The organism is Streptomyces sp. NPDC127190, from assembly GCF_042672505.1.
In the GTDB taxonomy this organism is placed as follows: domain Bacteria; phylum Actinomycetota; class Actinomycetes; order Streptomycetales; family Streptomycetaceae; genus Streptomyces.
In genome coordinates this window covers 130873-187203 of the sequence record NZ_JBHXVE010000010.1, presented here as the reverse complement: position 1 = coordinate 187203, position 56331 = coordinate 130873, and the positions used below count along the sequence as shown (strand labels likewise).

The 56331-nt window shown below is 72.8% G+C and carries 48 protein-coding genes and 1 riboswitch (1 of these 49 only partly in view); of the genes, 19 read left to right on the top strand and 29 right to left on the bottom strand.

The window, feature by feature from the left end; translation table 11 throughout:
* Both ACFVIU_RS17990 and ACFVIU_RS17985 read left to right on the top strand, forming a co-directional pair.
* Positions 1-91, top strand: partial view of a carboxymuconolactone decarboxylase family protein gene (locus ACFVIU_RS17990; protein WP_385843569.1) — the final stretch only. 338 nt of this gene lie to the left of the window's left edge; only the last 91 of its 429 coding nucleotides appear in the window; its start codon lies off the left edge, out of view; it ends in the stop codon at positions 89-91.
* On the top strand, positions 88-810 hold the full coding sequence (locus ACFVIU_RS17985) for an isocitrate lyase/phosphoenolpyruvate mutase family protein (RefSeq protein ID WP_385843475.1): 723 nt from the start codon (positions 88-90) through the stop codon (positions 808-810). The genes ACFVIU_RS17990 and ACFVIU_RS17985 overlap by 4 nt, the downstream gene beginning before the upstream one ends.
* Before the next feature lie 6 nt (positions 811-816).
* Here the strand turns inward: ACFVIU_RS17985 and ACFVIU_RS17980 are convergent, their stop codons facing one another.
* From ACFVIU_RS17980 to ACFVIU_RS17940, 9 genes are all read right to left on the bottom strand, one after another.
* Complete coding sequence (locus ACFVIU_RS17980) at positions 817-1773, bottom strand: ABC transporter substrate-binding protein (RefSeq protein ID WP_385843474.1); 957 nt, start codon at positions 1771-1773, stop codon at positions 817-819.
* A 1-nt stretch (position 1774) separates the two neighbouring features.
* Positions 1775-3697: an ABC transporter permease gene (locus tag ACFVIU_RS17975; protein ID WP_385843472.1), complete on the bottom strand. Its 1923-nt coding sequence runs from the start codon at positions 3695-3697 to the stop codon at positions 1775-1777.
* Positions 3697-4764, bottom strand: coding sequence for a glycine betaine/L-proline ABC transporter ATP-binding protein (locus tag ACFVIU_RS17970; RefSeq protein ID WP_385843471.1), 1068 nt, complete (start codon positions 4762-4764; stop codon positions 3697-3699). The genes ACFVIU_RS17975 and ACFVIU_RS17970 overlap by 1 nt, the downstream gene beginning before the upstream one ends.
* A complete protein-coding gene (locus ACFVIU_RS17965; protein WP_385843470.1) occupies positions 4764-6293 on the bottom strand; it encodes a GMC family oxidoreductase in 1530 nt (509 codons plus the stop codon). The genes ACFVIU_RS17970 and ACFVIU_RS17965 overlap by 1 nt, the downstream gene beginning before the upstream one ends.
* A 52-nt stretch (positions 6294-6345) precedes the next feature.
* On the bottom strand, positions 6346-7866 hold the full coding sequence (locus tag ACFVIU_RS17960) for an aldehyde dehydrogenase family protein (protein ID WP_385843469.1): 1521 nt from the start codon (positions 7864-7866) through the stop codon (positions 6346-6348).
* A gap of 254 nt (positions 7867-8120) precedes the next feature.
* Positions 8121-9110 carry a malate dehydrogenase gene (locus ACFVIU_RS17955; RefSeq protein ID WP_385843467.1) on the bottom strand — a complete coding sequence of 330 codons (990 nt, stop codon included), beginning with the start codon at positions 9108-9110 and terminating at the stop codon, positions 8121-8123.
* 354 nt (positions 9111-9464) lie between these two features.
* On the bottom strand, positions 9465-10673 hold the full coding sequence (locus ACFVIU_RS17950) for a DUF2690 domain-containing protein (protein ID WP_385843466.1): 1209 nt from the start codon (positions 10671-10673) through the stop codon (positions 9465-9467).
* Between the two features lie 328 nt (positions 10674-11001).
* Positions 11002-11493 (bottom strand): DUF3017 domain-containing protein, encoded by a 492-nt coding sequence (locus tag ACFVIU_RS17945; RefSeq protein ID WP_385843465.1) that lies wholly within the window; start codon positions 11491-11493, stop codon positions 11002-11004.
* Positions 11483-12337: a bifunctional methylenetetrahydrofolate dehydrogenase/methenyltetrahydrofolate cyclohydrolase gene (locus ACFVIU_RS17940; RefSeq protein WP_385843464.1), complete on the bottom strand. Its 855-nt coding sequence runs from the start codon at positions 12335-12337 to the stop codon at positions 11483-11485. Before ACFVIU_RS17940 ends, ACFVIU_RS17945 begins: the two co-directional genes overlap by 11 nt.
* 262 nt (positions 12338-12599) lie before the next feature.
* Between ACFVIU_RS17940 and ACFVIU_RS17935 the strand changes: the two genes are divergently transcribed.
* The 4 genes from ACFVIU_RS17935 (at position 12600) to ACFVIU_RS17920 (ending at position 16192) form a co-directional block, all read left to right on the top strand.
* On the top strand, positions 12600-13187 hold the full coding sequence (locus ACFVIU_RS17935; RefSeq protein WP_385843463.1) for a hypothetical protein: 588 nt from the start codon (positions 12600-12602) through the stop codon (positions 13185-13187).
* Positions 13188-13347: 160 nt separating this feature from the next.
* Positions 13348-14097, top strand: a complete 750-nt coding sequence (locus ACFVIU_RS17930; protein ID WP_385843462.1) for an FHA domain-containing protein — start codon at positions 13348-13350, stop codon at positions 14095-14097.
* Complete coding sequence (locus ACFVIU_RS17925; RefSeq protein ID WP_385843460.1) at positions 14094-15614, top strand: protein kinase; 1521 nt, start codon at positions 14094-14096, stop codon at positions 15612-15614. Before ACFVIU_RS17930 ends, ACFVIU_RS17925 begins: the two co-directional genes overlap by 4 nt.
* A gap of 122 nt (positions 15615-15736) precedes the next feature.
* Positions 15737-16192 carry a hypothetical protein gene (locus tag ACFVIU_RS17920; protein WP_385843459.1) on the top strand — a complete coding sequence of 152 codons (456 nt, stop codon included), beginning with the start codon at positions 15737-15739 and terminating at the stop codon, positions 16190-16192.
* A gap of 53 nt (positions 16193-16245) precedes the next feature.
* Here ACFVIU_RS17920 and ACFVIU_RS17915 read toward each other — a convergent pair whose 3' ends face one another.
* The 4 genes from ACFVIU_RS17915 to purN are packed head-to-tail and all read right to left on the bottom strand — an operon-like array spanning position 16246 to position 19828.
* Positions 16246-16605, bottom strand: coding sequence for a hypothetical protein (locus ACFVIU_RS17915; protein ID WP_385843458.1), 360 nt, complete (start codon positions 16603-16605; stop codon positions 16246-16248).
* A gap of 5 nt (positions 16606-16610) precedes the next feature.
* Positions 16611-17612, bottom strand: a complete 1002-nt coding sequence (locus tag ACFVIU_RS17910; RefSeq protein ID WP_385843456.1) for a polymorphic toxin-type HINT domain-containing protein — start codon at positions 17610-17612, stop codon at positions 16611-16613.
* Between the two features lie 12 nt (positions 17613-17624).
* Positions 17625-19193: a bifunctional phosphoribosylaminoimidazolecarboxamide formyltransferase/IMP cyclohydrolase gene (gene purH / locus ACFVIU_RS17905; RefSeq protein WP_385843455.1), complete on the bottom strand. Its 1569-nt coding sequence runs from the start codon at positions 19191-19193 to the stop codon at positions 17625-17627.
* Positions 19190-19828: a phosphoribosylglycinamide formyltransferase gene (gene purN, locus ACFVIU_RS17900; protein WP_385843453.1), complete on the bottom strand. Its 639-nt coding sequence runs from the start codon at positions 19826-19828 to the stop codon at positions 19190-19192. Before purN ends, purH begins: the two co-directional genes overlap by 4 nt.
* A gap of 710 nt (positions 19829-20538) precedes the next feature.
* Between purN and ACFVIU_RS17895 the strand changes: the two genes are divergently transcribed.
* The gene (locus ACFVIU_RS17895; RefSeq protein WP_385843452.1) at positions 20539-20943 is read left to right on the top strand and encodes a hypothetical protein; all 405 of its coding nucleotides are present in this window, start codon (positions 20539-20541) and stop codon (positions 20941-20943) included.
* Here the strand turns inward: ACFVIU_RS17895 and ACFVIU_RS17890 are convergent.
* Positions 20940-22802: a DUF6350 family protein gene (locus ACFVIU_RS17890; RefSeq protein WP_385843451.1), complete on the bottom strand. Its 1863-nt coding sequence runs from the start codon at positions 22800-22802 to the stop codon at positions 20940-20942. The two genes, ACFVIU_RS17895 and ACFVIU_RS17890, sit on opposite strands and share 4 nt — an antisense overlap.
* 62 nt (positions 22803-22864) lie before the next feature.
* Here ACFVIU_RS17890 and ACFVIU_RS17885 point away from each other — a divergent pair, with 62 nt between their 5' ends.
* Positions 22865-23836 carry an RNA polymerase sigma factor gene (locus tag ACFVIU_RS17885; RefSeq protein WP_385843449.1) on the top strand — a complete coding sequence of 324 codons (972 nt, stop codon included), beginning with the start codon at positions 22865-22867 and terminating at the stop codon, positions 23834-23836.
* Between the two features lie 125 nt (positions 23837-23961).
* Here the strand turns inward: ACFVIU_RS17885 and sucD are convergent, their stop codons facing one another.
* From sucD to ACFVIU_RS17860, 5 genes are all read right to left on the bottom strand, one after another.
* Positions 23962-24846 (bottom strand): succinate--CoA ligase subunit alpha, encoded by an 885-nt coding sequence (gene sucD, locus ACFVIU_RS17880; protein WP_385843448.1) that lies wholly within the window; start codon positions 24844-24846, stop codon positions 23962-23964.
* Between the two features lie 28 nt (positions 24847-24874).
* Positions 24875-26053 carry an ADP-forming succinate--CoA ligase subunit beta gene (gene sucC / locus ACFVIU_RS17875; protein WP_385843446.1) on the bottom strand — a complete coding sequence of 393 codons (1179 nt, stop codon included), beginning with the start codon at positions 26051-26053 and terminating at the stop codon, positions 24875-24877.
* A gap of 325 nt (positions 26054-26378) precedes the next feature.
* A complete protein-coding gene (locus ACFVIU_RS17870; RefSeq protein WP_385843444.1) occupies positions 26379-27569 on the bottom strand; it encodes a VWA domain-containing protein in 1191 nt (396 codons plus the stop codon).
* Positions 27566-29959 carry a DUF5682 family protein gene (locus tag ACFVIU_RS17865; RefSeq protein WP_385843443.1) on the bottom strand — a complete coding sequence of 798 codons (2394 nt, stop codon included), beginning with the start codon at positions 29957-29959 and terminating at the stop codon, positions 27566-27568. The genes ACFVIU_RS17870 and ACFVIU_RS17865 overlap by 4 nt, the downstream gene beginning before the upstream one ends.
* The gene (locus ACFVIU_RS17860; RefSeq protein ID WP_385843441.1) at positions 29956-31086 is read right to left on the bottom strand and encodes an AAA family ATPase; all 1131 of its coding nucleotides are present in this window, start codon (positions 31084-31086) and stop codon (positions 29956-29958) included. The genes ACFVIU_RS17865 and ACFVIU_RS17860 overlap by 4 nt, the downstream gene beginning before the upstream one ends.
* Positions 31087-31217: 131 nt before the next feature.
* On the opposite strand from ACFVIU_RS17860, the gene ACFVIU_RS17855 reads away from it, so the two are divergent.
* Both ACFVIU_RS17855 and ACFVIU_RS17850 read left to right on the top strand, forming a co-directional pair.
* Entirely contained in the window at positions 31218-32588 is a 1371-nt protein-coding gene (locus ACFVIU_RS17855) for an SWIM zinc finger domain-containing protein (RefSeq protein ID WP_385843440.1), read from the top strand.
* A 58-nt stretch (positions 32589-32646) separates the two neighbouring features.
* Positions 32647-34269, top strand: coding sequence for a DUF5691 domain-containing protein (locus tag ACFVIU_RS17850; RefSeq protein ID WP_385843438.1), 1623 nt, complete (start codon positions 32647-32649; stop codon positions 34267-34269).
* A gap of 270 nt (positions 34270-34539) precedes the next feature.
* Here the strand turns inward: ACFVIU_RS17850 and ACFVIU_RS17845 are convergent, their stop codons facing one another.
* Positions 34540-34962 carry a cobalamin B12-binding domain-containing protein gene (locus tag ACFVIU_RS17845; RefSeq protein WP_385843437.1) on the bottom strand — a complete coding sequence of 141 codons (423 nt, stop codon included), beginning with the start codon at positions 34960-34962 and terminating at the stop codon, positions 34540-34542.
* Positions 34963-35185: 223 nt separating this feature from the next.
* Between ACFVIU_RS17845 and ACFVIU_RS17840 the strand changes: the two genes are divergently transcribed.
* Both ACFVIU_RS17840 and ACFVIU_RS17835 read left to right on the top strand, forming a co-directional pair.
* Positions 35186-36037 carry an esterase/lipase family protein gene (locus ACFVIU_RS17840; protein ID WP_385843435.1) on the top strand — a complete coding sequence of 284 codons (852 nt, stop codon included), beginning with the start codon at positions 35186-35188 and terminating at the stop codon, positions 36035-36037.
* Between the two features lie 220 nt (positions 36038-36257).
* The gene (locus ACFVIU_RS17835; protein WP_385843434.1) at positions 36258-37691 is read left to right on the top strand and encodes a peptidoglycan DD-metalloendopeptidase family protein; all 1434 of its coding nucleotides are present in this window, start codon (positions 36258-36260) and stop codon (positions 37689-37691) included.
* A 66-nt stretch (positions 37692-37757) separates the two neighbouring features.
* Here ACFVIU_RS17835 and pcrA read toward each other — a convergent pair whose 3' ends face one another.
* Entirely contained in the window at positions 37758-40226 is a 2469-nt protein-coding gene (gene pcrA / locus ACFVIU_RS17830; RefSeq protein ID WP_385843432.1) for a DNA helicase PcrA, read from the bottom strand.
* A 262-nt stretch (positions 40227-40488) separates the two neighbouring features.
* A riboswitch (cyclic di-AMP (ydaO/yuaA leader) is annotated at positions 40489-40662 on the top strand.
* A gap of 7 nt (positions 40663-40669) precedes the next feature.
* Between pcrA and ACFVIU_RS17825 the strand changes: the two genes are divergently transcribed.
* Complete coding sequence (locus ACFVIU_RS17825; protein ID WP_385843431.1) at positions 40670-42028, top strand: NlpC/P60 family protein; 1359 nt, start codon at positions 40670-40672, stop codon at positions 42026-42028.
* 47 nt (positions 42029-42075) lie between these two features.
* On the opposite strand, the gene ACFVIU_RS17820 is transcribed toward ACFVIU_RS17825, so the two are convergent.
* Both ACFVIU_RS17820 and ACFVIU_RS17815 read right to left on the bottom strand, forming a co-directional pair.
* A complete protein-coding gene (locus tag ACFVIU_RS17820) occupies positions 42076-42429 on the bottom strand; it encodes a hypothetical protein (protein WP_385843430.1) in 354 nt (117 codons plus the stop codon).
* A gap of 86 nt (positions 42430-42515) precedes the next feature.
* Positions 42516-42935: a hypothetical protein gene (locus tag ACFVIU_RS17815; RefSeq protein ID WP_385843428.1), complete on the bottom strand. Its 420-nt coding sequence runs from the start codon at positions 42933-42935 to the stop codon at positions 42516-42518.
* Between the two features lie 375 nt (positions 42936-43310).
* On the opposite strand from ACFVIU_RS17815, the gene ACFVIU_RS17810 reads away from it, so the two are divergent.
* Positions 43311-44378 (top strand): NlpC/P60 family protein, encoded by a 1068-nt coding sequence (locus ACFVIU_RS17810; RefSeq protein WP_385843567.1) that lies wholly within the window; start codon positions 43311-43313, stop codon positions 44376-44378.
* An 11-nt stretch (positions 44379-44389) separates the two neighbouring features.
* Here the strand turns inward: ACFVIU_RS17810 and ACFVIU_RS17805 are convergent, their stop codons facing one another.
* A complete protein-coding gene (locus ACFVIU_RS17805) occupies positions 44390-45103 on the bottom strand; it encodes a LuxR C-terminal-related transcriptional regulator (protein ID WP_385843427.1) in 714 nt (237 codons plus the stop codon).
* Positions 45100-46389: a PspC domain-containing protein gene (locus tag ACFVIU_RS17800; protein WP_385843425.1), complete on the bottom strand. Its 1290-nt coding sequence runs from the start codon at positions 46387-46389 to the stop codon at positions 45100-45102. Before ACFVIU_RS17800 ends, ACFVIU_RS17805 begins: the two co-directional genes overlap by 4 nt.
* A 212-nt stretch (positions 46390-46601) precedes the next feature.
* On the opposite strand from ACFVIU_RS17800, the gene ACFVIU_RS17795 reads away from it, so the two are divergent.
* Both ACFVIU_RS17795 and ACFVIU_RS17790 read left to right on the top strand, forming a co-directional pair.
* Positions 46602-48176 carry a PspC domain-containing protein gene (locus tag ACFVIU_RS17795; protein ID WP_385843424.1) on the top strand — a complete coding sequence of 525 codons (1575 nt, stop codon included), beginning with the start codon at positions 46602-46604 and terminating at the stop codon, positions 48174-48176.
* On the top strand, positions 48163-48378 hold the full coding sequence (locus ACFVIU_RS17790) for a hypothetical protein (RefSeq protein WP_385843423.1): 216 nt from the start codon (positions 48163-48165) through the stop codon (positions 48376-48378). The genes ACFVIU_RS17795 and ACFVIU_RS17790 overlap by 14 nt, the downstream gene beginning before the upstream one ends.
* Here ACFVIU_RS17790 and ACFVIU_RS17785 read toward each other — a convergent pair.
* Positions 48369-48899, bottom strand: coding sequence for a DoxX family membrane protein (locus ACFVIU_RS17785; RefSeq protein ID WP_385843422.1), 531 nt, complete (start codon positions 48897-48899; stop codon positions 48369-48371). The two genes, ACFVIU_RS17790 and ACFVIU_RS17785, sit on opposite strands and share 10 nt — an antisense overlap.
* A 102-nt stretch (positions 48900-49001) precedes the next feature.
* Positions 49002-50282 (bottom strand): hypothetical protein, encoded by a 1281-nt coding sequence (locus tag ACFVIU_RS17780; protein ID WP_385843420.1) that lies wholly within the window; start codon positions 50280-50282, stop codon positions 49002-49004.
* Positions 50283-50472: 190 nt separating this feature from the next.
* Here ACFVIU_RS17780 and ACFVIU_RS17775 point away from each other — a divergent pair, with 190 nt between their 5' ends.
* Complete coding sequence (locus ACFVIU_RS17775; protein ID WP_385843419.1) at positions 50473-51363, top strand: DUF4429 domain-containing protein; 891 nt, start codon at positions 50473-50475, stop codon at positions 51361-51363.
* Between the two features lie 106 nt (positions 51364-51469).
* On the opposite strand, the gene ACFVIU_RS17770 is transcribed toward ACFVIU_RS17775, so the two are convergent.
* Both ACFVIU_RS17770 and guaA read right to left on the bottom strand, forming a co-directional pair.
* Entirely contained in the window at positions 51470-52264 is a 795-nt protein-coding gene (locus ACFVIU_RS17770) for a class II aldolase/adducin family protein (protein WP_385843417.1), read from the bottom strand.
* Positions 52265-52453: 189 nt separating this feature from the next.
* Positions 52454-54034, bottom strand: coding sequence for a glutamine-hydrolyzing GMP synthase (gene guaA, locus ACFVIU_RS17765; RefSeq protein ID WP_385843416.1), 1581 nt, complete (start codon positions 54032-54034; stop codon positions 52454-52456).
* Between the two features lie 387 nt (positions 54035-54421).
* Between guaA and ACFVIU_RS17760 the strand changes: the two genes are divergently transcribed.
* Together ACFVIU_RS17760 and ACFVIU_RS17755 are read left to right on the top strand one after the other, a co-directional pair.
* Entirely contained in the window at positions 54422-54679 is a 258-nt protein-coding gene (locus ACFVIU_RS17760; RefSeq protein WP_385843415.1) for a chorismate mutase, read from the top strand.
* 452 nt (positions 54680-55131) lie between these two features.
* Entirely contained in the window at positions 55132-56214 is a 1083-nt protein-coding gene (locus tag ACFVIU_RS17755; RefSeq protein ID WP_385843414.1) for a hypothetical protein, read from the top strand.
* Positions 56215-56331 lie beyond the last annotated feature (117 nt).

Below are 56331 nucleotides of genomic sequence, written 5' to 3'. Positions count from 1 at the left end.
GGCCCACCTCATCGCTCTGATCACCGTCATCAACGGCTGGAACCGGATCATGGTCAGCCGTCGTACCGCACCAGGGGGTTACCAGCCATGAGCAAGGCCGACGAGTTCCGCGCGCTGCACCTGGGACGGGTCCCGGGGGATGCGCTGGTCCTGCCGGGTCCCTGGGACGCGGCGAGCGCGCGGGTCTTCGCCGAGGCCGGGTTCCCGGCGCTGGCCACGCCGAGCGCGGGCGTCGCCGCCAGTCTCGGCCACCAGGACGGGCAGACCCCGGCCGACGAGATGTTCGCGGCCGTCGCCCGGATCGCGCGGGCGGTGGACGTGCCGGTGTCGGCGGACGTCGAGGCCGGGTACGGGCTCGCGCCGAAGGAGCTGGTGGACCGGCTGCTGGAGGCCGGTGTCGTCGGCTGCAACCTGGAGGACTCCGTCGGGGGCGCCCTCAAGGACCCGCGGGAGCAGGCCGAGTTCCTCGCCGAGGTGCGCGCGGCGGCCGGCGACCGGCTGTTCGTCAACGCCCGCGTCGACGTCTTCGTGCACGGCGACGGCGACCCGGAGCGGGCCATCGAGCGCGCCGCGCTGTACGTGGCGGCGGGCGCCGACTGCGTGTACCCGATCCTGGCGCCGGCCGAGGTGCTGCCGCTGCTGCGGTCGGCCGTCCAGGGCCCGCTGAACGCGCTGGCCCGGCTGGACGGCAGCGGCCCCTCACCCGCCGAACTCGGCGGACTCGGGGCCACCCGGATCACCTTCGGGCCGGGCCTCCAGCGCAAGGCCGCGGCCGCGGTCCGGGAGATCGCGGCCGGACTGCTGGGCTGACGGCGCTCAGGACAGCCACCGCTTCCAGGTGGAGGGGTGGCTGTCCACCCACTTCCGCGCCGCCTGCTCCGGGCTGAGCTTCTGCTCCGCGATCATCAGGGAGACCTGGTCCTGGTCCTCCGTCGTCCAGCGGAACTTCTTCAGGAAGGCCGCCGCCCGCCCGCCGGACTTCGCGAAGCCGGCGTTGAGGTACTTCTTGAGCGGGGTGTGCGGGTACGCGCAGGCGACCTTGGCCGCGTCCGCGTCGCAGCCCTCCTTGTACGGCGGCAGCTTCACCTCCGTCATGGGGACCTTCTTGAACAGCCACTGCGGCGCGTACCAGTAGGTCAGGAAGGGCTTCTTCTCCTTGGCGAACTGCTTGATCTGGGTGATCTGCGCCGCCTCGGAACCGGCGAAGACGACCTGGTAGTCCAGCTTCAGGTTCTGCACCAGGGCCTTGTCGTTGGTGACGTAGGACGGGGAGCCGTCCATCAGCTGGCCCTTGCCGCCGCTCTCCGCGGTGCGGAAGAGGGAGGCGTACTTGTTCAGGTTCCGCCAGTTGGTGATGTCGGGGTGCTGCCGGGCCAGATAGGTGGGCACGAACCAGCCGATGTGGCCGGTCACCCCGAGGCCGCCGCCGGACACGATCGTCTTCTTGTCCTGGACGTACCGCTTCTCCTGGTCCGGGTGGCCCCAGTCCTCCAGGAGCGCGTCCACCCGGCCCTGGCTCAGCGCGTCCCACGCGGGCACCTCGTCCACCTGGACGGTGTCCACGCGGTAGCCCAGCTTGTGCTCCAGGATGTACTGGGCGACGGCCACGTTGGACTGCGCGCCCACCCAGGACTGCACGGACAGGGTGACGGTCTTCGCGCCCTGAGCGTCGGCGAACGGGCTGGCCTGCTTGGTCATGTCGGCGGCACCGCAGCCGGTCAGCAGGAACAGCGCGGACACCGCGGCTGTCCCGACGGTCGTACGTACGCGCATGTCACCCTCCCTTCTTCGCGCGGCGCTCGGCCGGCTGGGTCACCCGGTCCAGCATCAGACCCAGGCAGACGATGGCGGCACCGGCCACCAGTCCGGTCGCGAGGTCGCCCTGGGCCAGGCCGAAGGCGACGTTGTAGCCGAGGGCGCCGCCGCCGACCAGGCCGCCGATGATGACCACGGCCAGCACCAGGACCACGCCCTGGTTGACGGCGAGCAGCAACGCCCGCCGGGCCAGCGGGAGTTGCACCTGCCACAGCTGCTGCCGGCCGGTCGCGCCGAGCGAGCGCGCGGACTCCAGCGCGGCCGGGTCGACCTGGCGCAGGCCCTGCGCGGTGATCCGTACGACGGCCGGGAGGGCGTAGACCACGGCGGCGGCCACGGCGGGTGCCCGGCCGACGCCGAACAGCGCCACCACCGGGATCAGGTAGACGAACTGCGGCATCGTCTGGAGGACGTCCAGGACCGGGCGCAGGGCGCGTTCGACGCGGTCGCTGCGGGCGGCGGCGATGCCGGTCGCGAAGCCCAGCACCAGGGTGACGGCCACGGCCGCCAGCACCTGGGAGAGGGTGTCGAGCGAGGGCTCCCACACCCCGAGCACGCCGATCGCGGCCATGGCGAGGACGGCGGTCAGCGCGGTGCGCCAGGTGCCGATCAGCCAGGCCAGGGCGGCCACGATCAGCAGCACCGACCACCAGGGCAGCCACTGGAGGCCGTCGCGGACCGGGTCGAGCACCCAGGTGGTGAAGTGCCCCGCCCAGTCGGCCGTGCCGCCGACGACCGGGACGCCGGAGTAGAGGTGGCCGGTCATCCAGTCGACGGCGCGGTTGACCGGCTCGGCGATGTGCAGGGTCAGGCCGGCGGGCCAGTCCAGGGCGCCGAGCAGGCGGGCGGCCAGGGCGAGCGCCACGGTGACGGCGAGGACGTAGAGCCGGCCGATGGTCCTGGGGCGGGTGCCGCCGTCGCCCGCCGCCGCGGTCACCCGGTCGAGGACGATCGCGAGCAGCACGAGCGGGATGCCGGCCGCCAGGGCGGCGCCCACGTCCACCGAGGCGAGGGCCTGGTAGACGCGGTCGCCGAGACCGCCGGCGCCGATGACCGAGGCGATCACGGCCATGGACAGCGCCATCATGATCGTCTGGTTGAGGCCGAGCAGCAGCTCGCTGCGGGCCAGCGGGATCCGGGCGGTCAGCAGCCGCTGCCGGCGGGTGGCGCCGAGCGACTCCACGGCCTCCAGGACCTCGGGGTCGGCGCCGCGCAGGCCGAGCGCGGTGAGGCGGGCCATCGGCGGGGCGGCGTAGACGACGGTGGCGAGGACGGCCGCGGGGACGCCGATGCCGAAGACCAGGACGACGGGGAGCAGGTAGGCGAAGGCCGGGAGCACCTGCATGGTGTCCAGGACCGGGCGCAGGGCGCGGTGCAGGCGCTCGGAGAGGCCGCCCGCGAGGCCGAGGAGCGCGCCGACGAGCGCGGAGGCGAGGACGGCCACCACCATCAGCGCGAGGGTCTGCATGGTCGGCACCCACATGCCGAGGGCCCCGCAGGTCAGCAGCGCGACCGCGGTACCGGCGGCGAGCCGGGGCCCGGCCAGGCGCCAGGCGAGGAGGGCGGTGAACGCGGTGACGCCGGTCCAGCCCGCGGCGAGCAGGGTGAGGTAGACGGCGCGGACGGAGAGGACGACCGCGTTGCTGACGTACCCGAAGAAGTAGAGGAAGAGGGGGTGGCTGTCGCGGTTGTCGATGACCCAGTTGCTGGCCGCGGCGAGGGGCTTGTCCAGGTGGACGGTGAGGTGCTGGGGCCAGGAGCCGCCGTGCAGGAGGGGGAGGAGTACGGCGGTGAGGAGGGCGAGCAGGAGGAGTTTGCCCGCGGCAGGGCTCTTCAGGACCCGGGGTGCGGCCGGGGCGGTCGGGAGACTGAGCGTTGCCATCAGACGGCCTCCGGGGTGCGCGGATTGGGCATGCGCGGGTCCACCCCGGCCACGACGTCCAGCAGCCGTTCGTGGTCCACGGTTCCCACGCAGGCGCCGTCCGCGAGCACGCAGGCCGGTGTGCCGAGGGTGGCCACCGTCCTGATCGCGTCCGCGACCACCGCGTCCGGAGCCAGCGCGCCCGGGTGCTCGGAGCCGCCGCAGCCGCCCCACTTCATCGCCGTACGGACCGTCAGCACCTGCTCGCGCGGGACGTCGCGGACGAACTCGCGGACGTAGTCGTCGGCCGGGGAGCCGACGATCTCCTCCGGGGTGCCCAGCTGGACCACCCGGCCGTCGCGCATCAGGGCGATCCGGTCGCCCAGCTTCAGCGCCTCACTGAGGTCGTGGGTGATGAAGACCATCGTGCGGCCCTCCTCCCGGTGCAGCCGGACCACCTCCTCCTGCATGTCGCGCCGGATCAGGGGGTCGAGGGCGCTGAACGGCTCGTCGAAGAGCAGCACCTCGGGGTCGACGGCCAGGGCCCGCGCCAGGCCGACGCGCTGGCGCTGGCCGCCGGACAGCTGGCCCGGGCGGCGCTGCTCCATGCCCTCCAGGCCCACCTTGGCGACGAACTCGGCGGCGCGCTCGCGCCGTTCGGCCTTCGCCACGCCCTGGATCTCCAGGCCGTAGGCGACGTTGTCCAGGACCGTGCGGTGCGGCAGCAGGCCGAAGTGCTGGAAGACCATCGCGGCGCGGTGGCGGCGCAGTTCGCGCAGCCGGGCGCGGTCCATCGCGCGGACGTCCTCGCCGTCGATGGCGATCGAGCCGGCGGTGGGTTCGATGAGCCGGGTCAGACAGCGCACCAGGGTGGACTTGCCGGAGCCGGACAGGCCCATCACCACGAAGACCTCGCCCTTGCGGACGTCGAAGGAGACATCGCGGACGGCGGCGGTGCAGCCGGTGCGGGCGCGCAGCCCGGCGGGGTCGAGGGCGGCCAGCTCGGGGTCGGCCGGGACGCGCTCGGGCCGGGGGCCGAAGACCTTCCACAGGCCGGAGACCGAGAAGACGGGGGTACTACTACTCATCACGCACCGCCCCCGATCAGCTCGGCGGCTTTCTCCCCGACCATGAGCACCCCGATCATCGGGTTCACGGCGGTCATGGTCGGGAAGACGGAGGCGTCGGCGATCCGGATGCCGGACAGGCCGCGGATCCGCAACTCCGGGTCCACCACGGCGAGTTCGTCGTCCACTGCGCCCATCTTGCAGGTGCCCGCCGGGTGGTAGACGGTGTGCGCCACCTTGCGGGCGTACTCGCTGAGTTCGGCGTCGCCGACGATCTCCGGGCCGGGGCACACCTCGCGCTTGAGCCAGCCGGCCAGCGGTTCGGACCGGGCGATCTCGCGGGCGATGCGGATGCCGTCGACCAGGGTCCGGCCGTCGTAGTCGTCCTCGTCGGTGAAGTAGCGGAAGTCCAGGGCGGGCTTGACCGAGGGGTCGGCGCTGGTCAGGTAGAGGCGGCCGCGGCTCTTCGGCTTGGGGATGTTCGGGGTCATCGAGACGCCGTACGCCGGGCGTTCGTAGCCGAGGCGCTCGGGGTTGTCCGTGAACGGTATCTGGTAGAAGTGGAACATCAGGTCGGGGCCCGGGTTTCCGGGGTCGCGGCGGACGAACAGGCCCGCGTCGGAGTCCATCGCGGAGTTCTCCGGGATCGGCCCGTGGGTCTCCCAGACGATGACCGACTCGGGGTGGTCGAGCAGGTTCTCGCCGACGCCCGGCAGGTCCTGTACGACGGGGATGCCGAGCGCCTCCAGGTCCGCCCGGGGGCCGATGCCCGAGTGGAGCAGCAGCCGCGGCGAGTCGATGGCGCCGGCGCACAGCACGACCTCGCTCCGGGCCCGGATCAGCAGGTCCTCGCCGTCCTTGGTGCGCACCCGGACGCCCTCCGCGCGGCCCTGGTCGAACTCCAGCTTGTACGCCCAGGTCTCCAGCAGGAGCGTGAGGTTCGGGCGTTCGTCCAGCACCGGGTGGAGATAGGCCACCGAGGCGGAGGAGCGCTTGTTGTTCTCCGGGTGGTAGGCGAGGTCGAAGAAGCCGACGCCCTCGGTGAACGGCTTGCGGTTGAAGCCCTCGACGCGGGGTACCCCGAGAGCGGTCTGGGCGGCGTCGACGAAGTCGCGGGCGATGGCGTTCCGGTCCTTCTCGTCGACCGGGACGATGTTGTTCTTCAGACGGGCGAAGTAGGCCTCCATGGGGACGGCGCCCCAGCCCTTGGCACCGGCGGCCTCCCACTCGTCCCAGTCGGAGGGCAGGGGCTTGAAGGCGATGAGGGTGTTGTGGGAGGAGCAGCCGCCGAGGACGCGGGCGCGGCTGTGCCGGATGTGGGAGTTGCCGCGTGGCTGCTCCACGGTGGGGTAGTCGTAGTCGAGTTCGCCGCCGAGCAGGCCCATCCAGCGGCGCAGGGTGAGGACGTCGTCGCGGCCGACGTCGCTGGGGCCGCCCTCGATGACGGCGACGGTGACCTCGGGGTTCTCGGTGAGGCGGGAGGCGATGACCGAGCCCGCGGTGCCGCCGCCGATGACGACGTAGTCGTAGATCTGGGTGTGCTGGGACATGGGAGGGGTACTCCAGAGGGGGGTCAGGCGATCAGGCGTGACGGGGTGCGGTTCAGCCGGCGAACCAGCGGACGGGCTTCGGGGCGAGGTTCTGGTAGACGTGCTTGGTCTCGCGGTACTCGGCGAGTCCGGCGGGGCCGAGTTCGCGGCCCACTCCGCTCTTTCCGAAGCCGCCCCACTCCGCCTGCGGCAGATAGGGGTGGAAGTCGTTGATCCAGACGGTGCCGTGGCGCAGCCGGGCCGCGACCCGGCGGGCCCTGGAGGTGTCGGCGCTCCACACGGCGCCGGCCAGGCCGTACTCCGTGTCGTTGGCGAGGCGGACGGCCTCCTCCTCGGTGCGGAAGGTCTCGACGGTGAGCACCGGGCCGAAGACCTCCTCGCGGACGACCCGCATCTCGCGGTGGCAGTGGTCGAGGACGGTCGGCTCGTAGAAGTAGCCGGTGGCGGGGCGGGTGGCGTCCGGTTCCGGGCGCTTGCCGCCGGTGCGCAGCACCGCGCCCTCGGCGAGGGCGGAGGCGACGTACGACTCCACCTTGGCGCGCTGCTGCTCCGAGACCAGCGGGCCGCACTCGACGCCGGGCTCGGTGCCCCGGCCGAGCCGGATCCGGCCGGCCCTGCGGGCGAGTTCGGCGACGAAGCGGTCCCGGACGGACTCCTCCACGATGAGGCGCCCGCCGGCCGAGCAGACCTGGCCGCTGTGGATGAAGGCCGCGTTGAGGGCCTGGTCGACGGCGGTGTCGAAGCCCTCGGCGGTGGCGCAGGCGTCGGCGAAGACCACGTTGGGGTTCTTGCCGCCGAGTTCGAGGGCGACCTTCTTCACGGTCGGGGCGGCGGCCTGGGCGACCTTGACGCCGCTGACCAGGCCGCCGGTGAAGGACACCAGGTCGACGCCCGGGTGTTCGGCGAGCCGGGCGCCGACGGTGTGGCCGGGTCCGGTGACGAGGTTGGCGACGCCGGCCGGCAGCCCGGCCTCGACCAGCAGTTCCAGCAGCGCGATGGTGGTCATCGGGGTGATCTCGCTGGGCTTGACCACGAAGGTGTTGCCGGCGGCGAGCGCCGGGGCGATCTTCCAGCTGGCCTGGAGGAGGGGGTAGTTCCAGGGGGTGATCAGCGCGCAGACACCGACCGGCTCGTGCACCACGGTGCTGTGGATGTCCGGCGAGCCGGCGTCGACCACCCGGCCGGGGGCCTCGGCGGCGACCAGGTCGGCGAAGTAGCGGAAGGCGTCGGCGACACAGTCGATGTCGACCCGGCCCTCCTCGGCGGTCTTGCCCGCGTCCCGGCTCTCCAGCAGGCCGAGCGTCTCGCGGTCGCGTACGAGGAGATCGGCGACGCGGCGCAGCAGGGCGGCGCGGTCGGCGACCGGGGTGCGGGGCCAGGGCCCGTGGTCGAAGGCCTCGCGTGCGGCTGCCACGGCACGCTCGGCGTCCTTCTCGTCGCCCTCGGCGACCACGGCGAACGGCCGGGCGTCCGCCGGGTCGAGGATCTCCCGGGTCGCCCCGGAGATCGCTTCCAGCCACTCGCCTCCGGCGTGAATGGTCGCCTGGGCCTGTCGTTCCGTTCTGTCCGCCATGCTCCGTGTTGCCTTCCGTTCCTGTTCGGTTCCCCTCGGTCACACGCGTGACCCCTCGGGGACCGTGGCCGCCTGCCCCGGCCCGCAGAACGGCATGCGGAATCGGTGACCGAAAGTGTGCGGCGTCACGGAAAAACAGGAAGAAAAGCTGAGAAAACGGACACGTCCGGGCGGGAAGCAGTCGCCGGTACGTAGGCCACGAGCCCGCACGGCAAGGCCGTACGGGCTCGAAGTGCTGCCGGAGGCGGCGCGGGTCAGATGAGGCCGAGGCCGCGCACCGCGTCGCGCTCCTCCACCAGCTCCTGCACCGACGCGTCGATCCGCGCCCGCGAGAACTCGTTGATGTCCAGGCCCTGGACGATCTCGTACTTGCCGTCCTTGCAGGTGACCGGGAAGGAGGAGATCAGGCCCTCCGGGACGCCGTAGGAGCCGTCCGACGGGATGCCCATGGAGGTCCAGTCGCCCTCGGCGGTGCCGTTGACCCAGGTGTACACGTGGTCGATCGCGGCGTTGGCGGCGGAGGCGGCCGACGAGGCACCACGGGCCTCGATGATCGCGGCACCGCGCTTGGCGACGGTCGGAATGAACTCGTCGGCCAGCCACTTCTCGTCGTTCACGGTCTCGGCGGCGTTCTTGCCGGCGACCGTGGCGTGGAAGATGTCCGGGTACTGGGTGGCGGAGTGGTTGCCCCAGATCGTCAGGCGCTTGATGTCGGCGACCGTCGAGCCGGTCTTCTTCGCGAGCTGGGTGACCGCGCGGTTGTGGTCCAGACGGGTCATCGCGGTGAAGCGCTCGGCCGGGACGTCCGGCGCGGCGGCCTGCGCGATGAGCGCGTTGGTGTTGGCCGGGTTGCCGACGACGAGGACCTTGATGTCGTCCGCGGCGTGGTCGTTGATGGCCTTGCCCTGCGGCTTGAAGATGCCGCCGTTGGCCTCCAGCAGGTCACCGCGCTCCATGCCCTTGGTGCGCGGCCGGGCGCCCACCAGCAGGGCCACGTTGGCGCCGTCGAAGGCGACGTTCGGGTCGTCCGTGATGTCGATGCCCTGGAGCAGCGGGAAGGCGCAGTCGTCCAGCTCCATGGCGGTGCCCTCGGCGGCCTTGAGCGCCGGGGTGATCTCCAGCAGGCGCAGCTTGACCGGCACGTCCGCGCCGAGCAGCTGGCCGGAGGCGATGCGGAAGAGCAGGGCGTAACCGATCTGGCCGGCCGCGCCGGTGACGGTGACGTTCACGGGAGTGCGGGTCATGGCGTTCTCCGTATGACAGCTGGCGGTGGGGCGTCACTGCCCCGGGCGGATGATCGATCTCTTGGCGTCAAGAGAGATCCAGCGGTCAGGCTATCGCGCATCCGGCATGCGAGACGGCCGGGGCGGTGTGGATCAGCCCACAGGGTCGGGCGGAGGGGGCCGGCGGGCATGCAAAAGGCGGCCGCCCGTCCGGGAGAGGTAGGGACGGAGGCGGCCGCCGTTGGGGGTACCGGCTCACCGGACTCCCGTGGGGGGATACCGTTCGCGTGCCCCGGATCCGGCCGTCCATGCATACGGATCCCGGGAATTCACCCGGATGCGCCCCCGGGCCGCTCCCCTCCCCCGCGGCGCGTCCTATTTCGTACAGCCCGTACGGCCGGAGGCGAGAGCGGCGCACGCGGTCGCCTCACCGGCGGACCGTACGGCGACCATCGGCGTGTAGGCGATCGCGTCGCCGACGGCGGTGATCCGCCCGGTCTCGCGGAGCCTGCCCGCAGAGATCCGGACCTGGTCGCCCTGGGTGGCGCCGGTGATCCGGCCCCAGGCCGCACCGCAGGCCTTGCTGTAGCGGACCTCCAGGACCGTGGAGCCGACGGCGGCGCTCCGGGCGGTGATCACCAGATCGCCGGTGCAGCCCATGGTCTCCGGGTCCTTGCCGGTGCAGGCGGCGCCGGCGCACTTGACGCCGGGCGCTGCGCTGACCTGCGTACGGGCGCTGGGGGCGGGCGACTTGGCGGTGTGCGCGTTCTTCGGCCCGCCGCCGTGGTCGGTGAAGAAGAAGACGGCGGCGATGACGGCGAGCGTGCCGACCAGGCCCGCGAGGAACATCGTCAGCCGCTGCCGGCGCTCGGCCCCTTCGGCGGCGGGCCGGGCGGCACCGGGAACGTCGGCAACCCCACCGGGAACACCGGCACCCGGAACACCGGCACCGGGAACGCCCGCGCCCGCAGCCGGGCGGGCAGTGGCTTTGGACGGGCCCCGGTATCCGGCCACGCCCCAGGAGTTGCCGCCCGAGCCGGCCCTGTCCGCCGGACCTGCCCCGCGGCCCCCGCCCTCCCGCGCCCCGGCCTCGGCGTCGGCGGCGGCGGCTCTGGCGTCGGCATCGGCGGCCGTCGGCTGCGTCGGAATGGCCGGCGAGACGCCCGCCGGGCCGGCGACCCCCGGGAACGCGGTGGCGCCGCCGCGCGGACGGGCGGGCGGCCCGCCGGTCGCCTCCGCCGCGCCGAAGTCCCCGAGCGCCGCGCGGGCCTGGGAGATCCGGATCGCCTCCATGGTCCGGTCGTGCCGCATCTCCGACCGGCTCCAGGCGCGCTCGGCCAGCTCCCACATGGTGGTCAGATGGACCGGGCTGGTGCCGGTGACCTCCGCGAGCGCGACGATCGCCCCCTTGGGCGCGAGCAGCCGGCCGCCGAGATAGCGCTCCCAGGACGTCTTGCTGTAGCCCGTGCAGTCGGCCAGTGCCGCGATGCTCATGCCGCTGCGGTCGACGAGCCGCCGCAACTGGCTGGTGAACTCCTTGATCTGCGGATCCAGATCGTCCGGCAGGTCTTTCCAACGAGGCATCGCCACCCCCCACTTCCCCCGCTCAGTGCTACCCACAGAGATGTGTTGCCTAAGGATCCCAGTTCCCGGAGCGGGGGCGCACGGGAGCACGGGTCGCCTCGCTTCTGCACCCGGTGCTACGAGGTTTTCCCACCGGAAATGGCACGGGCTGACGGAAGTGACGGAGCACGGACACCGTGGCGGAACGGTCACTTCCGTGCCACAGCGCACGGACAGGCGTTGAACAGGCACTTCATGGCAGGGAAGGCTGACGGAGGACGGCGGTCCGTCCCTCTCGGGGGAGGGGACGGACCGCCGTATCCGCGCCATGCGCTGATCGTGAGGTGCGCTACCTGCTGATCGTGAAGTGCAGGGTGTCCTTCAGGAACGGGATCTGGAGCCACGGGCTGGGCTGGGCCATCATCGCGAGCAGGACGATCGCGAGGCCGAGGATCCCGTAGGTGGCGATGTCCGTGAAGCGGGAGCGGACAGCGAGCATGCCGACGCTGGGCAGCGTCCACCGCATCACCGCACCGGCCAGCAGGGCGGCGCCGATCAGCAGGGTGCCGACGCGGAACACGTCGAGCGCGGTCACCAGCAGCCCGATCGCCACCAGCCCGGTCACGGTGAGCATCGGCCACTGCCGCGCCGGGGCCGGCGCGGCACCGCCCGCGGCGCGTCCGCCGCCCTCGGGCCGCGCGGTGTCCCTGGTGATCCGCGGGAAGCGCCGGGTGGCGCGGGTGTCACGCGCGGCCCGGCCGGCCGGCGCACCGGCCGCACCGTCGGCCGGCCGCCCCGCCGCCTGCTCAGCCGCCTGCTCAGCCGCCTGCTCAGCCGACACGGCGCTCCGCCGCCTCGACCACGTTGACCAGCAGCTGCGCCCGGGTCATCGGGCCCACCCCGCCGGGGTTCGGGGAGATCCAGCCGGCCACCTCGACGACGTCCGGGTGGACGTCACCCATGATCTTGCCCTCGGCGTTGCGGGACACCCCGACGTCCAGGACGGCCGCGCCCGGCTTGACGTCCTCGGCGCGGATCAGGTGCGGGGAGCCTGCGGCCGCGATGACGATGTCGGCCCGCTTCAGATGGGCGGACAGGTCACGGGTGCCGGTGTGGCACTGGGTCACGGTGGCGTTCTCGCTGCGCCGGGTGAGCAGCAGCGGCATCGGCCGGCCGATGGTCACACCACGCCCCACGACCACGACCTCCGCGCCCTTGATCTCGACGCCGTGGGCGCGCAGCAGGGAGATGATGCCGTTGGGGGTGCAGGGCAGCGGCGCGGGCTCGTTGAGGACGAGCCGGCCGAGGTTCATGGGGTGCAGACCGTCGGCGTCCTTGGCCGGGTCCATCAGCTCCAGGATGCGGTTCTCGTCGATGCCCTTGGGCAGCGGCAGCTGGACGATGTAGCCGGTGCAGGCCGGGTCCTCGTTCAGCTCGCGGACGACCGCCTCGATCTCCTCCTGGGTGGCGGTGGCCGGCAGCTCGCGCTGGATGGAGGCGATGCCCACCTGCGCGCAGTCGCGGTGCTTGCCGGCGACGTACTTCTGGCTGCCGGGGTCGTCCCCGACCAGGATCGTGCCGAGGCCGGGCGTGACGCCCTTCTCCTTCAGCGCCGCCACGCGGGCGGTCAGATCGGACTTGATCGCGGCTGCGGTGGCCTTGCCATCGAGAATCTGGGCGGTCATGACCCCATCCTCGCGGATGACGGCCCCCCGGTTCCAATCCGGGTCCCCGAGGGCCGTACCCCTGCCCGGCCGGGTGCCCGGACGATGTTGCACTTGCACAACTCCCCGGGCACCCGGCTGGACAAGCGACTATCCGGTCAAGAACGATGAGCAGAACAGTGCAGCGGGCAGCTCAACGGGGGGACGGACCGCATCTGTAGAACTCTCCTCCGTGCAGTGCCGCGCCTCGTCCCCGCACTTTGACCAACGGAGGAACACCGCCATGAGCTTCGGCGACCCGAACAACCCCTACGGGGCCCCGCAGGGCCAGCAGCCCGGCTACGGCTACCCGCAGCAGCCGCAGCAGCCCGGTTACGGCTACCCCGCCGCCCCCGCCTACCAGCAGCCCGGCTACCCGGGCGGGCCCATGGAGATGCCGGGGAGCGTGAAGGCGGCCCGGGTGTTCCTGTTCATCCTGGGCGGTTTCCAGGCGGTCGGCGGTGTGGTGATGTTCGCGGCCAGCGCCTGGTTCGCCAGCCGGTTCAAGGACCTCATGTCGTCCGAGAACAACGTCTCGTCGGCGGACGCGGACAAGGCCGCCAGCATCGGCGCCGGCGTGATCATCGTCTTCGGGGTGATCGTGCTCGCGTTCGCGCTCTGGGCCATCCTCACCGGCATGAAGTTCAGCAAGGGCCGCGGCGGCGTCCGCGTCTCCGCGATCATCTACGCCTCGCTCGTCACGCTGTTCAGCCTCCTCAGCCTGCTGGGCGCCAATGTCTTCGCACTGCTCAGCCTGGTGCTCGGCATCCTGATCATCGTGTTCTGCGCCAACAGCAACGGCAGCTCCTGGTTCAACCGCCCGAACTACTGATCCGGCGCGCGGAACCGAACCCGCGCGCCCCGCGGAACGGTTCACGCCAATCCACCTCAAGGGCCGTGTCTCACCCGCTCAGGGGAGACACGGCCCTGGTGTGTTCGCCCTAGTCTGGCCCGGTAGCCGTCAGGCACCCGTCAGGCACGGGAGACGCACCTTGTACAGCATCATCGTCGTACCTCCGCCGACCCCGGAGGACCCACACCGGCGCGAGCGCCTCCGGCTGGCCCCCGGCGAGCGCCTCACCTTCGGCCGGGCGGCCGGCAACGACCTGACGATCCCGCACGACGGGGTCTCCCGCCGGGCCGGCGAGCTGGGCGCCCAGGGGGCGTTCTGGATACTGAGCAACCTCTCCGCACGGCAGACGTACGTCGTGGAGAACCCGGAGGGCGCCGGCGAGCACATCAAGGTCGGTCCCGGCCGGCTCGACGCCCCGGTCCCGTTCGAGTTCTCCCGGATCGTGCTGCCCGCCGCCGGTGACCTGCTGGCGCTGGAGGTGTGGGCGCCGCGCCACGACTATCTGCGCGACGGGGCCGGGGCGGACGGCGACACCACCGCGCCCGCCTTCTCCGTCGACCGCACCACACGCTACTTCGCCGTCCTGGCCGCCCTGTGCGAACCGCGGCTGCGCGGCGACCCGCACGCCCCGCTGCCCACCGTCGACCAGGTCGTGGACCGGCTGCGCCCCGCCTGGCCGGCCGCCTCGCGCACCTCGGTGCAGTGGAACATCGACTACCTGGCCGTGAAGCTGCGCCTCAAACCCGGCCCGGAGGAGGCGGAGCAGGGGCCGCGGCTGAACGGCAAGAAGGAGTCCCTGGTCTCCCTCGCGCTCCGCTTCGACCTCGTCCGGGAGGACGACCTGGCCGTCCTGGCCGGGACCGGTACGGCCGGCCGGGCACCCCGGTGACCGAGCCGTACGCCGTACCCGTGCCCCGGGGCTACCGGGTCGGCGTCTGGGAGGTACGCGAGCCCATCGCGACGGGCGCCTTCGGCAGTGTGTACGTCGGCCGGCGCACCGGCGGCTCCCCGGAGCTGCCCCGCACCGCCGCCCTGAAGTTCCTGCCGACCGGCACCGGAACCCCGCGCCAGCTGACCCACCTGCGCGAACTCGTCGAGCGCGAGATCGCGCTGCTGGGCCGGCTCCGGCAGCCCCGGCTGATCCGGATGTACGAGACGCTGGTCGTCGACGACCCGGACCACCCGGCGCTCGACGGCGCGACGGTCCTCGTCCTGGAACGCGCCGCGGGCTCCCTGGCCACCCTGCTCGCGGCCGAACCCCGCCCGGCGGCCGGTCCCGCGCTGCTCGCCCAGATCTGCGCGGGCCTGACCCAGCTGCACGGCGCGGGCTGGGTGCACGGTGATCTGAAACCGGCCAACGTCCTGCTCATGCCGGACGGTTCGGCCCGGCTCGCCGACTTCAACATGGCCGCGGAACTCGAGGGCACCCACGCCTACACCCCCGCCTTCTCCACCCCCGACTACACCCCGCCCGAGCTGCTCTGGTCCGAGATCGGCGAACGCGGCCGCCGGATCCGTCCCTCCGCCGACGTCTGGGCGTACGGCGTCCTCGCCCACCTGGTGCTGACCGGCTCCTTCCCGCTCCCCGGCGGCACCCCGTCGGCCCGCCGGGACGCGGCCGTCGCCTACGCCCGCGGCACCGACGAACTGCGCCTGTCCCCCGAACTCCCCACCGTCTGGCGGGACATCGTCCGCGACTGCCTGGCCCGCACCCATGCCACCCGCGTCACCACACAGGCCCTGTCCCGCCGGGTGGCAGCCGCCTCCGGTACGACCCCCACCCCCCGCCTGCGCCGCCGTTCCCGCATCGCCCTGGCCACGGTCTCGGCCACCCTCACCGCCACGCTGGCCTGGACCTGGGCCACCCGGCCGGACGCCGCCCCCGGCCACCACGGCCCCACCCCGACCGCCCTCGCCTCCTACGGCTCGGCGGAACTCCGCACCGACAGGGGCGTCCCCGTCGCCTACCGCAAACTCATCGTGGACGCCGCGCACTTCTGCTCCCGGCGCGCGGTCACCCCCGCGCTGATCGCCGCGATGCTGAAGGCGGAGAGCGGCTTCGACCCGAACCTCTCCGACCCGGAGAACCAGGAGTTCGGCATCGCCCGCTGGACCCCGGGCGTACTGCGCTGGTGGATGAACGACAACGGCATCCCCGCGCCCTCCACCCCCGCCCCGCCCCTGTCCCCCTCCCTCTCCATCCCCGCGATGGGCCGCTACCTCTGCTTCATCGACCCCCGTCTCAAGCCGGGCCTGCCCGGCGACAAGCCCCTGCTGATCGCCGCGGCCTACCGGACGTCGTACGCGAAAGTGAACGCCGCTCACGGAATCCCCCCTCGCTGGCGCGCCTACTGCACCCGGGTCGCCCACTACCTCAAGGAGTACACACCGCCGGCCCCCAGCTGACCCTCGGACATCCGAGGTACCCCTCCCCCGGAACGGCTGCGACGCTGAAGTCACTTCGCCCCGCGGTGACCACGCCGGGGCGGAGCGACCGACACCGCACAACCGTTCACAAGGGGGAACACGTGAACCTCGCCAAGTCCGCCGCCCTGTTCGTCGCGGCCACCGCCCTGCTCGCCGGCTCCACGGTGGCGGCCACCGCCGCCGCACCGGACAGCCTCCAGCAGGTGGCCGACCACGTCCTCGCGGGCCACCCCAAGCCCCTCTCCGTCTCCGCCGACACCGTCCGCTACGACGGCCTGACCCTCACCAAGGCCCCGAAGAACAGGTCCGCCGCGAAGGACCTCGACTGCGCCTACGGCCACCTGTGCATGCTCGTCAACGGCACCAAGTTCGACTTCTACAAGTGCCAGACCTGGAACCTCGACAACTGGACCGGCGACGGCCCCTACACCAACAACCAGACCCCGGGCACGGTCGCCAAGTTCTTCAACCAGGACGGCAGCGTCCGCTGGACCTCCACGGCCTACGACGCCGGCACGGCCACCTGGGACCCGATCTGGTCCCTCCGCCCCTGCTGACCTGACACCAAACGGCCTCCGGCCCCCTCGGGGGAGGGCCGGAGGCCGTCTGATCACCCCTGCCGCGTTTCCAGGAAGATCCTCCGGAGATTCCCCATCAGGTGTTCATTGATACGGGCCCCTTCCTGACCGGAGGAAGGCAGGTTTTCAACAAACGAAACCCTGATCAATTCCCTTACCGCACAGTTTCCATGCACGTATGCAGTCTCGATAAAATCAATCAATCGAACCCCGACGGCTTCTTCAGTCACGCCTTGCCCCGCATGGCCGAACAAACCCACTGCCCATCGGGCGACCTCTGCGAGGAAAACATGGGAGAGGAATTCTTCATAGAATTCCAGATGTTCGGCACGCATGCCCTCAAGCTGCGGAAAGCCCTGTAGAAGCCCCTGAAAGAACTGCTCTTCATCCATTCCCATCAATCCCCCGCAAGGGCCGACTTGAGGTCGGCAAGTAGACTTCTCGCAACGATCAAATCGTGCGGATCCCCGCCTCTATGATTCCTCGATATCCATTTATTAAGCGCCTTGGCGTACTGATTCCCCTTGGCTACGTGGTTACGGCCGTGCACGAGTTGACCGGAACTAAGCTCGTCACGAATCGCAGACATCGTCGTACCGTCTCCAGTCCGAGCCGGATTGGTCGTCCCCTTATAGAGATCGTTAACCAAGTTCTGCAGCCTCGAATCGGAGACGCTTGGCGTTGGCAGAACACAGCCGTTGCTGTTGTGCACCAGGACCGGGGTCTGCCCAGCGAGCACATAGTACGTATGAACGCCGCTCACCGTGAGGTCATGGGTGATCTGTCGCTTGGTGAAGTGGCGGACGGCGGCGATCTTGACCTGGTGTCCTGCTTCGGTGCGCAGTGTCATGCCGGGGCGCAGATCGCCGGCATCCACCCACGCACCTTGGGACGGAGACCAGAAGGGATGGGTTGTGGTGGCAACGACGGAATGCCCGGCCACACCATCGGCATGCTCATCTATCGTGAGCGCAACGAAGTCCTTGTCGTCCTTCGTGGTGATGGTGTCAAGGACTTCGCGTGTCGTTGTTTTTCCGGTTCTCGGGTCGGTGGCAATGACCGCGTCGTCGGCCCGGATGTCCTGAATCTGCTTGGCGCCACCCCCCTTGACCAGAACCTGGGTGTGGGAGACGAAGCTGTGACAGGCCCCAGCAGCAACGCTTTCTTCAGCGGCCCCGTAACCGTAACCTCCCGCAGAGAGTGACTCACCCAGGACTTCCTGAAGGCGGTAATTATGGAAGGGGGATTCTACCGAATGCCCAGTCAGGGCAGCTTTGCCCGGACTGTTGCCTGATCGCGGTGACGTCGCCGGCCTGGCCGGTACGGGAAGGCCCCGGCGCGGACGAGAGGTCCGGCCGGGGCCTGTTGGGGGGGTGGGGGGCGCCTGGATGGGTGGCACCCTCCGGTTGCGTCAGTGGAAGAAGTGGCGCGTTCCCGTGAAGTACATCGTCACGCCCGCCTTCTGCGCGGCCTCCACGACGAGTTCGTCGCGGATCGAGCCGCCCGGCTGGACGATCGCCCGGACGCCGGCGTCGATGAGGATCTGGGGGCCGTCGGGGAAGGGGAAGAAGGCGTCGGAGGCCGCGTAGGAGCCGCGGGCGCGGTCCTCGCCGGCCCGCTCGACGGCCAGCTTGCAGGAGTCGACGCGGTTGACCTGGCCCATGCCGACGCCGACCGAGGCGCCGTCCTTGGCCAGCAGGATCGCGTTGGACTTCACCGCGCGGCAGGCCTTCCAGGCGAAGGCCAGCTCGGCCAGCTCCGCCGGGGAGAGCGCCTCGCCGGACGCCAGGGTCCAGGTGGCCGGGTCGTCGCCCTCGGCCTGGAGGCGGTCGGCGACCTGGAGCAGGGCTCCGCCGTCGACCTGCTTGATCTCGACGGCGTTCGCCGGGCCGTCCGGGGCCTTCAGCACCCGGATGTTCTTCTTCTTGGTGAGGGCCTCCAGGGCCCCCTCCTCGTAGTCCGGGGCGACGATGACCTCGGTGAAGATGTCGGCGACCTGCTCGGCCATCTCCTTCGAGACCGGGCGGTTGACGGCGATGACGCCGCCGTACGCGGAGACCGGGTCACAGGCGTGCGCCTTGCGGTGCGCCTCGGCGACGTCCGCGCCGATCGCGATGCCGCACGGGTTGGCGTGCTTGATGATCGCGACACAGGGCTCGTCGTGGTCGTACGCGGCACGGCGGGCGGCGTCCGTGTCCGTGTAGTTGTTGTACGACATCTCCTTGCCGTGCAGCTGCTCGGCGTCGGCGAGGCCGCCCGTGCCGTCGACGTAGAGGGCGGCGGGCTGGTGCGGGTTCTCGCCGTAGCGCAGGGTGTTCTTGCGCTCGAAGGTGGCGCCGAGGAAGTCGGGGAAGCCCGAGTCGTCGGCGGGGGCGTAGCCGGTCGCGAACCAGGTGGCGACGGCGACGTCGTACGCGGCCGTGTGCTGGAACGCCTCGGCGGCCAGGCGCTTGCGGGCGGCGAGGTCGAAGCCGCCGTCCTGGACGGCGGCGAGCACGTCGGCGTAGCGGGCGGGGTCGGTGACGACGGCCACGGACGGGTGGTTCTTGGCGGCGGCGCGGACCATCGAGGGGCCGCCGATGTCGATCTGCTCCACGCACTCGTCGTCCGAGGCGCCGGAGGCGACCGTCTCGCGGAACGGGTAGAGGTTGACGACGACGAGGTCGAAGGGCTCGACACCCAGCTCGGCGAGCTGCTCGCGGTGGCTGTCGAGACGCAGGTCGGCGAGGATGCCCGCGTGCACCCGCGGGTGCAGGGTCTTGACCCGGCCGTCCAGGCACTCGGGGAAGCCGGTCAGCTCCTCGACCTTGGTGACGGGGACGCCGGCGGCGGCGATCCGGCCGGCCGTGGACCCGGTGGAGACCAGCTCCACACCGGCCGCGTGCAGGCCGCGCGCGAGGTCTTCCAGCCCGGTCTTGTCGTAGACGCTGACGAGCGCCCGGCGAATGGGCCGCTTCGTGCTCTCGGCGGTGGCGGTCACTGGATAACTACCTTTCGTCCCTCAATGCGATGGCCGTGCCGGGCGATCCGCCCCACGACCTCGACGAGCAGCCTTCGCTCGACTTCCTTGATGCGCTCGTGCAGCGCGCTCTCGTCGTCCTCGTCCCGGATCTCCACCACGCCCTGCGCGATGATCGGCCCGGTGTCGACGCCGTCGTCGACGAAGTGGACGGTGCAGCCGGTGACCTTGGCGCCGTACGCGAGTGCGTCACGGACGCCGTGGGCCCCCGGAAAGCTGGGGAGAAGGGCCGGGTGGGTGTTGACGAAGCGTCCGCCGAAGCGGGTCAGGAACTCCTTCCCGACGATCTTCATGAACCCGGCGGAGACCACGAGGTCGGGCTCGTGGGCGGCGACGGCCTCGGCGAGCGCCGTGTCCCACTCCTCCCGGGTCGCGTAGTCCTTGACCCTGCATACGAAGGTCGGCAGCCCGGCCCGTTCGGCACGGGCGAGCCCCTCGATGCCGTCGCGGTCGGCCCCGACGGCGACGATCCGCGCGCCGTACGACTCGGCTCCGGTGCGCTCGATCTCGTCCAGAAGCGCCTGGAGGTTGGTGCCGGATCCGGAGACCAGCACGACGAGGCGCTTGACCGCTGGGCCAGCGGGGGTGGCGGCCACGGTGGGGCCCTTTCTCGGGGAAACTGTGGAACTTGTACATTCGTACGAATGCTTCGTGTCCCTCGATACGGGGAACTCTACGAAGCAGCCGACCGTCAGCAACGATACCGGCACACTGGACAACCCCCACGGGACGGGGGCGGGGCCGGAAGGTAGCGTCTGCGAGGAGCGGGTTCGGGAGCGTCGGGAACGCGGTTGTCGTGCGGTGCGTTCACGAAGTGACCGCCCGTTCCGTACCAGTCGGATTCACCTAGGGGAAGACGCTCATCTTGATGCCGGACCGCAGCCCGCGACTCCTCACGCTCCCCCCGCAGTCGGCGCAGGCCGGGGCGCACGTCACCGTGGTGCTGCGAGAGCGGCCGACCGCACCGCCGGAGGCGTCCGGAAACGGACGGAACGGCGGCTGCCCGAGCGGTGAGCGCGGGGACGACAATCCGTTCGCGCCCCCGCCGGAGGGTGCCCCGGACCGCCCCTGGCAGCCGCGCCACCCGGAGGGGACGGGCGACGCCCCGGGTTCCGATGCGGGCCAGGGTCAGGGTCAAGGGCACGGTCCGGGTCAGGGGCACGGTCCGGGTTCTCCGTGGGGGAACCAGTGGAGCGACCGGCAGCCCGGGCGCTCCCCCGGCGGCTTCGGTGAGCGGCCCGGCGGCGGCCCGCAGGGCGGTCCGCAGGGTGGTCCGGGCGGCCCCGGTGGGCCTGGCGGATCCGGCATGCGGTGGGATCCGAGGGACCCGGCGCAGCGCCGCGCGCGCTACGCCCTGCTGTCCGGCATGTGGTCGGTCTTCTTCGTCCTCTTCGGCTGGCCGTACGTCGCCCTGCTGCTCGGCGCGCTGGCCCTGTACTGGGGTACCAGCGCGCTGCGCGCCACGTCGCGCCCGAACGGCCCCGGCACCCCGGCCGTCGGTCCCGGCCGCCCCCAGCTGACGGCGGCCATCGGCGGCCTGATCACCGCCTCCCTGGCACTGCTGCTGGTGGCGTCGACCTTCACCGTCCAGCTGGTCTACCGGGACTACTACACCTGCCTCGACGACGCCCTGACCCACGAGGCCAAGCAGTCCTGCGAACAGCTGCTGCCGCAGCAGCTGCGCGGGGTGCTGGGGGCCGAGAACGGTTAGCGGCCGTCCTTCGGCGGCTCCGGTTCCCGTGCCGGGTCCGGTTCCGGTTCCGGCGTCGCCTCCCGGGCCGGTGTCCGGTCCGGGTCCTGGGGCGTGGGCTCCTCGAGCTGTGTCCGGGGTCCGGCCGGAGGCCACGGCGCCGGTGGCCAGGGGGTCGGCGGCGCGGGGGGTGCCGGGGGCTGTCGTACCGGGTCGTCGGGGAGGGGGAGGTCGCCGGGGGCTGCCGATTCCCTGAGGGCTGCCGCTTCTCTCAGGGCCGCCGCCTCCTTGAGGGCCGCCCAGCGGGAGGCGCGCGCGCGATCGTCGTGCCAGTCCGAGGGGTAGGGGTCGGCGGTGGCGTCCACGGGAAGGACCTCGTACGCGTCGTCGGCGTCGATGTCCCCGGCCTCGGCCGCAGCCACGTCCCTGGGCGGCACCGGCTGCCCCGACGGCACGGAGGACGTGGACTTCTCGCCGGGCGCCGGCTTCTTGTCCGCTTTCCCGTCCGGCTTCTGGTCCGGCTGCTTCACCGGCTCCGCTCCCTGCGCGGGGATGGCCGCCCCCCGCCCACGCCGGCCGCGCAGCCGCCACGCCCGTACGACCAGCGCCACCGGCAGGCCGGTCACGGCCGTCCACGCCCCGGCCGCTCCGCCGGTCTGCCACCACACCGGGCCGAAGCGGGCCAGCGCGGCCACGCCCAGCGGGCCGCCCGCCAGCTCGGCGAGCAGCGCGAGGATCCCGGCGCAGAGCACGGCCGTCAGCAGCACCACGGCGGCGGTACGCCCCGCCGACCAGCGCATCTGTGGGGGCTCCCCCGGCTGCCCCCGCCCCGGCCGCCGTACGGACGCCCGCGCCACGAACCATCCCGCCGTCACCCCGGCGGTCAGCGGCACCAGTCCCGCCGCCCAGTTCAGCGGTGTCCCGGCGCCCGGGTCGGGCACGGCCGCGAGCAGCGGGAACGGCGGCAGCAGCGGGGCGGGGTCGGAGACGAGCGCGTGGACCGGGTGCCCGGCGCCGAGCGTGAAGCCCGGGCCGAGAGCGTAGGAGTCGGCCCACACCGCCGCGTTGGGGATCAGCGCGATGCCGAGCAGCAGCACGGCGAACCGGCCCGTCCAGCCCTCCGTCAGCTGGAGGAAGGAGGCCCGCGCCGTGTCGCCGTGCCACGCCAGTGACGTGCCGAGCAGCAGCGCTCCGCCGCCGAAGAGCACAGCGGTCGCCGCACCGGCCGCGCGGACGGCCGTACCGAGCCGGGCCCGGGCGTCCGCGCCGAACACCAGCCGCCGCACGGGACCCGGCAGCACCACCAGCACGCTGAGCAGGGGTTCGCGCGGGCGGCCGTGCGCCGTCCACACCCCGGCGGCGGCCGCGCCCGCCGCGACGAGCGGCAGACAGACCGTCACCCAGCGCACTTCGGGGCGCAGTTCGCCGCCGGAGCAGTAGAGGGTGGCCGCGCCGCCGACGGCGAGGTAGCCGAGGACCACGCCCGTCCACACGGTCCGGGCCGGCACCGGGGGCGGTCCGTCGGGCTCGGTGGGGGCGTCCGTGGCGTCCCGGGCCGCCCGGTACACCAGCCACACCGGCAGTGCCAGCAGCAGCAACGGCGTCACCCCGACCGGCAGGGGGGCGCCGGAGAGGGTCTCGGTGCGGACCAGTTCCACGCCGTGCGCCAGCAGCCACAGCGCGGCGGCGACATGCAGCGCGCCGTCCGGTCCGCTGTCCGGGTACGGAGAGCTGATCCACATGCCGAGGACGAGCACGGCGAGCGAGCCGAGGCCGAGTCCGGCCGCGACCACGCCGGCCAGGAGGCTCGCGGCCAGCCCGGGCGAGCGGTCGCGCACCCGGGCGAGCAGGGACGTCGGCGACGGTCGGCGAGCGGTCATCTGGGTCACCCCGCCATGCTCCCAACGACACGCGCTTTCCCGTCGTAACAGGCGAACCCCCGATGTGTCGCTCAATATACGTTTATGTTCTTTTTCGCACGGAAGGACGGTGCCGCACGGTGACGACGCAGAGCACTGCCGGCCCGCTGCCGCCGCCGAAGGAACGCCGACGCCTGCGCGCGGCCCGCTCTCTGACACGGGATCAGGAGCCGTCGGCGCCGGAGGCGGAGGGTCCGGCGCCGCTGACGCCCGCTCAGGCCTTCGACGCGCTGTACGCCTTCTGCGCCCCCGCCCTCGTACGCCAGACCTATCTGCTCACCGGGCGGCGCGAACTGGCCCGCGAGGCCGTGGAGCGGGCCTTCCAGCTCGCCTGGCAGCGCTGGCCCGAAGTGGCCGCGGACCGGGACCCGGCGGGGTGGGTGCGGGCGGTGGCGTACGACTGCGCGCTCTCCCCCTGGCACCGCTTCCGCCCGCGCTACCGCGCCCCGGAGCCACCGCCCGCCGACCCGGCGGACCGGGCGCTGCTGCACGCCCTGCTCCGGCTCCCGCCCTCCTACCGCCGCACCCTCGTGCTGTACGACGGGGTGGGCCTCGATCTGCCGGAGACGGCGGCGGAGACGGAGGCCAGCACTCCGGCGGCCGCCAACCGGCTGACCCATGCGCGCGAGGCGGTGGCCGCGCGGGTGCCGGAGCTGGCCGACACCGCGCTGCTGCACCGGCGGCTCGCCGAGCTGGCCTCCACGGAGCGGCTGCGCGCGGCGCGGGCGGAGCCGGTACGGCGGGAGTGCGAACGCCGGAACGCGTTCTGGACGCGGGCGGCGATCGCGTTCACGGTGACGATCATCGGCGCGACGACGCTCACGCTGCGGACGGCGCCGACGCACTACGAGGCGCCGATCGCCCCGGCGCAGGCGGTGCGGGGTGTTCCGGCGCCGGTCGCCCTGGGGCCGCTGTCGCGCGAGCAGCAGGCCCTGCGGGCGAAGCTGCGCGCGGCGCCGGGCGGGCGGGAGAGGGTGCTGCCGGAGGCGTGGTGAGGGCCGGTTGTGCCTCCCATGGGGCCCCATGGGGCTGCCGGGGGGCTGCCGGGGGCTGCCGATACGCCGGTAGGCCCGTCCCGGGGAAGCGGGACGGGCCTACCGGCGTTCTACTGCTGCGACGCTCAGGCGCTCAGGATCTCCCGAGCCAGCTTCGCCGTCTCGGTCGGCGTCTTGCCGACCTTGACGCCGGCGGCCTCCAGGGCCTCCTTCTTGGCCTGTGCGGTGCCGGAGGAGCCGGAGACGATGGCGCCGGCGTGACCCATGGTCTTGCCCTCGGGCGCCGTGAAGCCCGCGACGTAGCCGACGACCGGCTTGGTCACGTTCTTCGCGATGAAGTCCGCGGCACGCTCCTCGGCGTCGCCACCGATCTCACCGATCATGACGATCAGCTCGGTGTCGGGGTCGGCCTCGAACGCGGCGAGCGCGTCGATGTGCGTGGTGCCGATGATCGGGTCGCCACCGATGCCGACGGCGGTCGAGAAGCCGATGTCACGCAGCTCGTACATCATCTGGTACGTCAGCGTGCCGGACTTCGAGACCAGGCCGATGCGGCCCGGCTTGGTGATGTCGCCCGGGATGATGCCGACGTTCGACTGGCCCGGGGTGATGATGCCGGGGCAGTTCGGGCCGATGATCCGGGTCTTGTTGCCCTTCTTGCCGGCGTACGCCCAGAAGTTCGCCGAGTCGTGCACGGCGATGCCCTCGGTGATCACGACGGCCAGCGGGATCTCGGCGTCGATGGCCTCGACGACCGCGTCCTTGGTGAACTTCTCCGGCACGAAGATGACGGAGACGTTGGCGCCGGTCTTCTCGACGGCCTCGGCGACCGTCCCGAAGACGGGTACCTCGGTGCCGTCGAAGTCCACGGTCTGACCCGCCTTGCGCGGGTTCACGCCGCCCACGACGTTCGTGCCGTCCCCGAGCATGAGCTTGGTGTGCTTCATGCCGGTGGCGCCGGTCATGCCCTGGACGATGACCTTGCTGTCCTTGTTGAGCCAGATAGCCATGGTGTGTTGGTGTCCTCGTCCTGAGTGCTTACTTGGCGGCGTGGGCCAGCTCGGCGGCCTTGTCGGCCGCGCCGTCCATGGTGTCGACGCGCTGCACCAGCGGGTGGTTGGCGTCGGTGAGGATCTGCCGGCCCAGCTCGGCGTTGTTGCCGTCGAGGCGGACGACGAGCGGCTTGGTGACGTTCTCGCCGCGGTCCTCGAGGAGCTTCAGGGCCTGCACGATGCCGTTGGCGACCTCGTCACAGGCGGTGATGCCACCGAAGACGTTCACGAAGACGGACTTGACGTCCGGGTCGCCCAGGATGATCTCCAGGCCGTTCGCCATCACCTGGGCGGAGGCGCCACCGCCGATGTCCAGGAAGTTGGCGGGCTTGACGCCACCGTGGTTCTCACCGGCGTACGCGACGACGTCCAGGGTGCTCATGACGAGACCCGCGCCGTTGCCGATGATGCCGACCTCGCCGTCGAGCTTGACGTAGTTGAGGCCCTTCTCCTTGGCGGCCGCCTCGAGCGGGTTGGCGGCAGCCTTGTCGTGGAGCTCGTCCCACTCGTGACGGAACTCGGCGTTGTCGTCCAGCGACACCTTGCCGTCGAGGGCGATGACGTCACCGGAGGCGACCTTGGCCAGCGGGTTGACCTCGACCAGGAGGGCGTCTTCCTTGATGAAGGTGTCCCACAGGCGGACGAGGACGTTCACGACCTTGTCGGCGACCTCGGCCGGGAACTTCGCGGCCTCGACGATCTCACGGGCCTTCGCCTCGTCCACGCCGTCGATGGCGTCGATCGGCGTCTTGGCGACGGCCTCGGGGCGGGTGGCCGCCACCTCCTCGATCTCCATGCCGCCCTCGACGGAGGCGATGGAGAGGAAGGTGCGGTTGGCGCGGTCCAGGAGGAAGGAGACGTAGTACTCCTCGACGATCTCCGGAGCCGTCTCGGCGATCATCACCTTGTGGACCGTGTGGCCCTTGATGTCCATGCCGAGGATGTTCTCGGCGTGCTTGACGGCCTCGTCCGTGGAGGCGGCCAGCTTGACGCCGCCGGCCTTGCCGCGGCCACCGACCTTCACCTGGGCCTTGACGACAGACTTGCCACCGAGGCGCTCGGTGGCTGCGCGGGCCGCCTCAGGCGTGTCGATGACTTCACCGGCCAGCACCGGTACATCGTGCTTGGCGAAGAGGTCCCTCGCCTGGTACTCGAACAGGTCCACGCGCTTCCGTCCCTATCAGTGATCTCGCGGTTCGTTGGATGCGTGGGCGTGCCGCGAAGGGCAACGTGACGTCCGCTTGTCACAAGGGAGGCGCACACGGTGTCCGAGCGCGCGGCATGTCCGTCTCGCAGGTTATCTCTGCTTGCGGGGGCCCTCTAAATCGCGGGTCACACCCGAGCGGTGATACCTGTCACATGATGCCGGGTTTCCTGACACAGGGTGCCGTAATCCATGTGAATCGCAGTGATCTGCTCCGCACGGGCCGAGGGCGTTCGGCCGTCCGGGTGCACCCGCCGCGGCGGCCTCCTGCCGCTGCGGAGCCGCGTCACGCCGGGTCCGGTATCGGCAGCGGCCGCTTTTCCAGGGCCGCCGCCATCACCTCCGGGAACAGATCCGGGGTGCAGGCGAAGGCCGGCGCGCCGAGCGCCGCGAGCGCCGCCGCGTGCTCCCTGTCGTAGGCGGGCGCGCCCTCGTCGGACAGCGCCAGCAGCGCCACGAACTGCACGCCGGACGCCTTCATCGCCGCGACCCGCTTGAGCATCTCGTCGCGGATGCCGCCCTCGTACAGGTCGCTGATCAGCACCACCACGGTCTCGGCGGGCCGGGTGATCTGCGCCTGGCAGTAGGCGAGCGCCCGGTTGATGTCCGTGCCCCCGCCCAGCTGGGTGCCGAAGAGCACGTCGACCGGGTCGTCCAGCTGGTCGGTGAGGTCGACCACCGCGGTGTCGAAGACGACCAGCCGGGTGCTGATCGACCGCATGGAGGCGAGGACCGCGCCGAACACCGACGCGTAGACCACGGACGCGGCCATCGAACCGGACTGGTCGATGCAGAGGACGACCTCCTTCTTCACCGATCGCGCCGCCCGCCCGTAGCCGATGAGCCGCTCCGGTACGACCGTGCGGTGCTCGGGGAGGTAGTGCTTGAGGTTGGCCGCGATGGTGCGGTTCCAGTCGATGTCGTGATGGCGCGGGCGGTGCACCCGGGCGCTGCGGTCGAGGGCGCCGGTGAGCGTGGCCCGGGTGCGGGTCGCGAGCCGCTTCTCCAGCTCCTCGACCACCTTGCGCACCACCGCGCGCGCCGTCTCCCTGGTCGTCTCCGGCATGGCCTGGTTGAGCGAGAGCAGGGTGCCGACCAGATGGACGTCGGCCTCGACCGCCTCCAGCATCTCCGGTTCCAGCAGCAGCGAGGCGAGCCCCAGCCGGTCGATGGCGTCGCGCTGCATGACCTGGACGACGGAGGACGGGAAGTAGGTGCGGATGTCCCCGAGCCAGCGCGCCACGGACGGCGCCGACGCCCCGAGCCCCGCCGCACGGTCCCGCCCCGCCTGCGGTCTGTCCCCCTTGCCGTAGAGCGCGGCGAGTGTGCCGTCCATCGCGGCGTCCCGGCCGGACAGCGCGCATCCGGTGCCGTCGGCCTGGTCGCCGCCGAGCACCAGCCGCCAGCGCCGCAGCCGCTCCCGCGCCGGGTCACCGCCCGCCTCCAGCGCCGTCGCCGCCGGTTCGCTCGTCGTCATGTCCCCACCCCCGCAAAGCTGTTGTCGTCCCTTGTCGCCGGCTCCCCGTCCAGGCCCAGCAGCAGCCGCAGCACCGGCAGCACCGCGTCCGCGCGCTCGGTGTCGGGCTCGGCGGCGAAGCCCGGTGCCGGGGCGGTCCCGGCCGGCCGCCCGTCCGGCGCCCCGGGTCCGCGCCGGACCAGCTCGCCGAGCGTGCGGCGCACACCGGGGTCGTACGCCGCGAAGGTGCGCCGCAGCAGCGGCAGCACGTCGACGAACGCCTCCGCCGGTACGGCCGTCAGCCAGCTGTCGACCAGGCCCAGCAGCCGCTCGTCGTGCACCAGCAGCATCCCGCCCCCGCCGCCGACGAAGCCCTCGATCCAGGCGGCGGCGTCGGCGGGCGGGGTGCCCGGGGACAGCGCCAGTCCCATGAGCCGCGCCGCCTCCTCGGGCCGCACCGCCCCGTCGTCCAGCAGCAGCCGCACCGCCCGCCCCCGGACCACTCCGGGCACGCTGTCCCGCGACGACAGCGTCCGCAGCACGGCGCGCCAGCGGCCCCGCAGATCGCCGTGTCCGCCGGCGGCCGGTGTCTCCGCCAGCATGGCGACCGCGGTGTGCACGGCGTCCACATGGCCGCGCATCTCCTCCGCCGCGTCGGCGTCGAGGGCGGCGCAGGCCGGTGGCAGGCCGACGAAGATCCGCTCGGCGAGGCCCGCCGCGACCCCGCTCAGCGCCCCGGTGTCGGTGCCGCGGACGTCTCCGTAGCGCAGCGAGCGGACCAGGGCGGGCAGCGCCTGGGCGAGGTGGCCGACGTCGGTGGCGAGGGCCGCCCGGTCGGCGAGCACCCGCATGACCACGGGCAGGGCGTCCGGCAGGCCGGCCAGCAGGCACCGCTCGGCGAGGGCGGTGACCTCGGCGAGGGCACGCGCGGCGGTGGCGTCGGCCTCCGCCTTCGCTTGTGCCGCGGCAAGCACGGTCGTCCCCCAGACTCCCGCCTCGGCCACCCGCACCGACAGCTCCGGCTCCCAGCGCAGCCGCCAGGTCTCCCGGAAGGTGCCCGTGCTCCCCCGGGACCGGGACGGCTCGCCCCAGTCGATCCCGAGCAGCCGCAGCCGGTGCAGCAGTCTGCTGCGGGCCGTGTCGGTCTCCTTGCGCAGGTCCAGCTCCAGCTCGCGCTCGAGCGCCTCCGGCTTGAGCCGCAGGGTGCGCTGCTGCTTGGCCAGGTCGCGCTGGAGGGGTACGGCGGGGGCCGCGTCCGGGACCACGCCGAGGACGTCCCCGACCACCAGCCGGTCGTGCACCAGCGCCAGCGGCACGTCCGAGCCGTCGCACATCACCGCGCGCACCGCGTCGGTGGTCTCACCCAGGCCGGGCAGCGGGCGGCCGCGCATCGCCGCGAGCGTCTCGGCGAGCCGTACGGCCTCGATGACGTGCGCGGAGGACACGATCCGGTCCTCCTCGCGCAGCAGCCCGGCCACCTTGGTCAGCCACCGCTCCACGGGGCGGTCGGGGGCCCGGAACAGATGGCCGTACCAGCCCGGGGAGTCGATGCCCGCGCCGTATCCGCCCGCCCGGGCCAGCCGGCGGTGGGTCCAGGGCACCCAGGTCATGTCCGTCTTGACCTTGGGCAGCCCCTTGAGCAGGGCGCGGTCGGCGGTGACGGTGGTCCTCTGCCGCAGCGCGGGCACATGCCAGGCTCCGCAGACCACGGCCACCGCGTCGCCGAACTCCTTGGCGGCCGCGCGGAGCCGGAGCCGCATGTGCGCCTCCCGCACCAGATCCCGGGGGCGCCCGCCCGCGCCGTACCGCTCGCGCAACGCCTCCATGGCCTCGGCCAGCGCCGCGAAGGGGGCGAACGGCTCCCGGTCGCCGGGGCCCCGGTGCTCGACGACGTCCTCCCACCAGCGCTCGGGGTCGTCGTACCCGGCGGCCTCGGCCAGCACGGCGAGAGGATCGACCCGGACGTCCTCCGCGGCCCCGGCCGCGTCCGCCCCGGCCTCTGCGTCGGCGGCGCGGGGCTCCCCACCCTCCCCGGCCTCCTCTGCCTGCTCCCGGTCCTGCCAGGCGAGCGTGTGGGTCGCCGGGAGGTCGATGAAGCGGGCCGGGACCCCGTGCTCCAGGGCCCAGCGGACGGCCACCCACTCGGGGCTGAACTCGGCGAACGGCCAGAACGCCGAGCGGCCCGGCTCGTCCACGGCATGGGCGAGAAGCGCGACCGGCGGCCGCATCCCCGGGTCGGCGGCCAGCGGGATCAGCGCGTCGGCCTCGGGCGGGCCCTCGATCAGGACGGCGGCCGGGCGGGCGGCGTCCAGCGCGGCCCGCACCGCGCGCGCGGAACCCGGCCCGTGGTGCCGCACGCCCAGCAGGAGCGGCCCGCCCCCCGATCCGGTGGGCCGGCTCGGGCCGGTCATGCGCTCACCTCCCGGCAGGCCCGGTAGAAGTCGGTCCAGCCGTCGCGCTCGCGCACCACGGTCTCCAGGTACTCCTGCCAGACGACCCGGTCGGCCGCCGGATCACGGACGACGGCACCGAGAATGCCGGCGGCGACATCGCCGGGGCGCAGCACGCCGTCGCCGAAGTGGGCCGCGAGCGCCAGGCCGTTGGTGACGACCGAGATCGCCTCGGCCGTGGACAGCGTGCCGCTCGGCGACTTCACCTTCGTACGGCCGTCGGCGGTGATGCCGTCGCGCAGCTCGCGGAAGACGGTCACCACCCGGCGGATCTCCTCGATGCCGTCGGGCGCGGCCGGCAGGTCCAGGGAGCGGCCGAGCTGCTCGACCCGGCGGGTGACGATGTCGACCTCGGCGTCGGCGCTCTCGGGCAGCGGCAGCACGACCGTGTTGAAGCGGCGGCGCAGGGCGCTGGACAGGTCGTTGACGCCCCGGTCGCGGTCGTTGGCGGTGGCGATGAGGTTGAAGCCGCGGACCGCCTGGACCTCCTCGCCCAGCTCGGGGACGGGCAGGGTCTTCTCGGACAGGATCGTGATCAGCGTGTCCTGCACATCGGCCGGGATCCGGGTCAGCTCCTCCACCCGGGCCGTCATGCCCTCGGCCATGGCCCGCATGACGGGGCTGGGGACGAGCGCGTCGCGGCTCGGACCGTGCGCGAGCAGCTGCGCGTAGTTCCAGCCGTACCGGATCGCCTCCTCCGGGGTGCCCGCGGTGCCCTGCACGAGCAGCGTGGAGTCGCCGCTGACGGCGGCCGCCAGATGCTCCGACACCCATGTCTTGGCGGTGCCGGGCACGCCCAGCAGGAGCAGCGCCCGGTCGGTGGCGAGCGTGGTGACGGCGACCTCGACGATCCGCCGCGGGCCCACGTACTTCGGTGTGATCACCGTGCCGTCCGGCAGGGTGCCGCCGAGCAGGTACGTCGCCACCGCCCACGGCGACAGCTTCCAGCGGGCCGGGCGCGGCCGGTCGTCCTGCGCGGCGAGCGCGGCGAGTTCCGCGGCGAAGGCGTGCTCGGCATGCGGGCGAAGCACCTGTGCGCCCTCGCCACGCTGCATTTCAGCGGTCGTCGGTTCCACGGTCACGGTCATGGCTGAGGCCCCCTCCAGCTCGGCCGGTTCGGTCTGGCATCCACCGTGCACCACGCCACTGACAATCGCTCTGACCTGCACAAACCCGCTCGCCGGGCCGATTGTCAGTGGGGGGACCTACCGTCGGTGGCATGACTGAGCACGGGGAGCGCTGGACCGTGGAGCAGGTACTGACACTGGCGCCTGACGCCGCGTCACGCACAGCGGGGAGCAGGCTCGGTACGGCCGGGCCGTGGTCCGGGACGGGGTGCGGGAAGGAGACGGTGTGGGGGCTGTGCAAGGGCAGCGGCAGCAAGCCGTACCAGACGGTGGTGGACCTCACCGGGCCGGCGTACAGGTGCAGTTGCCCCAGCCGTAAGTTCCCGTGCAAGCACGCGCTCGGGCTGCTTCTGCTGTGGGCGGACGAGGGCGGCACGGTGCCGCGGGCGCAGCAGCCCCCGGACTGGGCCGAGCAGTGGCTCGCAGGCCGCCGCAGCCGGACGGAGAAGGGGGACAAGGGGGAGAACGGCGAGGACGGGGAGGACGGTCGGGCGTCGGCCGACGGCGGTTCCGCCGACCCGGAGGCGGCGCGGCGCCGGGCCGAGCGCCGTGCCGAGCGGGTCACGGCGGGCGCCACGGAGCTGGAGCAGCGCCTGGCCGACCTGCTGCGCGGCGGCCTGGCCGCGGCCGAGCAGGCGGGGTACGGCCTGTGGGACGAGACGGCGGCCCGCATGGTCGACGCCCAGGCGCCCGGACTCGCCGCCCGGGTACGGGAGTTGGGGGCGATACCGGCCTCCGGCGCGGGCTGGCCGGCACGACTGCTGGAGGAGTGCGCGCTGCTGCACCTGCTGGACCAGGGCTGGCTGCACCGCGACCGGCTGCCGGACGCGCTCGCGGCCACGGTCCGCGCCCGGATCGGCCTGCCCGGCACGGCGGACGGCCCGCCGGTGCGCGACCGCTGGCTGGTCCTCGCCCAGTACGACACCGTGGACCCGAAACTGACGACGCGCCGGATCTGGCTGCACGGCGCCGCGTCCGGAGACACCCGGCTGCTGCTGTCCTACGGCGCGGCCGGCCGCGCCCCGGAGCTGTCCCTGCCGGTCGGCCTGGCGCTGGAGGCGGAGCTGTCCGCGTACCCGGGCGGCGGACAGTCCCGGTCCGCACTGGGCGAGCGGTTCACCGCGCCCGCACCGGCCGGGTTCCGCCCGTCGGGGGTGGACACGGGCGAGGCGGCCGCCCGATACGGCGCGGCGCTGCGCGACGACCCGTGGCTGGAGGCGGTCCCGGTGACGCTGGACCGGGTGATACCGGTCCAGGACGGCGACCGGTGGCAGCTGGCCGACGCCGACACCGACAGCGCGCTGCCGCTGACCCCGGCCGCCCGCTCCCGCCCCGGCCTGTGGCGGCTGGTCGCCCTGTCCGGCGGCGCGCCGGTACGGGTCTTCGGCGAGTGCGGTCACCGCGGTTTCACCCCGCTCACCGCCTGGGCGGAGGGGCCGGGCGAGGCGGTGCCGCTGTGCTGACCGGGCCTGCCTCCACGAAGACGAGCGGACACCGCGCACCCCACCGGAAGGGACGGCCATGAACGCGTTCTCCCCCACCAGCCCGTCACCCGCCCCCGCCTGGGACGACCTGGTCACGGCCGCCCTCCTGGGCACCGACCGGCGGCCGGCGGCCCGTGGCGCGGCCGGGCGGCCGGCCCCGGTCGCCCTGCTGGACGAGGCCGCCCTGGCGACCGTACGGCGGCGGGCCGGGCTACGTCCCGGGCGCGCCGCGCGGCGGCCGGAGCGGGCGCCCGAGGACCCGCGCCCCGCACTGCCCGCGCCGGCGGAGCGCAGACTCGTGACGCTGCTCGCCGACCGGTCCGGCGGCGCGTCCGGGGGCCGCCGGGGCAGCTCCCCGGACCTGACGGAACTGCTCCCGCAGTGGCTCGCGACAGCCAACGCACAGGGGTACGCGGCCCCGCCGCAGACCCTCCCCGCGCTGCTGGACGCGGCCCGCGGCCGTACGGATCTGCGCCCGGCGGCGCTGGCGTTCGCGGGCCCGCGGGCGCTGTGGCTGGCCCGGCTCAACCCGGACTGGCGGTTCGCCCTGCGCGCGGCCCCCGGCGGCGGCATGTCGCTGCCCGGCCCCGAGGACGACGAGGGAACCCGGCGGCTGTGGCAGGAAGGGCTGTTCGCCGAGCGGGTGGCCCTGCTCGGCGCGCTGCGCGCCCGGACCCCGGCACACGCGCGCGAGCTGCTCGCCTCGACCTGGGCGACGGAGCGCGCGGAGGACCGGCTGATGTTCCTGGACTCGCTGCGCCTCAACCTGTCCGCGGCGGACGAGCCGTTCCTGGAGCAGGCGCTGGCCGACCGCAGCCGCAACGTCCGGGCGACCGCCGCCGAACTGCTGTCCGCGCTGCCGGGTTCGGCGCTGGCCGCGCGCATGGCCGTACGGGCCACCGCGTGCGTGGCCGTGGACCGTACCGGGGACGCTCCGGTGCTCGTGGTGGAGGCGCCGCACGAGTGCGACGCCGGCATGGAGCGGGACGGCGTCGTGGCCAAGCCGCCCACGGGCCGGGGGGAGCGGTCGTGGTGGCTGGGGCAGCTGGTGGAGGCGGCCCCGCTCGGGATCTGGCCGGGGCGGCTCGGCGGGCGCACGGCCGAGCAGATCGTGGCGCTGCCGGTGGCGGACGGCTGGCAGGGCGAGCTGCACGCGGCCTGGTGCCGGGCGGCGGTCCGGCAGCGGGACGCCGAGTGGTCACGGGCGCTGCTCGGCTCGCCGTCGGCGCCGGAGGCGGGCGGCCCGGGCGCGGTGTCGCTGGCGGAGCGGGCCAAGCTGCTGGCCGCGCTGGAACCGGCGGAACGCGCCGAGTGGGTCGCCGGGTTCATCGCCGTGCACGGCCTGTCGGAGGCGTTCCAACTGCTCGGCGTGTGCGCGGTGCCGTGGGCCGGCCCGCTCGGCCGGGCCGTCGTGGACGCCCTCAACATCGCCCGGGACGCCGGGAGTTACCCGTGGAGCTTCAGCGGGGTGATGGGGCTGGCCGAGCGCTGCCTCGACCCGGCGGAGGCCGGCCGGCTCCAGGCGCTGCTCGCGATACCCGACGAGCGCGAGGACGCGGCGCCGGGCGCCGGGGGCTACTGGGCGGAGGCGTTCCAGCGGCTGGTCACCACACTGCGGTTGCGCTCCGCCATGACCGAGGAGCTGACGAGGGCCGAGTGAGCCGTCCCGGCCATCGGGCACCGAGCACCGGGCACCGGGCACCGGGCACCGGGCACCGGGCAGTGCGTACCGGTCACCGGCCATCGAGCACCGGGTTTCCGGCTCGCGCAGCCCGGCGATCACGTCGCCCGGCCGTCGCGTCCGCAGCCCGGTCCGCGGCGGACGGCACCGCACAGCTCCCGGCGCGCCCCGGCCGGCCGGTGGTGCCGCTCGCCGGCCCGGCCCGGTCCGCGGCGGCCGGGCTCCCGGCCGCATCCCGGACCTGCCCGCTCAGTTCCCGGACGCCGCCGGCTGGCGGACGTTCTCCCGCACCCACTCCACGATCGACGTGGTCGTCGCGCCCGGCGTGAAGATGGCCGCGACGCCCTTCTCCTTCAGCGGCGCGATGTCCTCCTCCGGGATGATGCCGCCGCCGAAGACCAGGATGTCCTCGGCCTCGCGCTCCTTGAGCAGGTCGATGACCGCCGCGAACAGCGTGTTGTGGGCGCCGGAGAGGATGGACAGACCGATCGCGTCGGCGTCCTCCTGGATGGCGGTGTCGACGATCTGCTCCGGGGTCTGGTGGAGCCCGGTGTAGATGACCTCCATACCGCCGTCGCGCAGGGCGCGCGCGATGACCTTGGCGCCGCGGTCGTGGCCGTCGAGCCCCGGCTTGGCGACCACCACGCGGATCGGACCGGCTGCCACACCCATCACTGCCTCCATCACAGGACCACGGAAGCGATCGCTTCCGTCCGTACCGACAAGTACCGCACTTTTGATGCGTTCCGCCACCGTCACGAAGTGAACGAACGTTATCCACAGCATCCCGCAACCGGCAGTTTTACGGGGGGCACCGAGGGGGAAATCACATGGTGGGACATGAGGGCACACGGGGGAGCGGGCCGTCCCCCGGCGTGCCGACAGGAGGTCGGCCATGAAGGTCACCGGGGTAGTGCCGCTGTTCCTCCCGCTGTGCCGTCGGCTGTGGCCGGGCAGACTGGCCGGACTCTCCGTGGCGCTGCTCAAGGCGACCGCCCTCGAGGCCGCGATCCTGACCGGACATCTGCTGCTGTATCCGACCGGCCTGTCCCAGGAGCGCCGCCCGGCCGGCCCGCCCGCCGCGGACGGCACGGCACAGCTGCCGGTGCGGCCGGGACCGCCGGTGGTGCTGCTGCACGGCTTCATCGACAACCGCTCGGTGTTCGTGCTGCTCCGCCGCCATCTCGCCCAGCACGGCCGGCAGCGGGTGGAATCGCTCAACTACTCTCCGCTGACCCGGGACATCCGCACCGCGGCGGAGCTGCTCGGGCGGCACATCGAGGAGCTGTGCGAGCGCACCGGCAGCGCGCAGGTCGACATCGTGGGGCACAGCCTCGGCGGCCTGATCGCGCGGTACTACGTGCAGTGCCTCGGCGGCGATCTGCGGGTGCGCATGCTGGTCACCCTCGGCACGCCGCACTCCGGGACCCGGGTGGCGCCGCTGGCCGACGCCCATCCGATCGTGCGCCAGATGCGGCCGGGCTCCGCGGTCATCGAGGAGCTGGCCCGGCCCGCGCCCGGCTGCCGTACCCGCTTCGTCAGCTTCTGGAGCGACCTGGACTCCATCATGGAGCCGCTGGAGACGGCCTGCCTGGACCATCCCGATCTGGACGCGCAGAACATCCGGGTCTCCGGCATCGGGCATCTCGCCCTGCCGGTGCACCCGGCCGTCGCGGCGGGGATACGCGAGGCCCTCGACTCGGCACCCGCCGGGGACCTGAGCGCGGGCGGTCTGACGGTGGCCTGAGACGCGGTCCGGCACCGGCCCGCCGGTGACGCACGGTCACCCGACCTCGAACGCTCATCGAACAGAAGGCCAAGGTCGCGTCCGGCCTCCCCCGAAACACGGCCGATTGCCCGTTTCCCGCCACCTCGAAACCAGCCGAAGATTGTCGCGCCCGTATACCGCCGGGTACAGTCGCCGCACTGCTCTGGCAGCCCCTGTTGTCGAGGCGAAAGAGAAGTTGGTGAACGACCGTCACCCGTCGGGGACCATGACCACCCCGGCCCCGGCTTCCGACGCCTCGACCGCGCACTACGCGCCGTACGGGACACCGGAAGTCCATTACGACGACCTCACCACGTACGGCGGCCACGGCGCCACCGGATTTCCCGCCGGGGCCGGGAACGGCACGGCCTTCGACACGGACCCGCTCTTCGGCAGCCTCCCCGGCGACCCGCACTCCACCGGCGCGTACGACACCACGCAGTGGCAGACCGGCACCGGCCAGGTCCCGGCCCACGACGCGTACGCGGCCCAGCACCACACCGGCTACGACTCCGGCGCCTACGACAGCACCGCCTGGACCTTCCCCGCGCAGGCCACGGGCAACGACGTCAGCGGTGAGTGGGACGCGAGCGCCTGGCTCCAGCCCGAGCAGTCCGGCGCCGCCGACGCCACCCAGCAGTGGGAGTGGGGCACCCAGGCCTTCGACACCGGCGCGTACGACGCCACCCAGTGGAACCCGGCCGAGCAGACGGCCGTACCGGCGGAGCCCGAGCAGGGTGCCGAACCGTTCGACCAGCAGCCCACGGCGACGTTCGAGCAGGTGGCGTACGACGATCCCGCCGCGGACGAACTCCCCGAGCAGCCCGGGCTGTTGGAGGAGCAGGAAGAGGTCACCCCGGCGCCGGTGACCCGCGCGGGTGCGCGCGGCGGGGCGCGTTCCCGGCGCCGTACGCCCGCCAAGCGCTCCGCGCTGCTGACCATCGCCGTGCCCTCCGCGTGTGTGATGGGGGTCGCCGGGATCGCCGCCGCCTCCGTCGGCGCGCTGACGGACGACGGCGGCAAGGACACCACCGCCACGGCCTCGGACGCGCACGCGGTTGCGCCCTCGGTCGCCAACAGCAAGCTGGACACCCAGCTGCGGACGCTCTCCGCCGGCGCCGACGACTTCGCCGACCGGGCGAGCCGTACCCAGGAGCGGATCGACCTCAAGAACCAGCAGGAGCTCCAGAAGAAGAAGGCGGCCGCGGAGGCCGCGCTCAAGGAGCGGCTGCGGCCCAAGTTCGTGCTGCCGGTGACGCAGAAGGGGCTCAGCGCCTACTTCGGGCAGGCGGGCGTGAACTGGATGTCGGTGCACACCGGCATCGACTTCCCCGTCGCCTACGGCACCACGGTGATGGCCGCCACCGACGGCACCGTCACCACCAAGTGGAACAGCGCCTACGGCAACATGCTGATCCTGACGGCGAAGGACGGCACGCAGACCTGGTACTGCCACCTGTCCAGCTATCGCGTCCCCTCCGGTACGACCGTGAAGGCCGGCGATCCGATCGCCTACTCCGGCAACTCGGGCAACTCCACCGGCCCGCACCTGCACTTCGAGGTGCGGCCGGCGGGCGGGGCGGCCATAGACCCCCTGCCGTGGCTGCGCAGCCACGGCCTGGACCCGACGTAGGGCACCGGACGGAGGGCCCCCGGTGCGACGTAAGGCACCGGACGGACGGCCGCCGGTGCCGTCCTGCTAGAGCTTCTCGACCGGCGCGTACCGCAGCAGCAGCCGCTTGGCCTTGCCGTCGCCGAAGTCGATGGTCGCCTGGGCCTTGTCGCCCACGCCGGACACGGCGACGACCGTGCCGAGTCCGAACTGGTCGTGCGTGACCCGGTCGCCGACCGCCAGGGACACCACCGGCTTCTCGGAGGCGCGCCGGGTGGCGAATCCGGAGGCACCCGACGCCGAGGAGCGGGAGCGGGTGGTGGACAGCGAGGCCGCCACCCCGGACGAGACCGGCGCGGTCGCCCCGGTCCGCTTCCACTCCACATGGGTGGGCGGGATCTCCTCCAGGAAGCGGGAGGGCGGGTTGTACGACGGCTGACCCCAGGCGCTGCGCATCGCCGACCGCGTGAGATACAGCCGCTCCCGCGCGCGCGTGATGCCGACGTACGCCAGGCGCCGCTCCTCCTCCAGCTCCTTGGTCTGGCCGAGGGCGCGCATGTGCGGGAAGACGCCGTCCTCCATGCCGGTCAGGAACACGACCGGGAACTCCAGGCCCTTGGCGGTGTGCAGGGTCATCAGGGTGATGACGCCGTCGCCGTCCTCCTCGTCGGGGATCTGGTCGGAGTCGGCGACCAGGGCGACCTGCTCCAGGAAGTCGGCGAGCGTCCCCCGCTCCTCCTCGCCGCGCTCCTGCTCGAACTCCAGGGCGACGGAGGCGAGCTCCTGGAGGTTCTCGATCCGGGTCTCGTCCTGCGGGTCGGTGGAGGCCTGCAACTCGGCCAGGTAGCCGGTGCGTTCGAGCACCGCCTCCAGGACGGTCGCGGGTCCGGCGCCGGACTCGACGATCGTGCGCAGATCCTCCATCAGCGTGTTGAACCGCTTGACCGCGTTGGTGGAGCGCGCGGCCATGCCGTACGCCTCGTCCACCCGCTTCAGTGCCTGCGGGAAGCTGATCTTCTCGCGCTGGGCGAGGGCGTCGACCATCGCCTCGGCGCGCTCGCCGATGCCCCGCTTGGGGACGTTGAGGATCCGGCGCAGCGGCACCGAGTCCTCCGGGTTGGCGAGCACCCGCAGGTAGGCGAGGACGTCCCGGACCTCCTTGCGCTCGTAGAAGCGGACGCCGCCGACGACCTTGTAGGGCAGGCCGACGCGGATGAAGACCTCTTCGAAGACACGGGACTGGGCGTTGGTGCGGTAGAAGACGGCGACGTCTCCCGCGCGTGCCTCGCCCGCGTCCGTGAGGCGGTCTATCTCGTCGGCGACGAACTGGGCCTCGTCGTGCTCGGTGTCGGCGACATAGCCGGTGATCCGGGCGCCCTGGCCGGCGTTGGTCCACAGGTTCTTCGGGCGGCGGGACTCGTTGCGCTCGATGACCGCGTTGGCGGCGGACAGGATGGTCTGTGTGGAGCGGTAGTTCTGCTCCAGCAGGATCGTGGTCGCGTTCGGGTAGTCCTCCTCGAACTGGAGGATGTTGCGGATCGTCGCACCGCGGAAGGCGTAGATCGACTGGTCCGCGTCACCCACGACGCACAGCTCGGCGGGCGGGATGTCGTACTCGCCGGGCGGGACGTCCTCGTCGTGTTCCCCGGTGCCGACCAGTTCGCGCACCAGCGCGTACTGGGCGTGGTTGGTGTCCTGGTACTCGTCCACCAGGACGTGCCGGAAGCGGCGGCGGTAGTGCTCGGCGACGTCGGGGAAGGCGCGCAGCAGGTTGACCGTCGTCATGATCAGGTCGTCGAAGTCGAGCGCGTTGGCCTCGCGCAGCCGCGACTGGTAGAGCGCGTAGGCCTGGGCGAGGGTCTTCTCGAAGCCGTCGGTGGCCTGGGCGGCGAAGTCCTCCTCGTCGATCAGCTCGTTCTTCAGGTTGCTGATCTTGGCGCTGAAGGACTTCGGCGGGAAGCGCTTGGGGTCGAGGTCCAGGTCGCGGCAGACCAGGGCCATCAGGCGCTTGCTGTCGGCGGCGTCGTAGATCGAGAACGACGAGGTGAAGCCGAGCTTCTTCGACTCGCGGCGCAGGATGCGCACGCACGCGCTGTGGAAGGTCATCACCCACATCGCGTTCGCGCGCGGGCCGACGAGCTGCTCCACGCGCTCCTTCATCTCGCCCGCGGCCTTGTTGGTGAAGGTGATCGCGAGGATCTGGCCGGGGTGGACATGCCGCTCGCCGAGCAGGTGGGCGATGCGGTGGGTGAGCACGCGGGTCTTGCCGGAGCCGGCGCCGGCGACGATGAGCAGCGGGGAGCCGGCGTGCACGACCGCGGCGCGCTGGTTCTCGTTCAGCCCCTCCAGGAGGGCCGCCGAGTCGATGGCGGGACGCGGGGCGCCGTCGCGGTAGTAGGAATCCCGGTCCGGCGGCACGTCGAACTTCCCGCCGAACAGATCGTCCGGAAGCGGCTCCGGAGCGTGATCGTCCTCGGTCGGCGGCGGGGGCTCCTCCTCGTGCCCACGCGGGGGCTGGAGGTCCGCCAGGAAGCTGTCGTCAAAGAGGCTGCTCATCGCTCTCCGAGTCTAGGGTGCCCCACCGACAACCGGTCGCCGTCCCCGGAACCCGGCCGACCGACGACCCCGCCGATCACGGCCCGCGGGGCGCCCGCCGACCGCTCACGCTGCGGAAGCGCCTGCTCACGCGCGTAGACAAGTGCCCCCAGGTCACGGAAATGTATCGGACATACCTCGCACCAACCTTCACAGGACGCACACGAGTTGGCTAGGTTGCCGTCAGGCCGCACGACCCCTCTCCGGCGAACCTCGCCGGGCCGCGCGGCCTCCGCCGAATCCGGCGCGCCCCGCAGGGTGCACCGGAGCCGGGGACCCACCGATCCTGGGGTGAATCGGCCGACCTCCCGCCCGGGACGACGCCGTAGGGCAACCCTTCCGAAGCACCCGCCCGAACCCGACAGCTAACCCGGTAGGCGGCGTGTTGGAAGGAGTCGCCTCTTTTGGCGTCGCACCGCAAGCCGTGGCCCGGCGGCACCCATGGACCGGGCCTGCGCGGCCCCGCCCTGGCCACCGCCGCGTTCACCTCCGTGGCCGTCCTGTCCCAGACGGCCGAGGCCGTCCCCGCCCCCGACGGCAGGCCCAGCCTGGAGGAGATCGAGAAGAAGATCGACGAGTTCTACCGCCGCGCCGACTCGGCCGCGGAGGCGGAACCGGCGGCCCGGCAGCGCGCACGCTCGCAGGAGTCGGCGGCCGCCCGCCAGCGCGCCCGCGCGGAGGCGGCGGAGGCTGCCCGGCAGGGGGCGCCCTTCGAGGAGCGGGGAGCCGCCCGGCAGGGCACCCGCTTCGAGGAGCCGGGAGCCGCCCGGCAGGGGGCCCATGCCGCTTCCGCGGAGGCGTCGGCCGCGCGGCGACCGGCGCACGCGGCGGAAGCGCGCCGGGACGACCCGGGCCAGGACGACCCGCGCGCGGGGGGCGCCCGGCCCGCGGGGCGGCACGCCCGGGCCCGCGCGGGCCTGGTGCCGTTCGCCGCTGCGCCGGACGTGGCCGCTTCGCTGCTCGATGAGTTCCCGCAGGACCACTTCGCGCCGAGCCGGGTGATGAACCGGCTGGCCTCGCGCGTGAAGGACGCGGCGGAGCGGACCAGGGCCACCGCCGGCGGGAACGCGCGCGGCCGGGACGCGGGCCGGGACGCGCTCGGCGAGGTCACCGATGCGGGTCCGCGGGGCGAGCGCCCTGGCACGCGCGCGATGGCCGACCGGGGCGCGCTGGCATCGGCTGTCGCCAACCGGGGCACGCCGATACCGGCTGCCGCCGACCGGGGCACGGCGACACCGGCCGCCGCCCCGTACGACGTGAAGACCGCCAAGGCCGCCGTCCAGCGCAAGCTCGCCACCGCGCGGGAGCTGCTGTTCCGGCTGACCGCCGAGGCGGACGCCCGCTCGGCCGCGCTCGCGGGGCGGAAACGGGCGGAGGGTGCCGGTCCGGCGTACGGGGCCCAGGTCACCCGGGCCGAGCTGGCGGTCGCCTTCGCCCGCGCCCAGATCGGCAGGCCGTACGTGTCCGGCGCCAGCGGCCCCGGCTCCTACGACGCCTCCGGCCTCACCCAGGCCGCCTGGAAGGCCGCCGGCGTCACCCTTCCGCGCTCCGCCCGGGACCAGGCGGCCGCCGGCACGCCCGTGCCGCTCGCCGACGCCCGCCCCGGTGACCTGGTCTTCTTCTACGACGACAGCAGCCACGTCGGCCTCTGCACGGGCAACGGCATGATGATCCACTCCCCCGAGCCGGGCGCGTACATCCGTGAGGACTCCGTGTACCGCTGGGGTGAGTCACTCGTCCACAGCGTGGTGCGCCCGGGCTGACCGGTGACGACCGGGGCGCGCGACTCGCTTCATGGCACCGGCGGCCGTCAGGTCCACAGCACGGCGATGAACACGTTCGTCGCCGTGAGGGCGCCGACCAGGCCGAACTGGCCCTTGTCGATCGTCTCCTCGTCGCGCTTCACATAGACCAGGCCGAGGATCACGATCAGCAGCGCCAGCTTGATGCCGATCTTGATGGTGTTGATGTGCGCGCCCTGGGCCTGGTTCAGGCCGACCAGGGCCACGCCGGTGACCAGCATGGTCAGCGCGCCGTGCAGCATCCCGGGGACGAACCGGGCCGTGCCCTGGCCCATCGCCTTCATCTGGGTGAGGAAACCGCCGAGCAGCGCGGCGATACCGATGATGTGCAGGCCGACGAAGAGATGGATGAGTACGTCCATGGGGCCGGAGCCTAATTCGTCCCCCACAGCCCCCCGGACGGCAGGGTGCCGTGCCCGCCAGGCGGGGGGCCACCCGCCCGGTTCTCCTACAGCGCCGGCGGCCGTACCCACGGCGCGAACCGCTGCCCGGGAGCCGCGTCGGCACGCCAGTACCGCAGGACGGTTTCCTGTACGACCTCAACCCGCTCCGCAGCGATCAGACAGGAGACCGGCTCCGGCCCGCCCGCGTCTGCCTCGAAGGCGAGGAGCACAGGCGGTATCTCACCAAGCTGATGAGTGACTCTCGCGAGCTCGTCTTCCGACGGGGTGCGAAAGACCGGGTCGGCGAACTGCGCCGGACACGTGACGAAGGCCGGGTCCCCGAAGACCAGTTCCAGGCCGTGGGAGTGGCTGAGGTCATACCCGGCCGCCAGCCGGAACTCGGCCGCGTCCCAGGCAATGACGTCCCAGTCCCACCAGGACCCTTCAGGAAGCCGGATGCCGACATGCCGGTGTCCCGTGTCCACTCTCGGCTTCCTACACCGCTGTCGATCTTGCATATATCCGTGCCATAGCACCCCATCACCCTCCCCCGTCTCCCTTTTCCGCGCTTCGGTCACCACGCTGCGTGAAGGCGACGACTCCGGGCGGCGCATTCGGTCATCCTCGGTTGGGATCCGGTCCCTCCCGACCAGTTCCGTACACCGCGTTACCGACTTGTCACCGTCAGGCCTAGCGTCCTCCCCCAGGTGACCGGCTCCCCAACGCCGCCCGGCCAGGGGCGGCAGCCGGCCACCACCGCCGAGAAAGGCCCGGCGGCGGCCCGCTCCCCCTGTGCCGGCCGCCGCCGGGGCCCGGACGGCCCGCTCGTACGACCCGGACGGAAGGACGTGACGGTCCAGGTGGCAGCGCATCGCAAGCCCCGGCAACGCCCGCTCGGAGGCCATACGGCCCGCACGGCCGCGACCCTCGCCCTGGCGGGCGCGGCCACCGCGACCGCCTTCGACGGCACGGGACACGCGGAGCCGCAGCTGACGCCGGCGCAGGTGAAGACGAAGGTGGACAAGCTGTACCAGGAGGCCGAGGACGCCACCGAGAAGTACGACGGGGCGAAGGAGAAGGCGGACGCCGGGCAGCGGCGGCTGAACTCACTGCGCGACGAGGCCGCCCGCAAGGAGCAGAAACTCAACTCGGCCCGGGAGGCGCTCGGTTCGTTCGCCGCGGCGCAGTACCGCTCCGGTGGCATCGATCCGGCCTGGCAACTCGCCCTGTCCAGCGACCCGGACCGGTATCTGGACGGCGCCGCCTTCGCCGAGCGGGCCGGCGACCGGCAGGCGGCCGCGGTGTCGCGGGTACGGCAACAATTGCGGGAGATCGAGCGGTTGCGCGGCGCCGCCCGCGTGGAGCTGGCGTCGCTGCGGTCCCGGCAGGCGGAGCTGCGACGGCAGAAGACCACCATCACCCGCAAGCTGGACGAGGCCCGGCGACTGCTCGCCGGGCTCACCCCGCGCCAGCGCGACCACATCACCGGCGCCACCGGCACCGGCTCCGGGCCCGCCTCGCGGTCGGCCCCGGAGCCCCGGCAGCCGCTGGACCCGACCGGCTCCGTCACCGCCCCCGACCCCCGCGCGGCGACGGCCGTCGCCTACGCCTACGCCAAGCTCGGCAGCCCCTATGTGTGGGGCGCCACCGGCCCGAACGCCTTCGACTGCTCCGGCCTGGTCCAGGCCGCCTACCGCTCCGCCGGGGTCTCCCTGCCCCGCACCACCTACTCCCAGATCAACGCCGGCCGGCGCGTCTCCCGCTCCGAACTCCAGCCGGGCGACCTGGTGTTCTTCTACTCCGGCATCAGCCATGTCGGGCTCTACATCGGCAACGGACAGATGATCCACGCCCCGAACCCGTCGGCGCCGGTGCGGATCGCCCCCGTCGACGAGATGCCGTTCGCGGGAGCGACCCGGGTGGTCTGAGGCGCCCCGGCTCAGACCAGCCGGCGGGCCGTCGCCCAGCGGGTCAGCTCATGGCGGTTGGACAGCTGGAGCTTGCGCAGCACCGCCGAGACATGGGACTCGACCGTCTTCACCGAGATGTACAGCTGCTTGGCGATCTCCTTGTAGGCATAGCCGCGGGCGATCAGGCGCAGCACCTCGCGTTCGCGCTGGGTGAGGCGGTCCAGGTCCTCGTCCACCGGCGGGGCGTCGGTGGAGGCGAAGGCGTCCAGCACGAACCCGGCCAGCCGCGGGGAGAAGACGGCGTCGCCCTCCTGGACGCGGAAGATGGAGTCGACCAGATCGGAGCCGGTGATGGTCTTGGTGACATAGCCTCGGGCGCCGCCGCGGATCACGCCGATCACATCCTCCGCCGCGTCCGACACGGACAGCGCGAGAAAGCGGACGGGCTGCTCGGCGTCCGCCATCAGCGCCGCGCACCGGCGCAGCACCTCGACCCCGCCGCCGCCGGGCAGGTGCACATCGAGGAGGACCACCTCGGGCCGGGTCGCGGTGATGACCGTGACCGCCTGGTCGACGTCCGCGGCCTCGCCGACCACCTCGACCCCGGTCTCGGCGGTCTGGCCGATCTCGGCCTGCACTCCGGCGCGGAACATCCGGTGGTCGTCGACGAGCACCACCCGTACGTGCCGCCCGGCCGGCTCCCCCGCCCCCGCCGTGCCGTTCGCCTCGTTCGCGTCGCTCATGACGTCCTCTCCGCCCTCTCCATCTCCAGCTCCACCTCGGTGCCGCCGCCCGGCACCGCCCGCAGCCGGGCCGTGCCGCCGTTGCGCTCCATGCGACCGATGATCGATTCTCTGACACCCATGCGGTCGGCGGGTATCGAGTCGAAGTCGAAGCCCGGGCCGCGGTCGCGCACGGACACGAAGACCGTCGCCCCCTCGACCTCGGCGTAGACCTGTACGGCACCGCCCTCGCCACCGTACTTGGCGGCGTTCACCATCGCCTCGCGCGCGGCCTGCATCTGCGCGCCGGTCCTGTCGTCCAGCGGGCAGTCGCCGACGACGACGACCTCGATGGGCACTCCGTGCTTGTCCTCCACCTCGGCGGCGCTGCGCCGCACGGCCTCGGCGACCGTGTCCGGCTCGTCGGCCTCGTCCTTGCCGGTGCCCTCCGGCTTGTAGAGCCAGGTGCGCAGGTCGCGCTCCTGGGCGCGGGCCAGGCGGCGCACCTCGCCGGCGTTGTCGGCGTTGCGCTGGATCAGGGTCAGGGTGTGCAGCACGGAGTCGTGGACATGGGCGGCGACCTCGGCGCGCTCCTGGGCGCGGATGCGCATCAGGCGTTCCTCGGACAGGTCCTGGGTCATCCGGACCAGGTACGGGCCGGCGAGCAGGGTGATGCCGACGAGGACGGCGAGCGCCGCCTGGAGGACCGCGCCGAGATGGGCGGCCGAGCCCTGGAGGACGAAGATGGCGGAGACGCCGGCCGTGACGAGCAGGACGCCTGCGGCCGCGCGCACCAGGGTGAGGGTGCGGCGGCGCCGGCCGGCCTCGACCCAGCGGGCCCGGCGGGCGTTGTCCGCCTGCCGCCAGACCAGGGCGACACCGGCCGCGACGAGCACGGCGGGCAGCAGATACGCCTTGGCCACGCCGCCGAGGTCGACGCTGGTCACGAAGACCACGGACACGACGACCATGAGGAGCAGGGCGACGATCTGGCCCCGGTCGGGCTTGCGGGTCACGAGTCTTCGGCGGCCGTCCGGCGCGGTCTCGGTGGCGACGAGCGACTGCTTCTGCGCCGCGACCCCGCCGACGCCGAGCGGGACGAAGAACCAGAACGCCGCGTACAGCAGCGCTCCGTATCCGTGGGCCATGAACAGGCCCGCGAAGGCGAGCCGGACCCAGACGACGGGCAGCCCGAGGTGCCCGGCGAGGCCCCGCGCCACTCCGCCGAGCCAGCGTCCGTCGCTGCTGCGGTAGAGCTTGCGCGGCGGCCGCGGGTCGTCGAGGGGCGGGCTTGCGGCTTCCGGCATGGCATCGATGGTCACACGGGGTGGCGGGGCGGGGCATCAGGGTCGGCCCCGGAGACACCCCTGATCTTCCCCGAGCAGGGGCCGGGGCTGCGGTGTCCTGGGCCCGCCGGGGCCGCTCGACCGCGGCCCTGGCTCGTGTCAGGGCCGATCTCAGGGTTCGGCCAGGGTCTTCCCGACTGCCGTGGCGGCGGCCGGGCCGTCACCATGGACGCATGACGGATCACGAGCACGCCGCGACGGGTCCGGGACCCGGCCCCGGCCCGCGCCCGGCCCCGGGCACCGGGCCGACGGATGCCGCGCCCGCCGCGACGGGGAAGACGGACGCGGCCGGCACCGGCGCCACCGACACCGCCAGCCCGGGCACCGACACCACCAGCACCGCCGGGACCACCACCGGCACCGGCAGCACCGACCCGCGCCCCGGCGGCCGCGGCACCCGCCCGGGCACCGACGCGCAGGAGCAGCCGGGCACCGGCCCGCAGGAGCCGGAGCAGGACGCCGGCGCGGCCTTCGGCCGGTTCCAGCGCGACCGCGGGCACAAGATGATCGCGGGCGTGTGCGCGGGCCTGGGCCGGCACACCGACATGGACCCGGTGATCTTCCGGATCACGCTGGCCGTGCTCTCCGCGACCGGCGGAATCGGCCTCATCTTCTACGGCTTCGCCTGGCTCCTGGTGCCGTACGCAGACGAGGAGGAGAACGAGCTGCGCAAGCTCCTGACCGGCCGGGTGGACGGCCAGGCCCTGGCCGCCGTGCTGTTCGCGCTGGTCGGCTGCGGGCTCTTCCTGACCATGCTGAGAAACGGCGGGGTGCTGGCCTTCACCGTGGTCCTCTCGCTGCTGCTGGCGGGCGCCGGGTACTGGTCGCGGCGCCGCGGCGCCTCCGATCCCGACCCTCTCGCCGCGCAGGCCGCCGCCGACGCCCCGCCGGAGGCCCAGGCGCCACCCGTCGTCATCTCCTACCCCTCGTGGTGGCGGGACCCGATCGTCAAGGACGGCACCCATGTCGGCGGCACCGGGTATCTGTGGGGACCCGGGGACGCCCGCGACCGGGACGTGCCCTCGGGCGTCGACATCGGCATCCCCCTCCCCTGGACCCACCCCGGCGCCCGGCAGCAGCCGCCGCCCGCGCCCCCGAGACCGAGCGGCCCGCGCGGCCCGCGCTGGATCGGCGGCTGGGTGTTCCTGCTGGCGCTGGTCGCGGGCGGCCTGGGCACCGGGCTGACCTGGGACACGCATCCGCTGGGCGCCACCTTGGAGGCCGGTCTGGCCTGCGCGTTGGCGGTCTTCGGGCTGGGGCTCGCGGTCAGCTCGCTGCTGGGCCGCACCGGTGCCGGGACGGTGTTCCTGGCGATCGTCACCGCCGCGCTGCTCGCCGGTGCGGCGGCCCTCCCCCAAGACATCACCACGCACTGGCGGAACACCACCTGGACGCCCACCGCGACGGCCCCGATACGTCCGGCGTACGACCTCGGGACCGGACGCGGGACGCTGGACCTGACCGGGGTGCACCCGGCCAAGGGGCAGACGGTCGCCACGAAGGCCCATGTGGGCGCGGGACAGCTGAAGGTGATCGTGCCCGCCGGGTCGGCCGTCCGGATGAAGATCGATGTGGGCGTGGGCGACATCCGGTTGCCCGGTGACAGCAGCAAGGATGTGGACGTGCAGCCGAGCAGGCACAGGACGGTGACGCTGGCCCCGGTCAAGGGAGCCCGGGGCACCGGCACCCTGGACCTCACGCTCGGGGTCGGTGTGGGACAGGTGGAGGTCAGTCGTGCTGCGTCATGAGTTCCAGCCGGGAAGGCTGGTCGCCGGGCTCTTCCTCACCGCGACCGGCGTGGTCTTCGCCGGGGATGCGGCCGGCTGGTGGAACACCCCGTGGTTCGGTGTTCTGCCGCTGGTCGTGGGCGGGCTCTGTCTGGCGGTTGTCACGGCGGCCGTCTCCCGGGGCATACGCAGACGGGCCGGCGCCGGGGAAGGTCAGCGGTAGCCGCCGGTGCGGGCGCGGCGGCGGGCTCGCCAGGCCGCGTCCAGTGAGAGGTAGGGGGCGCCGGCCAGGACCAGGGGCAGCCAGGCCATCAGGTAGGCGAGGTCGTTGCCGTAGTAGTAGGGGGTGGTGGCCCAGCTGACGGTCAGCCAGAGACTGAGGGAGATCAGGGCGCCGCCGAGCGCGGCCACCCGGCCGAGCAGTCCGAGCAGGGTGCCGATGCCGACGGCCAGTTCGCCGAGGGCGATGCCGTAGCCGAAGCCGACCGGGCTCTTCAGGGCCAGGTCGATCAGGGCCGGGACGGCGGCGGAGTCGCGGGCCGCGCGCATGGTGTCGCCGATCGAACCGGCGCCGCCGGCCTTCAGGAAGGCGCTGTCCGTGAGCTTGTTCAGCCCGGCGTAGACGAAGGTGACGCCGAGGAAGACGCGCAGGGGCAGCAGGGCGTAGTGGGCGGCGGTGTCCCGCAGTCCGCGGCGGTCGCCAAGCCAGGCTGGATGCGTGTCGGATCGCATACCGTGAGTCATCGCCGTCAGCCGCCTCTCTCCCGCACTGCCCCCTTGTCCGACGATACGTAGGGCGGGCGGGGCCGGTTCAACCCCCGGGCCGGATGTCCTGCCGTGTTTCGTTCACTCGGTGATGTGGACGATGCACCGGTTGGTCGCCACCCCGGCCGCGGTCACCACCTGGATCTCGGCGGTGCCGGGCTCCACATCGGCCGGTACCGGCACGGTCAGGACGGTGTCCGTGGGGTTACGGAACCCACCCGTGACGGGGACCAGCGGGACATGGACGTCGACGGCGCCGATCCGGACGACCGTGCGCGCCAGCCGGTCGGCGGTGTGCGCGCCGGGCGGGACGAAGCCGCTGCCGCGGATCTCGATGTCGTCGCCGGTGCGGATCGGACCGTCCAGGTCGCCGGGTTCCCGGGCGCGGACCACGGAGAGGATGACCGGGCGGCCGCCCTCGGCGTACTTGCCGGCCAGGTAGGTCGCGGCCGAGATCAGCACGACGGTGGCCAGTCCCCAGGGCAGGTCGGGGAGCTGGTCGGGGCGGCGGGCGAGCCGTACGGCGGCGAACAGCAGGGCGACGGCGCTGATGGCGACGTACTGGATGTCGGTGAAGGCGCCCCGGCCGGAGTCGTCGGTGAGCAGGTCGGCGGCGCGCGGCCGGTGGGCCGGCAGCTTCTGGAGCCGCTGGGCGAGGATGCGCAGGCTGACCACCCGGCGGACCAGGACGGCGATGCCGCAGACCACGGCGAGGACGGTCACCGTGCCCGCTCCGCGCGCGAGGTCGAGGCCGGAGATGAGGGCGTCGCGTTCGGCGTGGTCGGAGGCGGCGGCCAGGCGGCCGGCCAGCAGCAGGATCGCGTAACCGAGGAACAGCACCCAGCAGACGGCGACCGTACGGGAGGTGGACATGCGATTGTCCTCGCCGATCACCGGGGCGAGCGCCCCGCCGCGGGCCCGGTGGAACCAGCAGGCGGCACTGAGCGAGAGGGCGGTGACGAGCGCGGCGAGCAGGGCCGCGGTGCGGGCGTCCGTCCAGCCGGCGCCGACCGCGGTGAGCGCCTCGCCGAGCAGCAGGCCGAGCACCGCGCCCCACACCACGGCCAGGGTCCGCAGCCACAGCCGGGCCAGCCAGGCCTCGCCCTCGGCGCGGCCGCGGTCGGCGACGGCCTCCGCCCGCTGGGTCAGCTCCTCGGAGACCCAGCTCCGGGAGGCCGAGGCCGAGTGGACCACGGCCGCGGGCAGTCCCTGCCCGGCCGCGAACTCGTCGCGCCGACGCAGAAACGCGGCGACGGCCCGCCGATGTCCCTCGCGTGCACCGTGCGGACAGTCCCCGCAGGTGCAGCCGCCCTCATGGATTCCGTCGGGGCCCGTGCCCCCTCTCGCCTCCTGCACCGCCACGCCCGACGCCCGCCTTCCCCGCGACCTTCCGGCACGGCCGGCGGCACCCTCGGTGCGCGCGCCACGGCCATGCAACTGCCCAGTGCCGTCAGCGAATTGTGCCCTACATCGGGGCCTGTGGGGCCGCCGGAGCGGGTCATGACGGGTGATGCGGGAGCCGGCGTGTTGACCCGACTGCAAGAATGTGCGTATGGCCGAGATCATCCAGCGGGACGGGACCTGGGCCTTCGACGGCAGCACGATCCGGATCACCCCGGGACTGCACCGCTCGGTGCCGCTGTTCCGGCAGACGTACGGGGAGATCGCCGTACCGCTGGAAGCGGTGTCCGGGGTCGGCTACGAACCGGAGCGCAAGCGCGGCCGGCTGCGGATGCGGTTGCGCGAGGGCGCCGACCCGCTGTTGCAGGCCACCGGCGGCCGGCTGCCGGAGGCGGCCGATCCCTACCGGCTGGCGGTGGACGCGGACCGGGGGGCGAACGCGGAGTACATCGCCGAGGAGATCCGGCACGCGCTGCTCATCGAGCAGGTGCCCAAGGAGCCGACGCACTCCTATCTGCTGCCGGGACCGCCGGTTCCGGTGTCGGTGCGGTCCTCCGACGGTACGGCCTCCTTCGACGGCACCCAGGTCCGCATCGACTGGGCCGACACCTCCGACCGGGTCAAGCGCGCGACCGGCCCGCGGATCATCGCGCTCGGGGAGATCGTGCAGGTGGAGTGGCTGCCCAACTCGGGGGGCGAGGACGGGTTCCTGCGGTTCGTGACCCCGGAGACGGCGTTCTCCAAGCTGCCGCCCGAGCGGGACCCCTACACCCTGGACCTGTGGGGCAGCGTGCGCCGCGATCTGCTGACGGCGCTGGTCGCCGCGGCCGTCACCGCCCGGCTGCCGCATCCCTCGGCCCGGGCGGGCGGGGGGCACGGCGGCGGTGCGGGCCGGGCACGGGCGGGCGTACCGGCGCAGGGCGACCGTCATGACGTACTGCTGCGCCGGCTGCGGGAGTTGGGCCGGCTGCACCGGGAGGGGGTGCTCACGGACGAGGAGTTCGCGCGGACCAAGGCGGTGGTACTGAGGGAGTTCTGCTGACGGGTGCCGCTATAGGGCCTCTCTTTCGGATCTTGCCGGCGTCGCGGTCGGTCAGAAAGGGCGCCGGTGCCGCAGCCGACCTGATCCGAAAGAAAGGCCCTCGGGGTCAGCTGAGCAGGTCGGGTTCGGTGCGGCTGATGTCCTGCCACATCGGCTGGTAGTTGATCCAGGCCACGAGGTCGCCGCCGAGCTGCTCGCGGGTGGCGACGGCGAGCTTGTGGTCGATGAGTACCGGGCGCCCGGCGGCCTTGGCCATGAGCTGCACCTGGCAGGACCGTTCCAGGGACAGGAACCACCAGGCGGCCGCGTCCACCGAGTCGCCGACGGTGAGCAGCCCGTGATTGCGCAGCACCAGCGCCTTGCGGGAGCCGAGCGCGAGTGCGATCCGGCGGCCCTCCTCGGCGTCGACGGTGACACCGCTGTAGGCGTCGTAGAGCGCGAGGTCCTCGTAGAAGGCGCAGCTCTCCTGGGTGATGGGATCGATCAGGTCGCCGAGGGCGGCGACGGCCCGGCCGTGCACGGAGTGGCAGTGGGCGACGGCGACGACGTCCGGGCGCGCGGCGTGCACCTGGGCGTGCACGGTGAAGGCGGCCTGGTTGACGTGGTAGCGGCCCTCGACGACCTGCCCGTCCTGGTTGGCGAGGACCAGGTCGCTGACGGTGACGTGCCGGAACGGCATGCCGAAGGGGTTGACCCAGAAGCAGTCGGTGAACTCCGGGTCGCGGGCGGTGATGTGCCCGGAGACCCCGTCCTCGAAGCCGCTGCGCCCGAAGATCCGCAGGGCACCGGCGAGCCGTTCCTTGCGGTGCCGGCGCTCGTCCTCGACCGACTCGAACATCTGCGGCATGGCGAACCGCAGCTGGTCGGTGGGGAGCGGCCGGGGCGGGGTGGGCCCGTGCATAGGTCCTCCAGCGCTGGGATTGCTCTCTGCGCGGGAAGTTACCGCCGGTCAGCGCAGAAGGGCAGAGCTGTTCTTGTGAAGATGACGTACGCGAAAAAGAGGTGGAACCGCCGCAGCCGTTCCACCTCTTCCGTACCGGGCCTGGATCCTGCGGCCCGGTGAGTCCCCGCGCCCGTCAGGCGCGGGTGGTCACTCCCACTCGATGGTGCCCGGGGGCTTCGAGGTCACGTCGAGGACGACGCGGTTGACGTCCCGGACCTCGTTGGTGATGCGGGTCGAGATGCGGGCGAGGACGTCGTACGGCAGCCGGGACCAGTCGGCGGTCATGGCGTCCTCGGAGGAGACCGGGCGCAGCACGATCGGGTGGCCGTAGGTGCGGCCGTCGCCCTGGACGCCCACGGAGCGGACGTCGGCGAGCAGGACCACCGGGCACTGCCAGATGTCCCGGTCCAGGCCGGCCGCGGTCAGCTCCTCGCGGGCGATCGCGTCGGCCTCGCGGAGCAGGTCCAGCCGCTCCTTGGTGACCTCGCCGACGATGCGGATGCCGAGGCCGGGGCCCGGGAAGGGCTGGCGCTGGACGATCTCCTCCGGCAGGCCCAGCTCCTGGCCGACCATGCGGACCTCGTCCTTGAACAGCTTGCGCAGCGGCTCGATCAGCTTGAACTCGAGGTCCTCGGGCAGGCCGCCGACGTTGTGGTGCGACTTGATGTTCGCGGTGCCGGTGCCGCCGCCGGACTCCACCACGTCCGGGTAGAGGGTGCCCTGGACCAGGAACTCCACGGCCGGGCCCTCGTCGGCGATGATCTCGGCCTGCGCCTGCTCGAAGACGCGGATGAACTCACGGCCGATGATCTTGCGCTTCTCCTCGGGGTCGCTGACCCCCTTCAGCGCGGTGAGGAAGCGCTCCTCGGCGTCGACGACCTTCAGCTGGACGCCGGTGGCCGCGACGAAGTCCTTCTCGACCTGCTCGGTCTCGCCCTTGCGCATCAGGCCGTGGTCGACGTAGACGCAGGTCAGCTGGGAGCCGATGGCCTTCTGGACCAGGGCGGCGGCGACCGCGGAGTCCACACCGCCGGACAGGCCGCAGATCGCGCGCTTGTCGCCGACCAGCTCGCGGATGGCCTCGACCTGCTCCTCGATCACATTGCCGGTGGTCCAGGTCGGCTTCAGGCCCGCGCCGCGGTACAGGAAGTGCTCCAGGACCTGCTGGCCGTGCGTGGAGTGCATGACCTCGGGGTGGTACTGGACGCCGTAGAGCTTCTTCTCGTCGTTCTCGAAGGCGGCGACCGGGACGACGTCCGTGGACGCGGTGACGGTGAAGCCCTCGGGGGCGGCGGAGCAGGCGTCGCCGTGCGACATCCACACGTGCTGCTCGTCCGGGGTGCCCTCGAAGAGGGTGGAGGAGGGGCGGGAGACGTGCAGGTCGGTACGGCCGTACTCACGGGCACCGGTGTTGTCGACGGTGCCGCCGAGCTTCTGCGCCATCAGCTGGAAGCCGTAGCACATGCCGAAGACGGGGACACCGGCCTCGAAGATCTCGCGGTCGAGGTGGGGGGCACCCTCCTCGTAGACCGAGGACGGGCCGCCGGAGAGGATGATCGCCGCGGGGTTCTTGGCGAGCATCTCCCGGACCGGCATGGTGCTCGGCACGATCTCGCTGTAGACCCGCGCCTCGCGGACGCGACGGGCGATGAGCTGGGCGTACTGTGCGCCGAAGTCGACGACCAGGACGGTGTCGGGAGCGGCGGCAGCGGGGTTCGCTGATGACACGGGGTGCCTTCTGGTGGTCGGGCGGGGGTCGGTGTCTACGAGTCTACCGGGGTGGCCGCGGGTGGCCCGGACGTCCCTGGGCCACCCCTCCCGGAGGCCGGAAGCCGACCGGAGCCGGGGGCCGGGTCCAGGGTTGTCCAGGGTTGTCCAGGGAGTGGACGCCCCCGGGCGGGCGCGTACTGCCGTGGCATACTGGTCACATGCTCCAGCACCAGACCTTCGTCTTTACCTATGGCACCCGGCCCGCCGGCTGCCATGGTCGTGCTGCTTGAGCTGAACGAACGCCAAGCGACTTCCCAGGCGCCCCGGGCCGACAAGGCCCGGGGCGCCTGTCGTTCTCCGGGTTCCGTCGTTCCGGGACGCTCATCCCACCCGAGGAGCCCCGACATGACCACCACCACACCGGAAGCGACCATCAGCGACGCCCGGGAGCGCATCGACGCGCTCGACGACCGGATCATCGGTCTGATCCAGGAGCGGATGGCCGTCTCCGCCGTCGTGCAGCAGACCCGGATCGCCGCCGGCGGGCGGCGCGTGCACCTGTCCCGGGAGATGGAGATCCTCGGCCGCTACCGGGACGCCCTGGGCAAGCCGGGTACGGCCCTCGCCATGACGCTGCTGGAGCTGTGCCGGGGTCGCATCTGAGTTCGGTCCCGCTCTCACCCGTACGGCGCGTGACCGGCCCGCGCACCGCCTCGTTGAGGGGGGTGTCCGTGCCAGCCAGGGGCGGGCCCGAACAGAACCACGCGTGGCTCGCTGGAGCGATGAGGCGTACGGGTCGTGCCGTACGCCGTGGGACCTCGCTCCAGGAAGTGACCGGACGGCAGGGGACAGCAGCCCGGTCACCCAAAGAACGACCGGCTCCGGGGACGCCCGGGGCCGGTCGCCGGGACAACTGAACAGATGCGCGGGATGTCCGAGCCGGCACGGCCGGTGAGTGATCCAGGTCATATAAAGATCCCGTCAGGGCGGCGCAACCATCCCCCCGGGCCCCAGGTCTCCTCTGCGAAACCAACGGCCACGCCCGCGCCCCACACGCGGAGGCCTCCCGACACGTGCTGCGGTCTGTGCGGCACGCCCGCCCATCAGAGGTCTTCATGAAGCTTCGCCGCGCCATGGTCACCGTGGCCGCGACGGCAGCCGTCGCACCGATCGCCCTGCTGTCCGCTCCGACGGCGTACGCCGAGACCGGCGAGTCCCCCACCACCACGGTGAGCAGCCCGGCCGCCGACGACAGCTCCCCCAGCGGCGACACCAGCCCCACGGCCGGGGACGACAGCTCCCCCACCGGGGAGAGCAGCCCGACGGACGGGACCGGCGGCTCGCCCTCCGGCTCCCCCTCCCCGACCGCTTCGCAGTCCGACTCCGCCTCGCCCACCGCCTCCGGCTCCGCGACCGGCAGCGCGAGCGCCTCGGCGTCGGCTTCGGCGTCCGCCTCGGCCTCGGCGTCCCCGAGCGCCAGGCCCACCGCCGAGCCCAGCGAGTGCCCGGTGGACGGCGACCTGTCCGACCCCGACTCACAGCTGACCCTCTCCCTCTCCGGCCTGCCCGGGAAGATCGTCGCGGGCAGCGGCTGGCACTACTTCTCGATGACGGCCGCCAACCACAGCGACCAGTCGCTCGGCACCGTGCAGTGGCTCGCGGTCGTGGACAACGACACGGAGAGCGCCGACGAGAAGGACTGGCTGAGCACCTACGCCAAGCTGGAGTACTTCAACCCGCAGACCAAGGCCTGGGAGTCCATGGACGACGAGGTCGGCGGCGGCCTCTACTTCGGCGAGACCCCGCTCGGCCCCAAGCAGACGGTCGGCATCAAGCTGCGGGTCGACATCACCGCGCAGGCCCCCGCCGGCGACGGCTTCAGCATGGGCTTCGGCGGTTACCTCGACGCGGAGAAGAACTGCGTCCACGACGCGTTCGCCTCCTACGAGTTCACCGTGCTCAAGCCGGGCAGCAGCAACCCGGACCCGGGCAAGGCCAAGCCCGGCAAGGGCACCGAGCCGGCCGGCGGCAAGGAGCCGCAGGGCGGTGCCACCGAGATCGCGCCCACCGGCACCCTCGCGCACACCGGTACCAGCTCCATGCTGCCGACCATCGGTCTCGTCGGCGGTGTCGCCGTCGTGGTCGGCGCCGGGGCGATCTACACGGTCCGGCGCCGCAAGGGGAACGCCGCCGCGTAACCGCGTCACACCCGTCGGGCGGGGCGGCCGCGGCGCCCCCCCCCCCCGCCCCCCCCCACAGGGCGGCGCCCCGCCGCGCCCTCAACAAAAACACCAACACACCCCCCCCCTAAGTAT

Coding starts and splice junctions, on each gene's coding strand:
- ACFVIU_RS17760 (WP_385843415.1), top strand. CDS start 54,422: ATGACCACCACCACACCGGAAGCGACCATCAGCGACGCCCGGGAGCGC.
- ACFVIU_RS17895 (WP_385843452.1), top strand. CDS start 20,539: ATGCGGTGGGATCCGAGGGACCCGGCGCAGCGCCGCGCGCGCTACGCC.
- ACFVIU_RS17850 (WP_385843438.1), top strand. CDS start 32,647: ATGAACGCGTTCTCCCCCACCAGCCCGTCACCCGCCCCCGCCTGGGAC.
- ACFVIU_RS17800 (WP_385843425.1), bottom strand. CDS start 46,389: ATGCCGGAAGCCGCAAGCCCGCCCCTCGACGACCCGCGGCCGCCGCGC.
- ACFVIU_RS17975 (WP_385843472.1), bottom strand. CDS start 3,697: ATGGCAACGCTCAGTCTCCCGACCGCCCCGGCCGCACCCCGGGTCCTG.
- ACFVIU_RS17980 (WP_385843474.1), bottom strand. CDS start 1,773: ATGCGCGTACGTACGACCGTCGGGACAGCCGCGGTGTCCGCGCTGTTC.
- ACFVIU_RS17915 (WP_385843458.1), bottom strand. CDS start 16,605: ATGGATGAAGAGCAGTTCTTTCAGGGGCTTCTACAGGGCTTTCCGCAG.
- ACFVIU_RS17755 (WP_385843414.1), top strand. CDS start 55,132: ATGAAGCTTCGCCGCGCCATGGTCACCGTGGCCGCGACGGCAGCCGTC.
- ACFVIU_RS17840 (WP_385843435.1), top strand. CDS start 35,186: ATGAAGGTCACCGGGGTAGTGCCGCTGTTCCTCCCGCTGTGCCGTCGG.
- ACFVIU_RS17935 (WP_385843463.1), top strand. CDS start 12,600: ATGAGCTTCGGCGACCCGAACAACCCCTACGGGGCCCCGCAGGGCCAG.
- ACFVIU_RS17770 (WP_385843417.1), bottom strand. CDS start 52,264: ATGCACGGGCCCACCCCGCCCCGGCCGCTCCCCACCGACCAGCTGCGG.
- ACFVIU_RS17855 (WP_385843440.1), top strand. CDS start 31,218: ATGACTGAGCACGGGGAGCGCTGGACCGTGGAGCAGGTACTGACACTG.
- ACFVIU_RS17860 (WP_385843441.1), bottom strand. CDS start 31,086: ATGACCGTGACCGTGGAACCGACGACCGCTGAAATGCAGCGTGGCGAG.
- ACFVIU_RS17955 (WP_385843467.1), bottom strand. CDS start 9,110: ATGACCCGCACTCCCGTGAACGTCACCGTCACCGGCGCGGCCGGCCAG.
- ACFVIU_RS17965 (WP_385843470.1), bottom strand. CDS start 6,293: ATGTCCCAGCACACCCAGATCTACGACTACGTCGTCATCGGCGGCGGC.
- ACFVIU_RS17940 (WP_385843464.1), bottom strand. CDS start 12,337: ATGACCGCCCAGATTCTCGATGGCAAGGCCACCGCAGCCGCGATCAAG.
- ACFVIU_RS17970 (WP_385843471.1), bottom strand. CDS start 4,764: ATGAGTAGTAGTACCCCCGTCTTCTCGGTCTCCGGCCTGTGGAAGGTC.
- ACFVIU_RS17950 (WP_385843466.1), bottom strand. CDS start 10,673: ATGCCTCGTTGGAAAGACCTGCCGGACGATCTGGATCCGCAGATCAAG.
- ACFVIU_RS17820 (WP_385843430.1), bottom strand. CDS start 42,429: ATGGACGTACTCATCCATCTCTTCGTCGGCCTGCACATCATCGGTATC.
- ACFVIU_RS17785 (WP_385843422.1), bottom strand. CDS start 48,899: ATGACTCACGGTATGCGATCCGACACGCATCCAGCCTGGCTTGGCGAC.
- ACFVIU_RS17885 (WP_385843449.1), top strand. CDS start 22,865: ATGTGTCGCTCAATATACGTTTATGTTCTTTTTCGCACGGAAGGACGG.
- ACFVIU_RS17870 (WP_385843444.1), bottom strand. CDS start 27,569: ATGACGACGAGCGAACCGGCGGCGACGGCGCTGGAGGCGGGCGGTGAC.
- ACFVIU_RS17985 (WP_385843475.1), top strand. CDS start 88: ATGAGCAAGGCCGACGAGTTCCGCGCGCTGCACCTGGGACGGGTCCCG.
- ACFVIU_RS17795 (WP_385843424.1), top strand. CDS start 46,602: ATGACGGATCACGAGCACGCCGCGACGGGTCCGGGACCCGGCCCCGGC.
- ACFVIU_RS17890 (WP_385843451.1), bottom strand. CDS start 22,802: ATGACCGCTCGCCGACCGTCGCCGACGTCCCTGCTCGCCCGGGTGCGC.
- sucD (WP_385843448.1), bottom strand. CDS start 24,846: ATGGCTATCTGGCTCAACAAGGACAGCAAGGTCATCGTCCAGGGCATG.
- ACFVIU_RS17775 (WP_385843419.1), top strand. CDS start 50,473: ATGGCCGAGATCATCCAGCGGGACGGGACCTGGGCCTTCGACGGCAGC.
- ACFVIU_RS17805 (WP_385843427.1), bottom strand. CDS start 45,103: ATGAGCGACGCGAACGAGGCGAACGGCACGGCGGGGGCGGGGGAGCCG.
- ACFVIU_RS17865 (WP_385843443.1), bottom strand. CDS start 29,959: ATGACCGGCCCGAGCCGGCCCACCGGATCGGGGGGCGGGCCGCTCCTG.
- pcrA (WP_385843432.1), bottom strand. CDS start 40,226: ATGAGCAGCCTCTTTGACGACAGCTTCCTGGCGGACCTCCAGCCCCCG.
- ACFVIU_RS17960 (WP_385843469.1), bottom strand. CDS start 7,866: ATGGCGGACAGAACGGAACGACAGGCCCAGGCGACCATTCACGCCGGA.
- ACFVIU_RS17845 (WP_385843437.1), bottom strand. CDS start 34,962: ATGGGTGTGGCAGCCGGTCCGATCCGCGTGGTGGTCGCCAAGCCGGGG.